This is a genomic window from Butyrivibrio sp. WCD3002, assembly GCF_000424265.1.
Classification (GTDB): Bacteria; Bacillota; Clostridia; order Lachnospirales; family Lachnospiraceae; genus Butyrivibrio.
Map to the genome: position 1 here is coordinate 403,701 of NZ_AUJO01000002.1, position 57,671 is coordinate 461,371.

At 42.3% G+C, this 57,671-nt stretch carries 45 protein-coding genes and 2 riboswitches (2 of these 47 cut by a window edge); of the genes, 7 read left to right on the forward strand and 38 right to left on the reverse strand.

All coding sequences use genetic code 11. The annotated features are described in order from the left end of the window. The 12 genes from G608_RS0105120 to G608_RS0105175 form a co-directional block, all read right to left on the reverse strand. Positions 1-573 carry the 5' portion of a bifunctional folylpolyglutamate synthase/dihydrofolate synthase gene (locus tag G608_RS0105120; protein ID WP_051208857.1) on the reverse strand. Its footprint begins 828 nt before the window's first position, so the window shows 573 of its 1,401 coding nt (coding positions 1-573); it begins with the start codon at positions 571-573; its stop codon lies off the left edge, out of view. 13 nt (positions 574-586) lie between these two features. Continuing rightward, positions 587-3,259 carry a valine--tRNA ligase gene (locus G608_RS0105125; protein WP_026495136.1) on the reverse strand — a complete coding sequence of 891 codons (2,673 nt, stop codon included), beginning with the start codon at positions 3,257-3,259 and terminating at the stop codon, positions 587-589. Positions 3,260-3,760: 501 nt separating this feature from the next. Then, on the reverse strand, positions 3,761-6,157 hold the full coding sequence (locus G608_RS0105130) for an ATP-dependent DNA helicase (protein WP_035794778.1): 2,397 nt from the start codon (positions 6,155-6,157) through the stop codon (positions 3,761-3,763). A 70-nt stretch (positions 6,158-6,227) separates the two neighbouring features. Then, positions 6,228-6,449, reverse strand: a complete 222-nt coding sequence (locus G608_RS0105135) for an HPr family phosphocarrier protein (protein WP_155833218.1) — start codon at positions 6,447-6,449, stop codon at positions 6,228-6,230. Between the two features lie 193 nt (positions 6,450-6,642). Then, positions 6,643-7,332 (reverse strand): energy-coupled thiamine transporter ThiT, encoded by a 690-nt coding sequence (gene thiT, locus G608_RS0105140; RefSeq protein WP_026495139.1) that lies wholly within the window; start codon positions 7,330-7,332, stop codon positions 6,643-6,645. A 75-nt stretch (positions 7,333-7,407) separates the two neighbouring features. Beyond that, positions 7,408-7,505, reverse strand: a riboswitch (TPP riboswitch). A gap of 78 nt (positions 7,506-7,583) precedes the next feature. Then, a complete protein-coding gene (gene asnA / locus G608_RS0105145; RefSeq protein WP_026495140.1) occupies positions 7,584-8,594 on the reverse strand; it encodes an aspartate--ammonia ligase in 1,011 nt (336 codons plus the stop codon). A 200-nt stretch (positions 8,595-8,794) separates the two neighbouring features. Beyond that, complete coding sequence (locus tag G608_RS0105150; protein ID WP_026495141.1) at positions 8,795-9,511, reverse strand: hypothetical protein; 717 nt, start codon at positions 9,509-9,511, stop codon at positions 8,795-8,797. Positions 9,512-9,783: 272 nt separating this feature from the next. Next, complete coding sequence (gene addA, locus G608_RS0105155; protein WP_026495142.1) at positions 9,784-13,689, reverse strand: helicase-exonuclease AddAB subunit AddA; 3,906 nt, start codon at positions 13,687-13,689, stop codon at positions 9,784-9,786. After that, positions 13,689-17,276, reverse strand: coding sequence for a PD-(D/E)XK nuclease family protein (locus G608_RS0105160; RefSeq protein WP_035794676.1), 3,588 nt, complete (start codon positions 17,274-17,276; stop codon positions 13,689-13,691). Before G608_RS0105160 ends, addA begins: the two co-directional genes overlap by 1 nt. Positions 17,277-17,304: 28 nt before the next feature. Continuing rightward, positions 17,305-18,483: a phosphoribosylaminoimidazolecarboxamide formyltransferase gene (locus G608_RS0105165; RefSeq protein ID WP_026495144.1), complete on the reverse strand. Its 1,179-nt coding sequence runs from the start codon at positions 18,481-18,483 to the stop codon at positions 17,305-17,307. Positions 18,484-18,501: 18 nt separating this feature from the next. Further along, positions 18,502-19,209 (reverse strand): IMP cyclohydrolase, encoded by a 708-nt coding sequence (locus tag G608_RS0105170; protein ID WP_026495145.1) that lies wholly within the window; start codon positions 19,207-19,209, stop codon positions 18,502-18,504. A gap of 53 nt (positions 19,210-19,262) precedes the next feature. Then, positions 19,263-19,346, reverse strand: a riboswitch (ZMP/ZTP riboswitch). A gap of 19 nt (positions 19,347-19,365) precedes the next feature. Then, positions 19,366-20,214 carry a TraX family protein gene (locus G608_RS0105175; RefSeq protein WP_081677306.1) on the reverse strand — a complete coding sequence of 283 codons (849 nt, stop codon included), beginning with the start codon at positions 20,212-20,214 and terminating at the stop codon, positions 19,366-19,368. 136 nt (positions 20,215-20,350) lie between these two features. Here G608_RS0105175 and G608_RS0105180 point away from each other — a divergent pair, with 136 nt between their 5' ends. Beyond that, positions 20,351-20,578 carry a hypothetical protein gene (locus tag G608_RS0105180; protein ID WP_026495147.1) on the forward strand — a complete coding sequence of 76 codons (228 nt, stop codon included), beginning with the start codon at positions 20,351-20,353 and terminating at the stop codon, positions 20,576-20,578. A gap of 39 nt (positions 20,579-20,617) precedes the next feature. On the opposite strand, the gene G608_RS0105185 is transcribed toward G608_RS0105180, so the two are convergent. Beyond that, complete coding sequence (locus G608_RS0105185; RefSeq protein ID WP_026495148.1) at positions 20,618-22,192, reverse strand: alpha-amylase family glycosyl hydrolase; 1,575 nt, start codon at positions 22,190-22,192, stop codon at positions 20,618-20,620. A gap of 274 nt (positions 22,193-22,466) precedes the next feature. Between G608_RS0105185 and G608_RS0105190 the strand changes: the two genes are divergently transcribed. Next, positions 22,467-25,634, forward strand: a complete 3,168-nt coding sequence (locus G608_RS0105190; RefSeq protein ID WP_026495149.1) for an insulinase family protein — start codon at positions 22,467-22,469, stop codon at positions 25,632-25,634. Positions 25,635-25,739: 105 nt separating this feature from the next. On the opposite strand, the gene bilS is transcribed toward G608_RS0105190, so the two are convergent. After that, positions 25,740-26,291: a flavodoxin family protein BilS gene (bilS, locus tag G608_RS0105195; RefSeq protein WP_026495150.1), complete on the reverse strand. Its 552-nt coding sequence runs from the start codon at positions 26,289-26,291 to the stop codon at positions 25,740-25,742. 12 nt (positions 26,292-26,303) lie between these two features. Further along, positions 26,304-26,708, reverse strand: a complete 405-nt coding sequence (locus tag G608_RS0105200; protein WP_026495151.1) for a hypothetical protein — start codon at positions 26,706-26,708, stop codon at positions 26,304-26,306. A gap of 211 nt (positions 26,709-26,919) precedes the next feature. Here G608_RS0105200 and trkA point away from each other — a divergent pair, with 211 nt between their 5' ends. The 3 genes from trkA (at position 26,920) to G608_RS23145 (ending at position 29,995) form a co-directional block, all read left to right on the forward strand. Next, a complete protein-coding gene (gene trkA / locus G608_RS0105205) occupies positions 26,920-28,284 on the forward strand; it encodes a Trk system potassium transporter TrkA (protein WP_026495152.1) in 1,365 nt (454 codons plus the stop codon). A gap of 15 nt (positions 28,285-28,299) precedes the next feature. Next, positions 28,300-29,733: a TrkH family potassium uptake protein gene (locus tag G608_RS0105210; protein WP_330366886.1), complete on the forward strand. Its 1,434-nt coding sequence runs from the start codon at positions 28,300-28,302 to the stop codon at positions 29,731-29,733. Between the two features lie 106 nt (positions 29,734-29,839). Continuing rightward, complete coding sequence (locus G608_RS23145) at positions 29,840-29,995, forward strand: FeoB-associated Cys-rich membrane protein (protein WP_155833219.1); 156 nt, start codon at positions 29,840-29,842, stop codon at positions 29,993-29,995. Between the two features lie 70 nt (positions 29,996-30,065). On the opposite strand, the gene G608_RS0105220 is transcribed toward G608_RS23145, so the two are convergent. From G608_RS0105220 to G608_RS0105245, 5 genes are all read right to left on the reverse strand, one after another. Further along, on the reverse strand, positions 30,066-30,662 hold the full coding sequence (locus G608_RS0105220) for a hypothetical protein (protein ID WP_026495154.1): 597 nt from the start codon (positions 30,660-30,662) through the stop codon (positions 30,066-30,068). 66 nt (positions 30,663-30,728) lie between these two features. After that, complete coding sequence (locus G608_RS19955) at positions 30,729-32,411, reverse strand: hypothetical protein (RefSeq protein WP_035794679.1); 1,683 nt, start codon at positions 32,409-32,411, stop codon at positions 30,729-30,731. A gap of 22 nt (positions 32,412-32,433) precedes the next feature. Further along, positions 32,434-34,311 carry a threonine--tRNA ligase gene (locus G608_RS0105230; RefSeq protein WP_026495155.1) on the reverse strand — a complete coding sequence of 626 codons (1,878 nt, stop codon included), beginning with the start codon at positions 34,309-34,311 and terminating at the stop codon, positions 32,434-32,436. Between the two features lie 163 nt (positions 34,312-34,474). Beyond that, on the reverse strand, positions 34,475-34,984 hold the full coding sequence (locus tag G608_RS0105235; RefSeq protein WP_026495156.1) for an SEC-C metal-binding domain-containing protein: 510 nt from the start codon (positions 34,982-34,984) through the stop codon (positions 34,475-34,477). A gap of 333 nt (positions 34,985-35,317) precedes the next feature. After that, positions 35,318-35,518, reverse strand: a complete 201-nt coding sequence (locus tag G608_RS0105245; protein ID WP_022761586.1) for a cold-shock protein — start codon at positions 35,516-35,518, stop codon at positions 35,318-35,320. 283 nt (positions 35,519-35,801) lie between these two features. Between G608_RS0105245 and G608_RS0105250 the strand changes: the two genes are divergently transcribed. Continuing rightward, complete coding sequence (locus tag G608_RS0105250) at positions 35,802-36,089, forward strand: YerC/YecD family TrpR-related protein (RefSeq protein ID WP_026495157.1); 288 nt, start codon at positions 35,802-35,804, stop codon at positions 36,087-36,089. Between the two features lie 23 nt (positions 36,090-36,112). On the opposite strand, the gene G608_RS0105255 is transcribed toward G608_RS0105250, so the two are convergent. The 9 genes from G608_RS0105255 to G608_RS0105295 form a co-directional block, all read right to left on the reverse strand. Then, the gene (locus G608_RS0105255) at positions 36,113-36,535 is read right to left on the reverse strand and encodes a bactofilin family protein (RefSeq protein ID WP_035794682.1); all 423 of its coding nucleotides are present in this window, start codon (positions 36,533-36,535) and stop codon (positions 36,113-36,115) included. Positions 36,536-36,550: 15 nt separating this feature from the next. Further along, a complete protein-coding gene (locus tag G608_RS0105260) occupies positions 36,551-37,387 on the reverse strand; it encodes a peptidoglycan DD-metalloendopeptidase family protein (protein WP_026495159.1) in 837 nt (278 codons plus the stop codon). Positions 37,388-37,494: 107 nt separating this feature from the next. Beyond that, positions 37,495-38,277, reverse strand: coding sequence for a phosphoribosylformimino-5-aminoimidazole carboxamide ribotide isomerase (hisA, locus tag G608_RS0105265; protein WP_026495160.1), 783 nt, complete (start codon positions 38,275-38,277; stop codon positions 37,495-37,497). Positions 38,278-38,281: 4 nt separating this feature from the next. Next, complete coding sequence (gene dapB / locus G608_RS0105270) at positions 38,282-39,037, reverse strand: 4-hydroxy-tetrahydrodipicolinate reductase (RefSeq protein ID WP_026495161.1); 756 nt, start codon at positions 39,035-39,037, stop codon at positions 38,282-38,284. A gap of 3 nt (positions 39,038-39,040) precedes the next feature. Continuing rightward, on the reverse strand, positions 39,041-39,925 hold the full coding sequence (gene dapA / locus G608_RS0105275) for a 4-hydroxy-tetrahydrodipicolinate synthase (protein WP_026495162.1): 885 nt from the start codon (positions 39,923-39,925) through the stop codon (positions 39,041-39,043). Between the two features lie 11 nt (positions 39,926-39,936). Continuing rightward, positions 39,937-40,110: a hypothetical protein gene (locus G608_RS23150; RefSeq protein ID WP_155833220.1), complete on the reverse strand. Its 174-nt coding sequence runs from the start codon at positions 40,108-40,110 to the stop codon at positions 39,937-39,939. A 238-nt stretch (positions 40,111-40,348) separates the two neighbouring features. Beyond that, positions 40,349-40,822, reverse strand: coding sequence for a hypothetical protein (locus G608_RS0105285; RefSeq protein ID WP_051208859.1), 474 nt, complete (start codon positions 40,820-40,822; stop codon positions 40,349-40,351). Positions 40,823-40,917: 95 nt separating this feature from the next. After that, positions 40,918-42,759, reverse strand: coding sequence for a translational GTPase TypA (gene typA, locus G608_RS0105290; RefSeq protein ID WP_026495164.1), 1,842 nt, complete (start codon positions 42,757-42,759; stop codon positions 40,918-40,920). Positions 42,760-42,882: 123 nt separating this feature from the next. Further along, a complete protein-coding gene (locus G608_RS0105295; protein WP_026495165.1) occupies positions 42,883-43,515 on the reverse strand; it encodes a YigZ family protein in 633 nt (210 codons plus the stop codon). A gap of 127 nt (positions 43,516-43,642) precedes the next feature. Here G608_RS0105295 and G608_RS0105300 point away from each other — a divergent pair, with 127 nt between their 5' ends. Beyond that, a complete protein-coding gene (locus G608_RS0105300; protein WP_026495166.1) occupies positions 43,643-46,498 on the forward strand; it encodes a transglycosylase domain-containing protein in 2,856 nt (951 codons plus the stop codon). A 76-nt stretch (positions 46,499-46,574) separates the two neighbouring features. Here G608_RS0105300 and G608_RS22240 read toward each other — a convergent pair whose 3' ends face one another. The 9 genes from G608_RS22240 to G608_RS0105345 form a co-directional block, all read right to left on the reverse strand. Further along, complete coding sequence (locus G608_RS22240; RefSeq protein WP_026495167.1) at positions 46,575-48,128, reverse strand: GGDEF domain-containing protein; 1,554 nt, start codon at positions 48,126-48,128, stop codon at positions 46,575-46,577. Between the two features lie 39 nt (positions 48,129-48,167). Beyond that, positions 48,168-49,967 (reverse strand): methyl-accepting chemotaxis protein, encoded by a 1,800-nt coding sequence (locus G608_RS0105310; RefSeq protein WP_026495168.1) that lies wholly within the window; start codon positions 49,965-49,967, stop codon positions 48,168-48,170. Between the two features lie 215 nt (positions 49,968-50,182). Beyond that, positions 50,183-51,223, reverse strand: a complete 1,041-nt coding sequence (locus G608_RS19965; RefSeq protein WP_051208861.1) for an FAD:protein FMN transferase — start codon at positions 51,221-51,223, stop codon at positions 50,183-50,185. Further along, positions 51,213-52,361 (reverse strand): PAS domain-containing sensor histidine kinase, encoded by a 1,149-nt coding sequence (locus tag G608_RS0105320; RefSeq protein WP_026495169.1) that lies wholly within the window; start codon positions 52,359-52,361, stop codon positions 51,213-51,215. The genes G608_RS19965 and G608_RS0105320 overlap by 11 nt, the downstream gene beginning before the upstream one ends. Positions 52,362-52,433: 72 nt before the next feature. After that, positions 52,434-54,482 carry a TaqI-like C-terminal specificity domain-containing protein gene (locus G608_RS0105325; RefSeq protein ID WP_026495170.1) on the reverse strand — a complete coding sequence of 683 codons (2,049 nt, stop codon included), beginning with the start codon at positions 54,480-54,482 and terminating at the stop codon, positions 52,434-52,436. A 27-nt stretch (positions 54,483-54,509) separates the two neighbouring features. Next, positions 54,510-55,118, reverse strand: a complete 609-nt coding sequence (locus G608_RS0105330; RefSeq protein ID WP_026495171.1) for a hypothetical protein — start codon at positions 55,116-55,118, stop codon at positions 54,510-54,512. A gap of 32 nt (positions 55,119-55,150) precedes the next feature. After that, on the reverse strand, positions 55,151-55,966 hold the full coding sequence (locus G608_RS0105335; RefSeq protein ID WP_026495172.1) for a phosphatidylserine decarboxylase: 816 nt from the start codon (positions 55,964-55,966) through the stop codon (positions 55,151-55,153). Further along, positions 55,963-56,676, reverse strand: a complete 714-nt coding sequence (locus G608_RS0105340; protein WP_242829340.1) for a CDP-alcohol phosphatidyltransferase family protein — start codon at positions 56,674-56,676, stop codon at positions 55,963-55,965. Before G608_RS0105340 ends, G608_RS0105335 begins: the two co-directional genes overlap by 4 nt. Next, positions 56,655-57,671, reverse strand: partial view of a lysylphosphatidylglycerol synthase transmembrane domain-containing protein gene (locus tag G608_RS0105345; RefSeq protein WP_026495174.1) — the 3' portion only. It continues 27 nt past the right edge of the window; 1,017 of the gene's 1,044 nt are visible here — the last part of the coding sequence; its start codon lies off the right edge, out of view — the gene reads right to left on this strand; it ends in the stop codon at positions 56,655-56,657. Before G608_RS0105345 ends, G608_RS0105340 begins: the two co-directional genes overlap by 22 nt.

Genomic DNA, 57,671 nt, shown 5'->3' on the forward strand with positions numbered 1-57,671 from the left:
CATATGATCCATGCCTATCTCAGTTATCACATCAAGTATAGGCTCGTGTATGCTATTGGTAGCATCAAGCCTTCCTCCGAGTCCCGTCTCCAGTACAAGAAAATCCACCGGATGCTCACTGTACAGTAGCATAGCCATAAAAAACAGAAACTCGAAATATGTAGGGAAATATTCTCCCTGCTTATATCCATTTATACGTATAAGAAGCTTAGCGAAAATATCGCAGAAGGTATTATCCTCTATGGGCTTTCCGTTTATGCAAAAGCGTTCCGTAAGCTTTACAAGATGCGGTGAAGTAAACATTCCCACAGAAAAGCCTGCCTGCCTTAGTATCTCTGAAAGATAGTTACAGACAGAGCCTTTCCCGTTGGTTCCTGCCACATGAATTATCTTCATGCCAAGATCAGGGCTTCCCAAATATTCAAGGAACTCTCTGGTCTCTTCTACGGAATGTTTCTCAGTAAATGCAGGTATCAATTCGATAAACTGCTCACACTCATAAAAGCGGGGCTTTTCCCCTACATCGATGAGACTCATAATCTCATCGATGCGGTTAGTCAAATCGTCTTTCATTCCTACACCTGTATTATTTCTTCAGCTGAGCAAGTCTCTCCTGCACCTGTGCATAGGTCTGCTCGTACTTCTGCTGCTTTGCTTTTTCTTCCTCAATTTTTTCAGCCGGAGCCTTGGAAAGGAATTTCTCGTTGGTAAGCATACTCTGTGATCTCTTAAGCTCACCCTCAAGCTTCTTCAGTTCCTTCTCAAGACGCTCGATCTCAGCTGAGATATCAACAAGATCAGAGAAAGGAATATAAATAGTAGCATCTGCAAGGACTACAGAAACTGCATCTTCAGGAATACCTGTCTTATCATTCTGGCATACAGACTCAGAAGCGCTTCCAAGTGTCTCGAAGAAAAGCTTACCTGTACGGAAGATATTAAGTGCTTCCTCGTTTTCTGAAACTACATATACAAGTGCCTTTCTTGAAGGAGCAACGTTCATCTGTGTGCGGACATTACGGATGCCTCTTACGGCTTCCTTAATAGTCTCGATTGCCTTCTCATCAGAAGCATAGTTCCACTCTTCCTTATACTCAGGCCAGCTGGAGATCATGATTGACTCCTCCTCGTCCTGAAGTGTGCAGAAGATTTCTTCTGTAACGAAGGGCATGTAGGGATGAAGAAGCTTAAGGCCGTTAATAAGCACTGTCTGAAGTGTCCAGAGTGCTGCCTCGTGAGACTTCTTATCATCTGAATTGTAGAGACGGGGCTTAACCATCTCGATATACCAGTCGCAGAATTCCTCCCAGATAAAGTCATAAACCTTCTGTACTGCGATTCCAAGCTCGAACTTATCCATGTTCTCTGTTACTTCACGGATAGTGTTGTTAAGTCTTGAAAGAATCCAGTGATCTACAGGCTCAAGACCCTCGGGCATGGGCTGGTGGATTGCGCTCTTAGCGTCTTCACCCATATTCATCATAATGAATCTGGATGCATTCCATACCTTGTTCGCAAAGTTACGGCTGTTCTCAACTCTTTCATTATAGAAACGCATATCATTACCGGGTGCGTTACCTGTAACGATTGTAAGTCTGAGTGCATCAGCACCGTAATTCTCAATAACCTCAAGAGGATCAATTCCGTTACCGAGAGACTTACTCATCTTTCTACCCTGTGAGTCTCTGATAAGTCCATGGAAAAGAACTGTCTTGAAGGGATATGTTCCCATCTGCTCGTAGCTTGAGAAGATCATTCTGATTACCCAGAAGAAGATAATGTCATAACCTGTTACAAGTACGTCTGTAGGGAAGAAGTATTTAAGTTCTTTGGTGTCGTGAGGCCATCCAAGAGTCTCAAAAGGCCAAAGAGCTGATGAAAACCATGTATCAAGTGTATCCGGATCCTGAGTGAAATGCTCATGTCCGCACTTAGGACAAACCTTCGGTGCCTCTTTTGCAACAACTGTCTCGCCGCACTTGTCACAGTAGTAAGCAGGGATTCTGTGTCCCCACCAGAGCTGTCTGGAAATACACCAGTCACGGATATTATCAGTCCAGTTGAAGTATGTTTTCTCCATTCTGGAAGGTATAAGCTTTATTGTGCCATCCTTAACTGCATTGGAAGCAGGCTTAATAAGCTCGTCCATCTTAACGAACCACTGTGCCTTGATCATAGGCTCTACAGTTGTATGGCAACGATCATGAGTACCTACATTATGAGAATAGTCCTCGATCTTAACAAGAAGTCCCATCTCGTCAAGTTCCTTAACGATAGCTTCTCTTGCCTCATAGCGATCCATACCCTCAAACTTACCACCGTTTGCATTGATGGTAGCATCATCATTAAGGATATTAATCTCCTCAAGGTTATGTCTCTTACCAACCTCAAAGTCGTTAGGGTCATGGCCGGGTGTGATCTTAACTACACCGGTACCAAATTCCATATCTACATAATTATCTTCAACAATAGGAAGCTCTCTGTTTACTATAGGAAGAAGAACCTTCTTACCCTTGAAACTCTTATATCTTTCGTCGTCGGGATTAACGGCAACAGCTGTATCACCAAGCATGGTCTCAGGACGTGTTGTAGCAAACTCAATGAACTCTGTCTTTGAAACAGTACCGTCCTCATCGATTACAGGATACTTGATGTGCCATAAATGACCTGCCTGCTCCTCATACTCAACCTCGGCATCAGAAATAGAAGTCTTACATACAGGGCACCAGTTTACGATTCTGCTTCCCTTATATATGTAGCCTTTCTCATGCATCTTACAGAAAACTTCCGTAACGGCCTCATTACAGCCTTCATCCATTGTGAAACGCTCTCTGTCCCAGTCACAGGAAGAGCCAAGCTTCTTGAGCTGTGAAATGATCGTTCCGCCGTATTCCTTTTTCCACTCCCAGGCACGCTCAAGGAATTTCTCTCTTCCGAGATCTCTCTTATCAATGCCCTCTTCCTTAAGAGTGTCGATGATCTTAACCTCTGTAGCAATAGAAGCATGATCAGTGCCGGGCATCCAAAGCGCATTATAGCCCTGCATTCTCTTATAGCGGATAAGGATATCCTGCAATGTATTATCAAAAGCGTGGCCCATATGGAGCTTACCAGTGATATTCGGCGGCGGAATGACTATTGTGAAAGGCTTCTTAGTCTCATCCACCTCAGCATGGAAGTACTTATTTTCCTCCCATTTCTTATATAATCTGTCCTCAATCCCTTTGGGGTCGTACGTCTTTGCGAGTTCTTTTCTCATAATTCGATAACCTCTTTACTATACGTTTAGATATTCTGTTCAATAATATTAAAATAAGAAATCTTTGTCAATGTAACAGAGATTTCCATAATAAAAATCTGGTTGAAAATGGAAACTACTTCATGTGGTGACACGGGTGTCATGACACAAATGTGGTTAACATAGTTGTATTGACCAAATTAGTACTGTTTGCTTTTTCTGACCTTGATATCCAGAATATCGTAAACCAGAGTATTAAGCCATTTTATGGGGCTCTTGGAATAGGCGTTTCCATTTAATCCCCAATTTCCACAGAGTTATCCACATGTACACGAGTGTCATTTTTTATAGTGATATACCATCTGTTGTATTAAAAACCGTATATTTTGGTAAATTATATATACAATTCACACAATTTACTGGTTTACATAATTTCATTTATCCACAATATTATGTAAACCACCATATATTTTTCAGTGCAATTTAAGCTGTTTTTATGATGGTAAATTAGTTTAGATTACCTTACATGCCGCTCCAGAGCGCGTTTACAGCGTTCTTGACCGTACTGGTCGATACCCGCTTTATATCTCTCCATTCCCTTGGGAAAAGATCGGCATAAGCTCTCTGAACAAATCTCTCATCAAGAAGTGCCACTATTCCCGTATCATTTTCTGTCCTTATAACTCTGCCTGCAGCCTGAAGTACCTTATTCATTCCGGGATACCTATAGGCATAATCAAAGCCATCCTCTCCATTTGCCTCAAAGAATTCTTTTATTATCTCTCTTTCGTTGCAGACCTGAGGAATTCCTGTTCCGACTATAATTACACCAATCAGGCTGTCCTCCTTAAGATCAATTCCCTCACTGAAAATTCCACCCATGACACAAAAGCCCAAAATACTCTTTGATTCTTCTATCTCCACCTCCATATTTATGATACTTCCAAAATCAATATCATTTCCGGGGGTGAATCTCGCCAGAAAATCCTCTCTGTCTTCCTCTGACATAGCTTCATTCTGAACCAGAATCTCCTGAGTCTCCTCGTCATAAAATTCCTTCTCAAAAATCATTCCCACATCATCCATAAAAATACGCGACGGGAAGAATATCAAATAATTGCCGCTTCTTTCTGACGTAATATCATGAATATATTGTGCGATTTTGCGATACTCATATTCACTTCTTCTGGTGTATTTGCTGGTAACATCAGTTGCAATTATGCGACCGCATTTTTCCGGATCAAAGACTGAGTGAGCATAAATCTCATAATCCTCCTTAGTTCCGCCAAGGAGCTTTTTATAATACTGAATAGGTAAAAGTGTTGCAGAGAATAATATTGAAGACTTTGCTCTTGCCATACAAAGGCGCAGATTTTCAGAAGGATCCACGCACAAAAGCTTTATCTTGAACCTATCCTCCTCATATTCGGCAAAAACAACATACTTATCGTCCATTAGTTCATAAATATTTTCAAAAGTGAGAATATCAAAATAAAAATCAAGAATTTCGTCTCTATATTGTCCTTCAGCATGATCCTCAAGCCACTTGGATATGACCTTGCTCATGTTACCAAGCTTTTGCATCAACTGTGATATATCCACCAGCACCTCACAGTCATCTGTCATCGCCATTATCTTTTGCATCTCCGTCTCACAGGACCTTATAAGCCCTGCAATTTTAGGATGGGCCTGCTCAATTGTAAGTCTGACGTTATTCAGGGTCTCAAACCAGAGCTCTGCACTGTACATATCCCTGCCTCTGTCCAGCAGGTTATGGGCTTCATCTATCAGAAAAATATTTTCACCCTTTATTCCATCCGAGAAAAAACGCTTTAGATATATAAAGGGATCAAAGACATAGTTATAATCACAGATTACAGCATCAGAAAAAAGGCTCATATCCAGCGATAGCTCAAAGGGACAGACATTATATTTTGCCGCATATTCCATGATCACATCCCTGTTAAAGTCATCCTCTGATGTGAGAAGGTCATACATACAGTCATTTATTCTGTCGAAATGACCCTCTGCACAGGGACAGGCCACAGGATTGCAATCGCTCTTATCCAGGACACAAATCTTGTCCTTAGCGGTCAATGTTACAGTCTTAAATTCAAGTGACTGTTGATTTCTTAGTAATCCGAAGGTATTTTCAGCAACTGTTCTTGTTATTGTCTTTGCCGTCAAATAAAAAATCCTGTCTGCCTTATGCTCACCTACAGCCTTGACTGCAGGGAAAACCGTGCATATGGTCTTGCCGGTACCAGTGGGAGCCTCCAAAAAAAGCTTTCTTCCGTGATATATTGTCCTATAAACACCGGCAGCCAGGTCCTTTTGACCTTCTCTGTACTCAAAGGGAAACTGCATACGATGGATGGACTCTATCTTCTTATCCTCCCAGGTGGCCATAAAATCAGCCCACCTGTGGTATGAATTAAGGAGCTCATCAAACCATGCCGTAATCTCCTCTGCCGTGTAATCATAGGTAAAGCGCTTTATTTCCTCAGTATCGATATTGCAATAGGTAATCTGAACGCTTATTTCCTTAAGTTCATTGTCTCTTAGATAAATTGCCGCATAGCACTTAGCCTGGGCCAGATGTACCTCGTCAGGTGTCTTTATCTTTTTAAGATCTCTGTAGGTACCCTTAATCTCATCCACAAGCACAGGTTCGCTTGCTTTCCTAAGAATACCATCGGCCCTGCCATCAAGCTTTAAAACATAGTTTTCTCTTGTAATTGAAAAAGACAGAGGGACCTCTGCCTCATAGTCGCCGCCCTGACTCTTCTGGATCATCCTGTGAATACGGCCGCCTTCCTGCATAGCGGTGTCAGGTGCGTGATGAATTCTGTTGTCTATATTACCGGTCCTTAAGAGAAACTCTACAAGTCCCCTGACCGAAATCTTAATCTCTTTCATAAAATGAGTATGCATAAAAAAACTCCCTGTAGAATATAATACCACAGGGAGGTGTCCTAAATCATATATATTAGCAAGCTGAGTGAGCTGCAAGGTAGTTCTCAAAATCCTCGTTAAAGCCGCGATAGCTTACCTTAAGGGGCTGACCTAAGTCCAGTCCGAAAACTCCTAAAATAGATTTTGCGTCTACGGTGAAACGATTATAAGAAATATCTACATCAAAATCGCACTTAGTAGCTGCACTAACAAAATCCTTAACCTGATTGGGACTAAGCTTGATTATCTTACTCATTGCCATATTCTCTCCTAACTATCTCGAAAACGTTTAAGCTGTTTTTTCAACTTATTGAATTATACGGCAAAATTTTGAATTAATCTTTGAGAAAGTCTTAGGGTTTTCTTAAGATTTTCTTAAGTTTAAATGGCAATACTCATCTAAAAAAGCGCCCAATGCAGATACTGACTGGCTTTTCGCAGTTTTCAAATTATACCAGTGAAAGGTTGTCTCTTACCTCATTTTCATTGGCCATAACTTTGATCATATTCAGGGCTTTGTGAACTGCAGGGATGCTGACAAGAACCAGAGTCATGATGCCTTCAGCACCAATGTAGATACCGTTATAAGCAAGTGAGTATACGAAGGGATGCATACCCTCCGGAGCATACTGACCAAAGAAGATCACGCCTGAAAGCACGCTGAATGCAAGTCTTCCAAGAATACCTGCAACATATCCGATAACCATACCGTGCTTTTTGTTATTGAAGAACCCTGAGAAGCCAAGAGCACCAAAGGCAAGAATGTAATCACATAAAAGCTGAGGTATGCTGACAATGTAGGGTCCTAAGATAAGCTGAAGGATTCCGAATGCAAGAGCTGATGTAAGACCTGCTCTCACTCCATAAAGATATCCGACAAATGTTATAAAGAACATTGAAAACAGAGTAACTGATCCGCCCATAGGCAGGTTGAAAAATTTGATCATTGATGTGACCGTGGCAAGTGTTACGCACATAGATGCAAACACCAGCTGTTTTGCGGAAAAGTGATTTTTACTATCCTTTCCTGTGAAGAAGCATGCGGCAATAAGTGCCAGGATCAGCAGGACTACCAGTAAGCCATAGCCTGAAGACGTGAGTTCGTAGGTATCCTCTACCTGTTTTAAAAATATTGACATAACAAAAACCTCCCTTTTGATATAGCAAAGGGAGGTCTTAAGCTCATCTAAGATACACGCTAAATTTCTGCGTGTCTGTATCCTGAATCGCTTCCTTACGCCGGTATTATCCGGTTCAAGTAATGAGGGTCGATGTAAAACATCTTCTCAGCATAGCTCCCCTAGCAAATATCGTTATTATTTTTTCGAATCTAATTAAAAGCCATTTAGCCTTAATTGTCAATACAGTTTCCAAAAACTCCGCAATTTTCTTAGAGTATTTGGATGCAGTTCTTTGTAGCTTCTTCTACTTCCTCATCTGACCAGAGTGAGCACTGCACTTCACCGATATGAGCCTTGCGAAGGAAGAACAGGCAAAGTCTTGACTGTCCGATACCGCCGCCGATGGTGTAAGGAAGCTCCTTGTTGATGATAGCCTTCTGGAAGGGAAGCTCTGCCCTCTCGGTACAGCCTGCCTTCTCAAGCTGAGTCTTGATGGAATCCTCATCTACTCTGATACCCATTGATGAAAGCTCAAGAGCAATATCAAGAACAGGATAATAAACAAGAATATCACCGTTCAATGCCCAGTCATCATAGTCCGGAGCACGTCCGTCATGCTTCTCACCTGATGCAAGGATGTCACCGATCTGCATAATGAAAACAGCGCCCTTTTCCTTGGTAATGAGATACTCACGCTCTTTTACGGATTTGCCCGGATACATATCCTCAAGCTCCTGAGAGGTGATGAAGAAAATATCATGGGGTAGAATCTCCTCTATGTAATCGTACTGAATAGACATGTATTTCTCTGTCTTGCGAAGTACCTTGTAGATTGTGCGAACAGTCTCCTTAAGGAAATCAAGGTTACGGTCCTCCTTATTGATGGCCTTCTCCCAATCCCACTGGTCAACGAAAACAGAGTGGATGTTATCCGGGATCTCGTCACGTCTGATGGCGTTCATATCGGTGTAAAGGCCTTCGCCTACCTTAAAGCCGTATTTCTTAAGCGCAAATCTCTTCCATTTAGCAAGAGAGTGAACGATTTCTGCTTCGCGCTCATTTTCATTTCTGATATCAAAAGCTACAGGACGCTCAACGCCGTTAAGATTATCATTAAGACCTGACTCCGGTGCCACGAAAAGCGGTGCTGTCACACGCAAAAGGTTCAGGTTCTCAGAAAGTGTATTCTGAAAGAAATCCTTCACGGTCTTGATGCCTACCTGCGTATCGTGGAGGTTTAATGCTGATTTGTAATCCTTGGGAATTATAAGATTCTCCATTTTGCTCCTCCTCTTTTTTCACATTAAAAATATAGTAATAATTAAAACTCTTTTTAGCGCTTTAGGCAAGTAAAACATTAAAGAGGCATAGAAGACATTTCAAAATTTAACCATAAAAAATCGGGTATGAACGGTTTTTTCACTAAAAAACGCCTGTGAGAGTTATCTCACAGGCGACGTCTTTGCAAACTGTTAAAATTTTAATTTGTGTAATAAATCCATGTGAATCCAAGTCCGTTGGAAGCACTGTTCTGGCTCCAGGTCTTAGGGTTGGAATCAACAATCAGGTAATAGCCTTTAGCAAGTTTTTTGTTACAGGTTATATTCCAATAGGTGTTTTTGAATAAACCTGTTGCCTTAAAGGTCGCAACCTTTTTACCACGCTTCTTAGTCGTCTTATCGTACTTGTACAAGCTGATAGTACCGGGCTTTTTGCCCTTTCCATCATTCCAGTGGTAGGTGATAATACTCTGAAGTTTGAATCCTTCAGATCCAACCGTAAGCATGGGAGCTTCAGCTCCACCGGTCACGGCATAAGTATTATTGATTGTCAATCCCTTTAAGGTCTGAACCTGAACTTTACGCGTGATTTTTGTTTTTCCCTGCTTCGCGGTGAGGGTAGCTGTTCCTTCACCTACAGCATAAAGTACATTCTTGGCAGCATCTACTCGAATGATGCTTTTGTCAGATGAACTCCATGTTGGCTTTTTCAGGCTGCATTTTAGATTATACGCATCCCCCAAATAGATTATTATAGAGCCTCTTCCGGCTTTGACATTTAGTGAAGCAGCGGTCTTTTTCGTAGCCATCGTAAAGGCACCGGCAGCTTCAACAGGTGCAGTAAAGCTGGTAAAAATAGCAAATGCAAGTAAAGTAGCAAGTAAAATATTAATTAGACGCCTGATTTTTCCCTTCATAAGATCACTCCTTTCAGCCTTATAAGCTTTCAAGTTTTATAATCATATTCTTACAATAAACAAGCTGCGTCTTACCCCGTTATTATAAGAATATATTCTTATAAATATATTATCGCGTATTTTACAAAGAGAAAACATAAGCTTTTATAAAATGTCATTGACAGAGGCACAAGTCACGTTTTGTGCCTGATTTTTTATATCTTTTTTAGATATTTTTTTCATCTCTTTCATTATTTTTTGAAAAATTAATTCTCTATTGAGGTACCAGAAAATCAGGGCACTGAAATTGTCTCGCCAAGCGTAAATGAATAGATAATCCTCTCTTTAACCTTCTTTCCGGTAATGCGCTCAAGAGCCTCCTGATAATAATCCAGCTGTACCTTATACCTATGGATCAGCTCATCGCCTGATCTTACTTTATCTGTTTTGTAGTCCAGAAGAACGATACCATCATCCTCTTCAAACCACACATCGATGATACCCTGTATAAGTACAAGCTCCTCCGGCGGAAGTTCCTTGTCTATGCGCTCTGAAGATACTCCCATCATAAACTGTGACTCTCTGTGAAGATGCCCTGCTTCCATGGCTGCCTTCATGCGAAGCCCCACGGAGCTGCTACAAAAAGCAGTAATATCCTCTGTATTTACGCAGTCTCCTGCGCCATCAGCCAGCATTCCGGTCTCTTCAAGGTATTCAATCCAACTTCCGGGAGTCTTCAGCCTCTCATCATAGCTTGTGAATTTATCAACTTTATTACCTGTAGAATCATCTGTACCTTGGAACGCATCTGCACAGGCTCCATTATTATCATAGATAAGCTCCATTATCTTATGATAAACGGTACCTCTCTCTGCTCCAAAAAGCTTCTTATCAGATGCCTTCACAAATGAAGGTATATTCTCATCATCTTCATCAGGGCTGCCCACCTTTAATCCAATATCATGAACCGGCTCATTTTCGTCCACATACGCTGCTTTTTTAAGCTCCGATACCGTTGTTTTTACAAACAGCCTGCCCAGGTTCTCATAGGCATATTTTTCAAGGAATTTCTCCTTAAAGCTATCGGACAGTGCCTTTTCATCTGCATTTAGCACAGCAATATCCTTAAGCTTCATATCAGGGCCCAAATCCTCAATAAACTCAGATGCCTCCAGTTCTTTAGCTGTGAAAATCCTGAATTTGTAAGGAACAACATAGCTGTTATCATCGCCTCTGATGGAGGAAACAGAAATACCGCAGCTTTCATCTACAGCTTCGCAGTCTGCCTCTGCCATATCGCAAAGGGTCTTGTAGGCAGGATGCCTTGCCAGTGCCATAAGCAGCAGATCCTGATATGAGGATGCAGTACTCCTTAAGAAAAACGGAAGAAGATATGGCTGGTTACCTTCTATCCTGTCGCGATTTCTAAATCTTTTGAGCGCAGTAAGCTTTGGTCCAAAATCGGATGCGGACTTTTTCTCCGGATTTCCCAGCTTCATACTGCCGGTCAAAATAAGCTTTTCCTTGGCTCTTGTCATGGCAACATAAAGGATACGCATCTCCTCACCAAGAATATCCATTTTCATGGTTTCTTCCATCATGCGCTTTCTAAGAGTTCTGTATAGAATACGCTTTTCAAGGTCTATTGCATGGGTTCCTATGCCAAGATCCATATCACTTACAACAGAATTATAGATATCTCTGAAGTTAAATGATTTTGACATTCCTGCCACAAAACAGATTGGGAACTCCAGGCCCTTACTCTTATGTATGCTCATAAGGCGGACTACGTCTGCATTTTCATCCAAGGTCCCTGCTTCACCAAAGTCCACTTCATATTTTCCAAGCTGCTCAATATATCTGACAAAGTGGAATACTCCGCGGTAGCTGGTCTTTTCATAGACTGCAGCCTTTTCTGCCAGCATATTCAGGTTGGCGCTTCTTCTCTCGCCTCCCGGAAGAGCCGCGCAGTACTCATAGTAGCCTGTTAACTCGTAAATCTCCTTTATCAGTTCATTTACAGGCAAAAATTCGCTGTGGTGTCGTAATTTAGTTATTAAATCAACCAGTTTGCGTATTTTATTCTTTATACTCTCTGGAATATCAGCTTTTTCTGTATCTGATGCTTCATTATTCTCTTTAACAGAGCCGTCATCTGAAGCTGTTCCCTCAGCTTCATCATCAATACTTCTTTTTAATATCTCGTAGAAGCTGCTTCCTGCCAGCGGGCTTATATTTCTCTTTCTGTCGACTGCCTTTATTATCGCAAGCTCCTCATCGGAAAAGTCGCAAATCGGTGAATGCATAACACTGACAAGGGGTATATCCTGCAGAGGATTGCTGATAACTCTTAAAAGATTCAGAATAACCTCCACCTCAATAGCAGAGAAATATCCGGATTTTGATTCTATATAGGCAGGAATTCCCTGCTCATCAAAGACCTTCTTGATGATATCCTCAAATCCGCTTATGGCTCGCATAAGGATAACGATATCGCTGTATCTGACCTTTCTAAAGCCTCCATCCTTGGCACTGACTACGCCATCAGCCATGAGCTCTTTAATTCTTGCGGCGATCATTCTGGCTTCAAGCTCCCTTGAGCCATCTTTCTTTTCATCCCCGGCATCCACAAACAGATACTCTGTAGCAAACTCATCCGGGTTATCAGGCTTTTCAAAGGATGCTCCGGCGATAAGAGCAGCGTCATCATTGTATCCGACTCCTCCAAGTTCCTTTCCCATTATCTGCTCAAAAATGTAGTTTACGCTATCTAAGACTTCACGCCTGCTTCTAAAGTTGTTATGCAGGGATATCTTTCGCTTTTTAGCATCAACCTCGCTGCCATAGCTTTCCATTTTCTCCATGAAAATCTCAGGTCTTGCAAGCCTGAACTTATAGATGCTCTGCTTTACATCACCTACCATGAAGCGGTTGTAATTGCCGATTTCCTCTCCGGATATTACTGAGAGCAGAAGCTCCTGGACCTTATTTGAGTCCTGGTACTCGTCTATCATGACTTCTTCATAGTAATCACGATACTGCTTTGCGGCATTTGTAGGTTCATAGTCGTTCTTTTCATTTTTCCTTACAAGAATCTGCAGCGCAAGATGCTCCATATCCCCGAAGTCAATGATGCCCTTCTCCCTCTTTTTGCCATCAAACTTCTCCTTGAAGCTGATTGCAAGGTCAGCAAGCACTGCCACAGGCTCTTTGGCATAATTCATGTGCCGGCAGATGGTCTTTTTATCCTCGGAAAAGAATTTTTTCGCAAGATCAGAAAGCTTATCTTTTGCATAGGTTCTGTGGTTCTTGGCTGCTTCGCGCTTATCTGCATTTACTGAGTCATCTTTTTTAGATGGAAGACGGTCAAATTCGAGATTAACAATAGCCGATCTTAGTTCATCAAAACTATAGTCAGATTTCGATCTGATCTCAACTATCGCCTTCAGCTCTTTTTCCAGAAGATCGCAATACATGTATGGGCCGTCGGATTCACTTGCAAGAGAAAGAGCCATTTGAAGCCTCATCTCACACTCCTCTAAAAGCTGAGCTGTGAGTTTTTTACAATCCTTTACGAAAAATGCATTCTCAAAATCAGCTTCATCTATTTCATAGTCACTTTTCCTCTCAAGAAGCCACTCCTCGGGAAAAGGCATACTCATGGCATAGTTGTAGAGAGAAATTATGAAGTCATCTATTCTGCTATCATCCTTACCTGTGGAAAAATACTCGGTACAGTTAAGGAAAGCCTCATCTCCTTCTGCATACTTTTCCTCAAGAAGCTCAGCGAGAACGTCCTGCATCAAAAGCTTCATCTCACCCTCATCCCCTACGCGGTATGAAGGATCAAGACCGATCTCATTGAAATTATTCCTTATGACATACTGGCAAAAGGAATCGATGGTTGTTATCTGTGCGCCATGCACAAGGGTCTCCTGCCTCTGAAGATGCGCATTACCGGGATCCTCCTCAAGCTTTTTAGATATGGCCTCGAGGATTTTGTCCTTCATGGATGAAGCTGCTGCCTTGGTGAAGGTAACAACAAGCAGCCTGTCGATATCGATAGGCTTATCTCCTGTGATTCTCTGTATGATCCTCTCAACAAGAACAGTGGTCTTGCCGCTTCCCGCCGCAGCAGAAACAAGGACATTTGAATTTCTTGCATCTATAACAGATTGCTGTTCAACGGTAAATCCCATTAGTTCTCACCCCTGTTGTCATCAGTTTCTATATCTTCTGTCTTTATCTTTTCCAAGATTTCCTCATCAGAAAGCTTTTTCAGCTGTCTCTTGCGGTAGCCTCGGACGCCTTCATCATAGCCGCATACCGAATGGAAGCTGCAATAGGTGCAGGCGTTTTTGTTATCAAGCTCATAGGGATTGATTTCCACATCACCTGAAACTATGTCCTGTCCGCTTTTTTTGATGAGCTTTTTCACATAGTCTGAGACCTCTTCAAAATCAGAAGCCGCCATTACCTCTGAGCCTTTCTTTGTAAATGAGCCATCATTTTTGAATTTCACATGTATAACATCAGACTCCTGCCCGGGCTCATGGTCAAGGATATCCACAATCTCTCTGTTCTCCTGAATGATTCCGCTGGGCCTAAGCTCCTTCCTTACGATGGCATTGATCTCCTCATCACTTGGCTGTTCTGAAAAATCCTTACCCTCAAGAACCGGATCATTTATGTGATAATACAAAACTGCTGCCGGGACTATCTCTTTTCCGGGGCGCTTTGCCGCTTCCATTCCCCTTGCCACATTCATGTACATAACGAGCTGCAGCTGTAGCCCGTAATACAGTGCGCAAAGGTCAATCTTCTTATTGCCGGACTTAAAATCGATTACCTTAACAAAAACATGGTCCGCATCCTCATAGGTATCAACTCTGTCGATCTTACCGGTAAGCTTCATCTTTTTAAGAATTCTGCCCTTTTCATCCTCTGTAAGATTCACGTTTATGGCATCTATGCTTCCAGCGCTGTCAAAAGCCGCCTCTACATACTTAGGCATAAATGATCCCTTCTGCAGCTGATATCTGAGGGTATCAATGGAGCGGTAAAGAATTCTTTTTATCCTTGCCTTTGAAGCCTCGCCGCGCATGGTACTTGAAAGTATTCCTTCACCATACTCTCCTGCGTATGCATCAAATACCTCATCTAAGATTTCTTTTCCCTGCTCATCATCAAAGCTTGTCCAGGTCAGATTTTTCTCCGTAAGCTTATTGGAAAAGCCTTCGAGCACGCCGTGGAAAACATTTCCCATATCGGAATAATCAAAGGCAAATTCCTCTCTCTCCTCAATGCCAAGGCCATACCTCAAGAAATGTGCATAGGCACACTGAGCGAATTTCTCAAGCCTTGATACCGAGTTAACAAGGATATTTCCGTAAATCATGGAGGATACCGCATCGGAAAGAGGCTTATGCCTGTAGCTAAAGCCTGCTGCGTTAAGGAGCTTACTTAATCTCTCCTTACCTTCTACGCTCTTTTCGTTAAGTGCCGCATATAGTGCCTTAAAGCTGCTTTCCTCCTGCTCCTTCATATACCCGTTTACATATCTCTGGATATTTTCAGACATATATCCAAAGGCATTTTCAGGAGTGCTAAGAAGCTCCGTTCCACTAAGCTCCGTAAATGAAATCTCCTGCGCATTGGGGAAAAAGCCCTTTATCTTACCGATTATGTAGGCAGGGCCTATGCTCTTTCCATCCGGCGTAAGATGTGAGTATGACAAAAACAGCCCCTTTGAAGGCTTTGTAAGGTTCATGTAAAGATAGAGCCTCTGAATATACATCTGCTGCCTTGGCGTAGGAGCCATCTCAATTCCGGTATTTGAATCAACAAGAAACTGTCTCTCTATGTCGGAGATAATGCCACCTGTTCCCGCACCTTTTGGAATCAGATCATCATTTACGCCAAGGAAAAACAGGTATTTTACCTCCTTAAGCCTTGTTCTCTCAATATCACCGACGACGATTCTGTCAACGCTCTGGGGAATTGTCCCTATCTCTATATCACCGAAGCCCACCTCAAGAATCTCCAAATACTCCTCGAGAGTCAGCTTTTCATCAGCCATGAGAATAGTTATCTGATCTAAAAGATTTATGACCTTTTTATAGATCACAGAGTATTCCTTAGCCCTTATCTCATCCCCTGCATCATGGAAGGACTTAGCAAAAGACTCCATCTTGGATGCAGCGCCGGAATTCTTCAAAAGCTCATAAACAGCCATGGAATAGCTAAGTGCATTTTCATCCTCCGCAGAAAAAACAGGCGAAAGAGAACCCACTACTCGTTTCCTAAGCTCATTTATTCCAAGCAGATATTCCCTGCGAAGCTCTTCCTTATCATCGCGTTTTCTGAGCTTTTTATTTATTGCGGAAGGAAGCCTTGTAAAATCATTTTCCCATGCCTTCCTGCCTCTGATGCCAAGGGCTCTTACATAGTTTTCAAGCTCGTCAATCTCATCATAGGTAAAATCAGGAATTCCGCTTCTCAGATAATGAAAAACGGTCTCATAGCTGTATCCGGTGCCGTCAACAAGAAGAGCGCTCTTAATAAACTCTATAAGGGGATTAAGCTTGATATTCCCTGTCTGATCAATATAAACGGGAACACCTGACCTCTCAGCCTCTTCCTCTATGACCTTTGAATACCTCTCGATATCACCGCAGACTATGGCAAAGTCTCGGTAATGAAGGCTTAAGTCTCCCCTGATCTTTCCATTGATACCGGAAAATGCCATCCTCACTTCATTTCTTACATCATCCGCATCAAAAATCCTGATGCCATCAGCTTTTCCGTCATAGGACGCCTTACCGTATCTGAAAAGATGCTGCTCCAAAAAGGACAGCTCAGGGTTATCGGCATGCCTGCTTTTTTCATGGGGCTTTACAAAAACATCAGTCCCATCTGACGCAGCCTTATTGCAACGATATTCTGCCCATCTGTCAAAATCAGGAACCGATGAGGGATCTGTTTCTTTTTCATTTTCATATTCGAGGCGCAAAATATCATGAACTGTTTTTTTACTTAACAAAAACAGCTCCTGCTGCGCATCCTTATCATAAATATATGGATTGCCATCCTGCCCGATCGTGCAGGTGAAAATGACTTCTGATGAAAGCTTTAGCAGCTCCCCGATAACCTGGTACTGAATCGGAGTAAAACCAGTAAAGCCGTCAAATACTATAACACTGCCGGGAATAAGCCCGGACTTATTAAGAGACCTGCAAAGAAGCTCCATAGTCTCTTCCTGAGCAATAAAATCGCCTTCTATATATTCCTTAAAGCCCTTATAAAGGCGCTGCAGATCGGAAAGTTTTGCCTTAAGCACGCCCTTACTGTCTGAAGCCTTTATCAGCAAGTCAAGATTCTCCGGGCTTATGCGATACTGCATAAACTCGGAGATCGTGGACTTTACTTCATCTATATATCCCATCTTGTGCATGTTGCCGCCGATTACAGTAAGTTCATCTTCAAGCTTTTGCGACACACGTCTCAGCACAAGGCTCTTACCCATATCATCAAGGGGCTTAAGCTTATCCTCTCCAACTTCTTCAAATATCCTGTGAGATAATCTCGAAAAGCTGAGGGCATCTATATTCATGATGCCGTGCCTGGGATGGAGCTTAACGACATCCATCTGCGTCTGCATTGTAAACTGATCAGGAACAACTATCAGGAAATTCCTCTCAGGCTCCCTGATACTCTTTTCAATGATGTAGTCCTGCACGAAGCGGCTTTTACCAACACCTGATGCACCAAATACAAAACGCAGCATATTGCCTCCAAAAGAGTGTATTTGATCATTAATGATGGAAGAATCTCATATGAGTAAATGCCATTACCATCTTATGATCATTAGCTGCCTGGATTACGTTGTCATCTCTGACAGAACCACCAGGCTGTGCTACATATTTTACACCACTTCTTGCTGCTCTTTCAATGTTATCGCCGAAGGGGAAGAATGCGTCTGAGCCAAGGGCTACATCAGTGTTCTTTGCAAGCCATGCCTTCTTATCCGCATCTGTAAATACTTCAGGTTTTACCTTGAAAAGATTCTGCCATTTTCCATCTGCAAGAACATCCATATAATCTGTTCCGATGTAAAGATCGATGGTGTTGTCTCTGTCTGCTCTCTTGATGTTATCAAGGAAAGGAAGCTCCAGAACCTGAGGTGCCTGTCTGAGGAACCAGTTGTCAGCCTTGCTGCCTGCAAGTCTTGTGCAGTGAATACGTGACTGCTGACCTGCTCCGATACCGATTGCCTGTCCACCCTTTACGTAGCATACAGAATTGGACTGAGTATATTTAAGAGTGATAAGTGAGATGATAAGATCCTTCTTTGCGCTGTCGGGAAGATCCTTATTCTCTGTAACGATATCAGCGAGCATCTCATCATTTATCTCGATATCGTTATGACCCTGCTCGAAGGTTACGCCAAATACCTGCTTTTTCTCAAGAGCAGCGGGCTTGTAGGAAGGATCAATCTTGATTACAGCGTAGTTGCCGTTCTTTTTAGCCTTAAGAATCTCTAATGCTTCATCTGTATAATCAGGAGCGATAATTCCGTCTGAAACCTCTCTTTTGATAAGGCGTGCTGTATCTGCATCGCAGGTATCTGAAAGAGAAATGAAATCACCAAAGGATGACATTCTGTCAGCGCCTCTTGCTCTTGCATAAGCGCTTGCCATGGGAGAAAGCTCCGGAAGATCATCTACCCAGTAGATCTTCTTTTCAATCTCATTAAGAGGGAGTCCTATTGCAGCTCCTGCAGGTGATACGTGCTTGAAGGAGGTTGCAGCGGAAAGTCCTGTTGCCTTTTTAAGCTCTGAAACAAGCTGCCAGCCGTTAAAAGCATCAAGCAGGTTGATATATCCGGGCTTTCCGTTAAGTACCTCTATAGGAAGATCTGTGCCATCCTCCATGAAAACTCTTGAGGGCTTCTGATTGGGGTTACATCCATATTTAAGTGCGAGTTCTTTCATTGACCTTTTCCTCCTGAATTACTGATTCTTATTTACGATACGTGTCTTAAACTGGCCGGTCTTGATATCGATATAACGTACAAAAAGTGATACTTTATTGTCTTCGTTAAGTGAATCCCAAACCATATCAGTAAATGTATCGATGTCGCCTGAAATCTCTACCTCTGTAGGCTCGCCTTCGTAGCTGGGAAGCGGATTGCCATCTCCCATGTAGGTGTGGATGAAGTAGCCTGTTCCTGCTACCGGCTTATCATAGGTATAAGTAAATCTAAGGCAGCATGATGGATCATTATGATTACTCTTTAAGATAGACATTGAGATATTGTACTCGCCGTCCTTTATGTGCATAAGACCTGAAATACGAGGTGTGTAGTTAGGAGCATCGGGCTCAAACTCTCTTGTTCTGAGGGCTTCCTCGAAGGACTGTCCTGCCTCCATAAGGTCAAAGATTGTATCTGTCTGATCACCGTTTGTAACGATGGTATCGTTTCCTCTTACTCTTACAGGAGCATAGATGATAAGGCTTGGATCCTCAAGCTTTGCGGGATCGAAGGCTTCTGTTCTGATTCCGTCTCCCATAGTTGCAAAAATACGATTTCTGCTGTTTTCACTTCTTCCCATGATGAAATATGCAGTAACAGCATACTTTCCATCTGAGCTTGTACCGATAACGATTCCGCGTCCCGGATATGAGTTTGATCTGAGTTCTTTAGCTAAGTTAACCATTGTCTCTCCTTAAAAATAATGATAATAAAAAACCGCCTGAGCATGCCTATTCAAACGGCTGCCCAGACGGTCGACAATTCAATATTCATCGTACTCCCCTGTGGTATTCCACAAATCCGTCAGTCGTACGACACATATAATTTACACGATATTTTTTTAATTTGCAATACTAAAAATATAGCACCTTACAGCGAACAAAACTGCCATGTGGAGTGGATAAAATACGTATACCGCATACTTATAATTGCCTTTTATAAAGCCTCTTTCTCCATTATAAAAATATATCAGAATAAAGGCCGGCAGGGCCCAGGCTTCGCCACCCATATTTGATAAAAACACGTATCCTAAAATACTTGCAAGCAGAGGCTGATTCCTGAACACAAAAAATATTGCTATGAGAGTAATTCCCCAGAAGCTGTAATCCGATCCTATTTTCCATGCAATCATACTACCCACCGCGGGTGGCATGTAATAGAGCAGCATATATAAGGGATTGCTTACAGTGAAGCCTAAAAGAGAAAAATCATTTTTATCGAAAAATTTCTCCTCAATGAGCTTCATCATCCAAATGGATATCAGCCCTATCATAAGCGTCAGGAAAACGTTGGAATTTTCAGATGCCTTTTGCCAATTTTCCTGAAGAAGCATAATCACATTGGGATTGCCAACGTCCACGTTCACCTTGAATGCAATATCAAAAAACACCTCTGAAATAATACTAAAGATGGCCATGTTCAGAATATATTTTTTAAGGTTCCTTGTATGGAAAAGTCCTTCTATCAAAAGGAAACAGAATATGGGGAAGGACTGTCTTCCAATATGTCTCATCCATTCGTAGACCACTATGGCCTTTTCTCTTTCAATGCCAAAAGGACACATCCCTGCTTTTAACATGTACCGCAAAACGCCTGCTGCCACATGGTCTATAAACATTGTGACTATGGCAATCACCTTAAGCGTGCTCGATGATATGAAGCTGTATCTCCGTTTAAATAAATCAAACATTTCCCCAGACCGGACTCCGTTATTTAAGATTTCATAATATTTTTTTCATAGATACATAATTGAACGAAATAACATTTGTAGCTTATAATCAGCTTAAGATAAAGGCACTGTAGCCATTTAAAGGAAGGCCCCAAAAATGCTAAGTACAGGTATTATGGCATCCATAACGCTGATAAATATCATATATGATGCGATCATTGTCATAGCTGAGCTGATGTTCATGCTTGTGTTCGTTCGCTTTGTATTCTTCAACGGTGAGTGGAAGGAATATTCGCTGTTTGCGAAAATCCTTACCATTATCTTCACCATTTTTGTGCTGCTCATTTTAGTGGCAATATTCCTCACCGTAATGCGCACAGATTAAATATTTTTTACAGGCAGAGTCAGTAAAGACTCTGCTTTTTTATTCAAATATCGCAAAGGACTGAGGACCAAGTACAACAGCATCGTCTGTCAAGTCTGCTGTTCCTATTCCATAGATAAGATTGCCCTTTATTTCTCCGGCTTTAGAGAGAATATCGGCGCAGTCTTTTTTATATGCCTTCTCTTCCTTCTCTCCGGGATTAACTGCTATTACAAGGCTTCCTCTTCTGTAGATAAAGAGCCTTTCGCCTTCCTTAGCATATACAACCTGAAAATCAGCATCTGCCTGAAGGTCCTCTTTTGCATGCCTGAGGGCTATTATACTACGAACTGTGTGAATAAGCGAGTCGGCATCTGCCTCAGCGCTGCTTACTGCGGGAGCATCAGATGAAGCGTCAACAGGGATGTAGAGCTTATCGCTATCAGCCTCTGAAAAGCCGTAGTTTTTCGCAGACTTATCCCACTGCATGGGCGAGCGGGAACCGGTTCTCTGGAAGCCGCCCTCCTTGGTCTTTACATTCTCAAGATATCTCATGCCGATCTCGTCGCCATAATAAAGGAAGGGGACCCCTGGCATAGTGAAAATAAAGGAGTATGCCACCTTAAGCTCGTCTATACCCATAGTCTTGGTGCATCTGGGTGTATCGTGGTTACAGGTTATAAAGCTGATATAGCCGTACTTTTTGGAATTCTCATACTTGTGCTCATAATCAGCAAGGAATCTCATAGGGCTGTCACCGCCATCCTTTTTAAAATAGCTGTGGTCTCCGCCCTCTGTCTCACCATCTCTGAAAAGTACATTAAGACCGTTTCCATGGTGATCAAGATAAAAGTCAGCATGGAAGCCGTACTTAAGAGCACACTCAGGATTACTCCACTCGGATACAAGAGCTGCCTCGGGATAGTCCTTATCAAGCATCTCTCTGATGTTCTGCCAGATAGCACCTGTGGCACTCTTAACTTCATCATCCTCTTTTACAAGAGAATCTGCCATATCTACACGAAAACCATCGCAGCCCTTATCAAGCCAGAAGCGCATGATATCCTTCATGGCTTCCCTTGTAGCTATGCAATCCGGATGATCCACCGGCATCTGCCATGGCTCTGTGCGGTTAAGAACGCCATAGTTAAGAGCCGGCTGACACTTAAAGAAATTAAGCATATAGCAGCCATCTCTCTCAGCTTCGCCGCCGATATAAGGATGTCCGCCGATTCCGCAGAAGGCTCCGTTAGTCCAGATATATCTGTTCCACAAATCGTTGGGCTCATATTCACAGCTCTTTTTAAACCACTCATGCTCCTCTGAGGTATGTCCGGGAACCAGGTCCAGAAGCACCTTTATACCCTTTTTATGTGCCTCCTCAAAAAGACGAACCAGATCGTCGTTTGTACCGTATCTTTCTGCTACCTTCTTATAATCTCTTACGTCGTAGCCCGCATCCTTAAAAGGTGAATCATAGATAGGGTTAAGCCACAGCGCATTTGCACCAAGACTCTTTACATAATCAAGCTTTGTGATGATACCCTCGATATCACCTATTCCATCGCCATTTGTATCGCAAAATGACTGGGGATAAATCTCATAAAAAACTGCATCCTTTAACCAAGCCGGCATATTTTGTTCCTCCCTTTTGTATGTTAGTTTACCAGTGTTTTTGCCTCGGAAAACGTTTTTCTTATTTGCTTTATTTATATTAGCAGATAGGACAGCCATATTCCATAACAAAATAAGGTGCCTAATCTACTGCTCGGTGTACTCATGCTATAAATAATATCTTAAAAGATGCTAAACATTTGATTAAACCAAACAAGGCGCAGACTTTTCATTTTATAATTGATTGCAGTCAATATATTCGATATTTGGTGCAGAAGATGTTGGAGGATATAAAATGAATAAACGAATTCTTGCAATTTTCCTTGCAACTGCTATGTTCATTGGTAGCGGATGTACTTCGCCTGCCAAGGATGGTGCTACCGGCAATACTGATGAAACCATAACAGAATCCACAGACACAAGCGAAACGAAAGCTGATACAAGTGATGCTGCTGAAACTGAAGCCAGTTCAGAAGAGGTTGATGCTGCCGACACCGACGAATCAGCCAAATCCGGAACAGATGCAAACGAAGCAACAGCCTCAGCCGATATGGTGGTAGGCGAGACCTATCACGGCTTTAAGCTTAATGATATCTATTCAAGCCGTTTTCTCAGTTCCGATCTCTACACCTTCAAGCATGAAAAAAGCGGTGCAGGCCTTATTTACACCAAAAACTCCGATCCTGAAGTATCTTTTTGTATTGCATACAGAACTCCCTTTATAGACGAAACTGACACGAATCATGTTTTCGAGCATGCAATAATTGCATCCTCTGATAAATATCCATCACAGGATCTTTTCTTCGATCTTGCAAACAAATCCTATAATACGTATATAAACGCCCATACAGGTATGAACGTCACATTCTATCCGGTTTCATCCATGAGCCAGGATCAGCTTATGACCCTGATGGATGCATACATGAGTTGTATGGTTGCCCCGGATATTTTGAAAAATGAAAAGATTTTTGACAGAGAAGCTATCAGATTCGAACTGGATGATCCTGATGGTGACATTGGAATCAATGGTACGGTTTATGCTGAGGATTACGGCTTTTTAACTGATACCGGCGATGTCTCCCTCAATTTTGTTCTTGATAATATGTTCCCCGGTCAGATAGCCTCCAATATGATCGGTATGGCTGAGTATCACTACGATGATCTGACCTACGAACATACACTTGAGACCTATGAAAGATACTATCATTTCGACAACAGTCTTATTTCTCTCTACGGCGACCTGGATATCGACAGATTCTTAGAGTTTTTGGACACAGAATATCTGTCAAAATATGAAGTATACGGAACAGACTTAAGTCAGTACGAAGATCCTCATGCAGAAGACGGGTATGTAGAAAAGGTTGAATATATCCCCGCTTATGAAGGTGATTCTGTAGAGGACAGCGGAATCATTTATTATGGCATCGATATGGAAGATGCTACTGATGATGAACTTATTCAGTGGAATCTTTTAACGTCACTGATCAATAATAACTCATCCTGCATGAATAAAAAGCTGCTTGAAGATGGCATTTCTAATCCTGTTTTTGTACAAATAGCTACAGATACAGCAAAACCAATGCTTCTGTTTTCCATGGAATACGCCAATGAAGATCAGATGCAGACTCTTAAGGATATAGCTGAATATACTCTTTCAGAAATTTCCAAAAACGGAGTTCCGAAGGAAATCTTTGAAGCAGATGTTAAGGAAGAAGAACTTAACACTGTTTTCATGAGAGATGCAGGAAATGTCGGAGTAGAATTAAGCGATGTCTATAACGTTCATTGGGTAAGAACCGGTAGAGTTGATTATTTTAAACAATATGAAAGAGTACTTGAGGCCCTTATCGCAGATGAGGAGCAACAGACCTTTAAAAAGCTTGCAGAATCTGTTCTTACACCTGCAAGAAGCATTCTTATTGCCTGCGTGCCAAAGCCCGGCCTTGCTGAAGAGTTTGATCAGAAATTACTTGATTACCTGGCAGATAAAAAAGCCAAGATGACTGATGAAGAAATACAGGAATTAGTACAAAAGACCAAAGAATTCAATGAGTGGAATCAGAATGAGCTTTCAAATAACGATTTCCAAATGGATCTTAAGGATCTTCCGGAATATGAAACACCATCATTAGAGAAAAGAGAAGAAAACGGCATCACATATTATCTTGGAAGCGTTGATGCAGCAAAAGGCGGCTGCTATGATATCTACTTTGATCTCAGTAACCTGACCAAGAAAGAAATCGGCGCCCTTATGCTTTATACCAATTTCATCTTTGAAGCTAATACCTCGAAATACAGTACCGATGAGCTTTCGCTTCTTGACAGCGAGTACCTGAACAACTTCTCTGTTTCCCTCTTACACCCCAATGAAGAGGCAGGAAAAAATCACAGGCCAATGCTGGATATTTTCTGGAAGGGATTAAATGAGGACTTTGATAAGGCTCTTGATCTTGTTATGAATGTAATGACTGAAACAGATTTAAATGACAGCCAGGATATCAAGTATGTCATTTCCCGTGACCGTGAAGCCTATAACCTTGCAAAAGCCGATGCGTATTCTTTGGCAAACTCCTATTCACAGGCATCCGGAACGACCACTCTTGCCGACACACAAAAATTCTCTCTGGATATTTATGATGCAGGATTCTATGACTACATATCTGAACTTGATAAAAATTTAGACAATGATGAAGCTTATAATTCTTTTATAGCCGATGTTGAATCAGTAAGAAAAAAGGCCTTTACAAAGACAAATCTCATTTTCTCATCTGTAGCAGACAAGACAGAAAATGAGGAAGTAGTAAAGACCGCAGCAAAGGTTTTTGAAGCTCTTCCTGAAAGCGAAGAAAGTGCAGAAAAATATGAGCTGCCCGTACCTGCTCTCAGAACAGGAATAATAGTTGAAACTACTCAGAACCATACTGTTCTTGATTCAGATTTCAGAAATGATGAAAACTTCCGGGGCGCATACATACCTTTCCTTTATGCAGCCAGTGATAAATACGTAGTTCCCACTCTAAGATTCCGGATGGGTGCTTATTCAGCGGGATGTTATTCCACAACAAGGTGCTATGATCTGACTTCTTATACATATTCAGATCCTAACGTAAAGGAATCCGTTGAAGCGCTTTTAGAGATTCCTGAATTTCTCAAAACCGCCACTCTGGATGAGGCCGATTTTACAGGCTATATTCTGAATGCATACGGTGAAGATACCAAAGCCACCGGTATCTGGAGTGATACTGTCAAACGAATCAGAAGAGACATTCTGGGAGTTGATGAGGAGCTTTATTTAGAGACGGTAAATGATATAAAAAATTCCAATACCGGCATGCAGGCTGAGGCTACTGAAAGCTTAGAAAAGCTCTTTAAAAACGCATCTATGGCAACTTCAGGTAATGAAGCAAAGATCAATGCCGACAAGGACGCCTTTGACGAAGTTTTGAATTTCAAGAATAATTAATGCCTATAATCTGATATCCGGTGAGGCAGCACTTTCTGTGCCGCCTCATCAGTTACAAGCATCAAAAAGGACTCCATTACTTATTAAGTGTAAGTGATGGGGTCCTTAAAACATTTCTCTGAATCCTTTGTAATTGTCACTGCTTGGAATCCTGTGTATGGCAGTATCCGCAAATACATTAGCCTTTAAAAGGTCCTGTTTATCCGGGTGCCGCTGTCCTTCATCAAAGATTGTAAGCAGGTTGTCCAGCTTTTCATCATCATATCTGCCTCGGAGCTCTTCATATCTTTCCCTTATCTGTAATGGCATACTGCCCTGGCAGAAATATCCTCCAAGATAGGTGTTATCCCCGGGTAGCCACAGTGTTCCGATCTGCTCTATCTGCTTATAATATGCCTGATCGTTACCCAATCCGCAGGTTCCAAAGAAGGCCACATTTTTGTTATGAAGCGAAGCTATAAGATCAATTATCTCCAGAGAGCAGGTCCCTCTGTTTGCCCAATATCCGATAAAATACGTCTCGGCGTCGTGTCTGCCGTTCCAGCTTCTGACATTAAGCTCCTCCTTTGAATCGGAAGGAAGCGCCTGGAAAATCTCGTCCGCTATCTTTTTAGTATTCCCTGTTTCACTGGCGTACACGACTAAGTATTTAAGCATCTTATCCTCAAATTACGTCCGCTTTACAAATTCCCTGCCGCATTTCGGACACCTGATGGCAACCTTGCCTTTCCCTCGCGGAATTCTTATTTTCTGTCCGCATCCGGGGCATTTATATATGTGATACGCTTTATGCCCGGTGAACTTTTCCTTTATTCCGATAAAAAAGCCGATCACCTTATCGGTGTGTTTTACGAAAAACTCATTCTCTTTGTATCTGGCAGGTATATTTTTGGAAAACATCCGAAAATAACAATAAAAAAGCATTATAAATGCCACATAATACAATATGCTAAGGGGCGTAATGAAGGATAAAGCCAGAAAAATAACGGCTAAAACAACAAGAACTTTGGTCATTCTGTCAGTGCCATAGGCGCCGTATCTTCCCTGGAAAAACCTATAGAGAAAATCTTTCACTATTATTTAATCTCCTTTAAAAAAACAGATAAATCCCCTCACTTACCACAGAGTATAGATTTTGCAGATAGAAAAAGCAATTAAAGCCCTATAAATCATTCTAAAAAAATCATTAATGCCTTATTTCTGCATTCTAAAGACATATTATTTTTCCTTTATAATTATGAAGTGGTATAATTGAATGCGTATCGACTTTTTTGGAGGCAAATAAATGCAGATTATTATTGTAGGCTGCGGAAACGTAGGCGCAGCGCTGACAGAACAGCTCAGTGGCGAAGGCCATGATGTCACTGTCATAGAACAGAAAAAAGACGTTATTCAAAGCGTTGTAAATAACTTTGATGTAATGGGCATAGTTGGTAACGGTGCAAGTTACATGGTCATGAGAGATGCAGGCATTGAGTATGCCGATCTTATGATTGCCGTAACAGGTAACGATGAACTAAACCTGCTGTGCTGTCTTATTGCAAGAAAAGCAGGTCACTGTAACACTATCGCAAGAGTAAAAAATCCCATCTACAAAAAAGAGATCAGCTTCATTAAAGAAGAGCTTGGTCTTTCGCTGGTTGTTAATCCTGAGGAGCTGGCAGCAAACGAAGCAGCGAAGCTTCTTAAATTCCCTGCTGCTACCAGCATTGAAACCTTTGCCGGCGGCCGCGCAGAAATCGTGCACATGACCGTGGATGAATCATCACGTATCTGCAACAAATCCCTTAGAGAGATTCAGGGTGAGATAAAGAGTAAGGTTCTTATCGCCGTTGTTCAGAGAGCAGATGAAGTATCCATCCCTAACGGTGATTTTGTTCTCAGAGCTAATGACGAGCTTACGATTGTGGGAGCATCAAGAAATATCGCCGAATTTTTCAGAAAAATCGGTCTTCCCACCACAAGGGTGCACTCAGCCATGATCATCGGAGGTGGCTCTACAGGCTATTATCTGGCAGATCAGCTTATTTCCTTTGGCATCGATGTAAAGCTGTTTGAGCGCGATCTTGAGAGATGTAAGAGACTTTCCGATCTCCTGCCTCAGGCGCTTATCATTAACGCAGACGGAACAGATAAGGATGCCCTTATGGAGGAAGGTCTTGTTGGCACAGAGGCATTTGTCGCTATGACCAGTCTTGATGAAGAAAACATCATGCTTTCCATGTATGTTAAGAGCCAGAATCCCAAGGCAAAGCTCATTACCAAGGTGCACCGCGTAAACTACGGCGAGATAATTGGTTCCCTTCAGATCGGCAGTATCATTTATCCTAAGAACATCACTGCTCAGAGAATCGTTCAGTATGTCCGCGGAATGAGCAATTCCATGGGTAACAACAGTATCGAAGCACTCTATAAAATGAATGACGGAAGAGTTGAAGCTCTTGAATTTTTCGTGCCTGAGAATTCACCGGTTATTGGTAAACCTCTTTCTGATATGCACCTTAAGAAGGGCGTACTTGTATCTCTTATAAACAGAAAGGGTGAGATCATTTCACCTAAGGGTTCAAGTGAAATACAGGCGGAGGATACCGTAATAATAATAACTAGTCAGGTCGGTCTTTTAGACATTGCTGATATTCTGGAGAAATAAAAAATGAACTTCAACATGATACGTTATCTGCTTTTCAGAGTTGTGCAGATTACAGGACTTTTAATGATATTACCTCTGGTTGTAGCTTTTATCTACAAAGAATATTTCTGTGCAGAGGTTTTTGGAATAATCATTGCCGCATGCCTCATCATAGGCTTTGCAGGCGGTTATAAGAAGCCGAAAAATCAGGCTATTTATGCAAGGGAAGGCTTTGTAGTCACCGCACTTACATGGATTACCATAAGTCTAATCGGTGCTCTTCCTTTCCAGCTTACAGGCGTTACTAAGAGCTATGTGGATGCTCTTTTCGAGACCATATCAGGTCTTACAACAACAGGATCCACCATCCTCTCCGATGTTGAGATGTACTACAGCGTTCAGTTCTGGAGATGCTTCACCCACTGGATCGGAGGAATGGGCGTACTGGTATTTATCCTTGCGATAATGCCCATGGCAGGCGGCTACAGCATGCATATCATGCGAGCAGAGAGCCCGGGTCCTTCCGTTGGTAAGTTTGTTCCCAAGGTCAGGGAAACAGCAAAAATCCTTTACTCAATCTATTTTGGAATTACAATCCTTCAGACCGTGTGCCTTCTTTTCACCGGACTGAATGCTTATGAAGCGCTGACAGCAACCTTTGCAACCGTTGGTACCGGCGGATTCGGAATCAATAATGCAGGAATTGGCGGCTTTGGATATGCTTCGCAGGTTGTTATCACAGTATTTATGATAATATGCGGTATAAACTTCAGCGTTTACTACTACCTCATTACAAAGAGACCTAAGGAAGCCTTCAACAATGATGAAGTAAAGCTCTATCTGGCGCTTATGTTTGGATCTGCTACACTTATCGCATTTATGATTTACAAGCAGGGAGCTACGGCAACACCTCTTGAATCCTTCCATCACTCACTGTTTACGGTAGCTTCAGTTATGACTACCACAGGTTTTGCAACTCTTGATTTCAACACCTGGCCTCAGCTTGCAAGGACACTGCTTGCATGCCTTATGCTTACAGGTGCCTGCGCAGGTTCAACAGGTGGTGGCTTCAAGCTTTCAAGATTCCTTATCTTAATAAGGGCCATGAAAAATGAGCTTACCTACATCGTTCATCCAAAGTCAGTTAAAAAGGTCTACATGGATGGCAATCCGGTTGATCAGTCAGTTGTTAAATCCGTATCGGCATACCTTAGCATGTATGTTGTAATTTTCATCTTATCAACACTGCTTATCTCTATCGACGAATTTGACTACGAGACTAACTTTACCGCTGTTGCAGCAACGCTCAACAACATAGGTCCCGGTCTTTCCATGGTAGGTCCCACAGGTAACTTTGGCGCCTACTCAGACCTCTCAAAGTTCGTCCTTATGTTTGATATGCTGGCAGGAAGACTTGAGCTTCTCCCGATGCTCATTCTCTTCTCTCCCAAGAACTGGACAAAGAGATAATAGAAGGTGTAGCCAATATGTTAACTCCGGCTCACTTGACAAATAAATGTCGTTAGCATATACTAACTTCAAATGATAACCATTCTCATTTGAAAGAGGTATAAAAATGATTGCAAGTATAGTTATTTTATTGATTGTCGTAGCACTTATAGTGCTGGATATCAGATTTATTATAGGTAAGAAAAAGAAGGGACAATGCATCGGCTGCTCCTCCGGTACATGCAACTGCGGAAACGCCACCTATCCATCTAAGAAAGCCTAAAAATTAGGGATATGGCACCTTAAATGTCATATCCCTTTTCTTGTAATTTTGTTATTTCAGAAGAATCCATTTAAGAATTCTTACGAATCACATGTATAGAATCAATGCTCTGGGCAAATTCTTCTGTAAAGTCATCATCCTCTGCTCTTGAATAAGCAACAGTAAATACCTTGTTCTGAGAAAGAATGATAAAGGCCTCCTGATGGATCATCTGTGAACCCTCCGGAGTAAATGAAGATACTATATGATATCCGGGGAATCCATCCTTCTGAATATTCTCAAAGCTTTCGATGGTATATCCGATTCCATCACCATAGAGGTCCTCATAGTTCTCTTTCATGATTTCCTCGTACATCTCCTCAGTAAGCTCATCATAGCGTATATCCACATCACTTACGGACTCTGATTCACCTGCAGCCTTCTGGGCATTAGTAAGAACCCTGTCCTCGGGAAGTATCTTAACTCCATAGGAAATATTCGCTGATTCCAACGGATAATGCTCATTTACATACATTCCCGCAACATCTGTCACCTTGAAGCTTTCAGGAATCATAACCGAGCAATACTGAGCTGCCGGAAGCTCCTTGATATCCGCTTTTGTATTCATAGGCACAGCGCATACCAAAAAAGTAAATATAAGCGCAAATGCCATTCCCTTTTTCTTCATCTAAGATAAATCTCCTTAACTCTATTCTCATAGGTTTAAAACAGCCACAATCGCTTTTTAAGAACCTTAATCAGCTTTCAGCGACAGGTCAAACACGTCAAACCAATATCTTTCCATTAGATAGCTGCCCTTGTTTTCATTGGCAATACCATAATTACTATCCCAATCAGCCACAATATCCTCTCTTGAATTAAAGCTTCCAAGGAAAATAACATGCTTTCCGCCTTCAATAAGAGCTTTTATATCATCTGCATTCTCAATAGGTGCTACGCCCTTAACCATCTTCGTTATAAGAGCTTCCGGCTCACCTCCATACAGGTAAACAGGAATCTCCTTCCCGGACTGATTAAGATAATACGAAATAAGCCCGTTTACGTGGTCAAAATTGGTGATTATGGCCAGATCATCCTCTGCCTTAAGCTCCGTAAAAAGACTGCCTGTTTCGGCCATATTTACGCGTTTATACAGCTCATTTCCTCTAAAGGCCCAGAAATCACGAATGATCACTACTGCCATAATGATTGCAAATGCAGGAACAGCCACAGTCAAAATACTGCCAAATGCGCCTCTTTTATAACTATCTGCCTTCGAAGCGCCACTTAAATCTCCGGCATCCTTATCCTCATTTGCAGCCCAGGGCTTCCTGTCAGAAAACAGCACCATAATGATGCCATACCAGAAAGCTCCCATACCGGGCAGCATATATCTATAAACAAATACCGGCCTTATAAGAATTGATGCAGCAAAGCCTGCGATTACTATTCCTGTTATAGGAGCTAACAAAAACCACATATACACGTTTTTACGCCCTATAAGCGCAGCCAGTGCAATAATCAGCATCAATAGACCTGCAAATACGTATCCAACCATTACATTCGTAAATGAAGGCAAAATCAGATACTTTGCAATACCGCCAAGACTTCTCCAGGTAAGGGGCTGTATCCAGTAATTCTCAGACACTGTTCCGGCCTGTGAGAAAACCACGCTAATCCAGGGAAGATAACAGATAAAGGTGAGGTTCATGATGATAAATACTATCCCAAGCTGCCACACATTTTTGCGGATTGAATAAATCACAAGAAATGCGTAAACAGCTGCTACAGCAACTGCAGCGTAATACTGGGTATAGCATGCCAAAAGGCCGTAAACAAACACAGGAAAAGCCCTTTTAATATCAAGACCTTTGACCATCTTTCCGTTTAAATCACCTGGAATGAAAGGCATAGCATGGATACACATAGCTGTCACAAACAGAATAAGCCAGCCATACATACGTATCTCGATGGTGTAGTCTGCCATATTTGGCATGGCTAACATAGCCGCGCTAAAAAGACCACCCGCCAATATACCGTGCCGTTTCCTGATAGCTGTTACTCCATAGATAAAAAGTATCACATAGGGAACAACACAGGATAGCTTCGCGCTTAAAACCTGTATATATACAGTGCCAAACTCACTGCCAAAGGGACCGGTAAATCCTACTGCATCAGCTATATAGCTTCCAATCTCAATGGCAAAATGCACGATAATATAATACAGCGGCGGGTGAACATCCGCCGCTGTTAAATTAACCATCTCTGATACAGGTCTTATGGCAAACTCTACGCTGAAAAGCTCGTCATACCATATATCGGGGCTAAAGCAGAGAAACACTGAATAAGTAAGCATCAAAGCTGCTGCAATATACAGCATAATGCCGCATATTTTTCCTGCTGCCCTTCCTTTTTTAGAATCGTTAATGTTTTCCATTAAACCCTCTTATTTACCTGTATTACTCAACTGAATCAATGAGCTCAAGTGTATGCTCAGCATTCATCTTCTTGCACATCTCAACGAACTTCTCAAGAGGTACATTCTGAATCTGCTTGTTGGAGCCGCGAACATTGATAGAAACTGTATTCTCAGCAGCTTCCTTATCACCGAGGACGATGATATACGGATCCTTGTAGTTCTTGAACTTCTTGATCTTCTCCTTCATGTTGTTGTCGGAGTAGTCAGCCTCAACGTCGATGCCGTTCTCAAAGAGAAGGTCTGCTACCTTCTTAGCATACTCATTGTGCTCGACACGAATCGGAACAACACCAACCTGGTAAGGGCTGAGCCAGAAGGGGAACGCACCCTTGAAGTTCTCGATAATGATACCGATGAATCTCTCAAGTGAGCCATAGATTGCTCTGTGAATAACTACAGGCATCTCCAGGCTTCCGTCCTGAGCCTGGTATGTAAGGCCGAAGTTGTGAGGAAGCTGGTAGTCAAGCTGTACTGTACCGCACTGCCACTCTCTTCCAAGGGCATCCTTGATCTGAAGGTCGATCTTAGGGCCATAGAAAGCTCCGTCTCCTTCATTGATCTCGTAGCCGCCTTCGCCATAGGTCTTATCAAGAATGTTCTTAATAGCAGTCTCTGCTCTGTTCCAAACCTCGATATCACCCATGAAGTCATCGGGACGTGTTGAGAACTCAGCTCTGTATGTTACACCGAAGGTCTTGTAGATTTCATCAGCAATTGAGATGATATCTGCAATCTCATCCTGGATCTGTGACTCCATTACGAATGTATGGTCATCATCCTGTCTGAACTCCTGAACACGGAAAAGACCGTTCATCTGTCCTGACTTTTCTTTTCTGTGAAGTACATCATACTCACTGTAACGGATAGGAAGCTCTTTATAAGAGTGAACTGTTCTCTTGTATGTCATCATAGCATTAGGACAGTTCATAGGCTTAGCACCCATTGTATCGATAGCCTCTCTGTTATAAATAACAGAGCCTCTCTCGATCTTAACAGGAGCCTTAGGTGCATCCTCATCCATACTCTCGGCAACATCAGGGATAACAGTATCTGCCTGAACATTACCTGCGATTCCGGGTACGATGAACATGTTGTTGATGTAGTGAGCCCAGTGACCACTGATAAGCCACAGCTTCTTGTTGTCGATAAGAGGAGCTGCGATTTCAGTATAGCCATGTCTCTCCTGTATATCTCTGGAGAATTTAAGAAGCTTCTGGTACATTCTCCATCCTCTGGGAAGCCAGTAAGGCATTCCGGGAGCTGTCTCATCGAACATGAAAAGATCAAGCTGAGCACCGATCTTCTTGTGATCACGCTCAAGAGCTTCCTGGATCATCTTAAGGTGAGCCTTAAGCTCATCCTTTGAAGGGAAAGCATAGAGATAAATTCTTGTCATGGAATCTCTCTTCTCATCGCCTCTCCAGTAAGCACCTGAAACAGCCTTAATCTTGTAGGAAACATTCATGAGTTCCTGAGAGTTATCAACGTGAGGTCCTCTGCAAAGATCGATGAAATCATCACCTGTGTTGTATGTGGTGATTGTCTCTCCCTCAGGAAGATCCTCGATAAGCTCCTTCTTGAACTTCTGATCAGCAAAGATCTCTAAAGCCTCTGCCTTAGAAACTTCTTTCCTTGTCCAATCCTCTCGTCTCTTGATGATCTCGCGCATCTTATCCTCGATTGCCTTGAAATCATCCTCAGTTACAGCCTTAGGCAAAACAAAATCATAGTAGCAACCGTCTGCCACCTGCGGACCAATTGCGTACTGTGTTTCCTTACCGTAAATCTCGATTACGGCTTTTGCCAGGATGTGTGCCAGTGAATGTCTGTACACTTCTTTGAATTCTTCTTTTGTCATAGTTTTTTCTCCTTCTCCGTACCTACCGGGTACAGTTAATATTTTTAACCCTCATCCGCCCTTCGGGCACCTTCCCCCAAAGGGGGAAGGACAAAAAATAAAAAACGCCTTCCCCCTCTGGGGGAAGGTGTCCGCATCAGCGGACGGATGAGGGTAATCTCACTTAGAACTTACCCTTACCGTGGCACTTCTTATACTTCTTACCACTTCCACAAGGGCAGGGATCGTTAGGATAAATCTTGTTTTCCTTGCGAACTGTCTGTGAAGCCTTCTGCTCCTTATAAAGCTCCTTCTGTCTCTCCTCTGTGAAAATATCATTCCACTCCTCAAGACCATAGAGCCAGTCAGCACCTGCTGCTACCATGTTCTTATACAGAAGCTCATTATCAAAATCAAGAGAAACCTCTGTGTCCTCATCCATTTCCTCGATGGGGTTCTGCTCCTTAAGTGAATCATTGATTCCATCAAGGAAGCCGGTCATAGTCATGATATCGATGCTATATTTCTCAGCAAGCTCCTTAACTGTACCCTTAACTACTTCATCAGGGTTCTTAAGAAGGGTTGCGTATATATCCTTTTCCTTCTGAAAATAATCTGTCCAAAGTTTCTGCAGCTGGGCCTTATCTGCTTTCTCAGAATAAGCCATATCACGCCACTGTTGTAATAATGCCATAACGGTACCTCACTTCCAAATTTAAATCTAAAAAATACGATTATATTTTCGTCATAATCTTATATATTATAAGTTTTTTTCGCTCCAAAGTAAATATTTATAGTATTAAGCCCTAAAATAGAGTTTCGCTTGCGAAATTCCTGCGCTGAGCGCAGTTGCGAAAGTAACATTTTCCTTTCGTGCGAGTGCGATCTTTTTGTCATAGGCGCAACCTATGGCATCAAAAAACCCATCCCGTAGGATGGGTTTTGATTTAATCATTAGTACACTTGCTGATTCTATATATTAAGAATAAGGCACAATTGTATTCTTGATTAAAATGCGACCGAAAAATTAAAGCTTGTTTACGTTAACGGCCTGAGGTCCTTTTTCACCCTGGATTACGTCGTAATCAACTGCAGCGCCCTCGTCAAGAGACTTGAAGCCCTCCATGTTGAGTCCTGAATAATGTACGAATACATCATTGCCTGCCTCATCAGAAATGAAGCCGTAACCCTTCTGGTTGTTGAACCACTTAACTGTACCCTTGTTCATATCTTACCTCCACTAAATAAAAAAAAATAGTTCTACCCGTCAACAGCCTATGCTGATTGACGATATGTTGTATTAAAGCAACATAATTAGGATATCACAGTGCCTTTTAAAAGTAAAGGAATTATTGAAATATTCGCGAAAAAAATCACAATTTGTCAGACGTCTCTATACATCCCTTTACTTTAAGAATTTACTGTGTTAAAATATTCTAGCAGTAAAGTGAATTGACGATATAACATAAACTTTTATCTCTTTGTACTGCTAAAATGTATGGAGGCCAAAAATGAATAAGAAAATTCACACCGAGGCTGTAGATCATCTTTTTGATGCTATTTTATCCCTCGAGAGTAAGGATGAGTGCTATAGCTTCTTTGAGGATCTTTGCACCGTGAACGAGTTAATGTCTCTTTCACAGAGATTCGAAGTTGCAGCGATGCTCAGAAAGCATAAGACATATCTTGAAATTGCTGAGAAGACCGGTGCTTCTACCGCGACCATCAGCAGAGTAAACCGTTCACTGAATTACGGCGATGACGGTTACGCACTTGTATTCAAAAAGCTCCAGGATTGACCTGGAGCTTTTCCTTTTATCTGTTACTCTTCTTTTCCGCCTAAAGCGCGTTCCTTTGCTGTCTCAGCAGATGTCTTTTCCTGAGTCATAGTGCATTGTCCCTGGAAGAGAGCATTCTCATCGATAACCAGCGTCTTAGCTGACAGATCTCCAATAAGCTTTCCTGTGTCACTGATTTCAACCTTACCGTTTGCAACACCCACGTTACCCTGGATCTCGCCTGCAAGGAACAGGTTGCTAGCTGTTACCGATCCTACGATCTTGGCTTCCGTTCCTACGATAAGCGAACCATTAACGGTTACATTGCCGTTTACGATTCCGTCAATTCTCGTTCCCTCTTTTGTGGTAAGCGGTCCGTCGATTACAGCACCCTGGGCAATTATTGTGGTGATCTGATCAAGACCAGCGTCGCCGGAATCTGATTTTCCATTACTAAATAGTGCCATGATGTTTCCTCCTCATTAGCCGTTTATCTCTATCACATCCTCAGGATCAATAAATTCTCCGTTATACTGAATCTGATATCCAAGCTTGGTATTATCATCTCCAATTATCATAAGGGTGGTAGTAGGCGTTACAGCATCGCCCTCGTGAACAAGGCTGTCACCTGCATTCCTGTAAATAGAAACATAGCCGTTGCCATGATCTATGGTGATACTGTTGCCGTATTTTATATCTCCAGCTACAGCAGTGACAGTACCTGATCCGGCAGCTGTCACAGTGGCACCCTTTTCAGCCGTGATGATAAGAATAGGGTCTCCTGTCTTAGGCTCTGATGACTCCTCTGTTTCGGCATTCTCATCATCGCCTTCGTCCGCATCCTCATCAGCATTATTGTCCGGCTCCTCTATCTCAGTGGAATTAGGATCATCCAATGTACTTACCATTGACGCTGTGCCGTTAGAGACAGGAAGGAACGTCGGCATACTTGCCTCTTCTTCCTCTGCTGCCGTCTGTGCTTCGGCCTCCACCTTCCTGTTTAGAGCCATACTTAAATCCGACACTTCGCTTTCAAGCTCAGATCTCTCAGCTTCAATAGCTTTGTTTTCCGCCTCAATTTCCTGAACCTTAGATACAAGAATGGCATTCTGTTTTTTTAATGAAGAAACTGTAATTGCAGAATGAACCAGGAAGCATATGAGAGCAACGATAATGCCAAATATCGAAAAAGCAATTACCTGCGTCGCAACGTGCCCTAAATGGAAGCTTCCACTACTGCCGTCAGAATCACCGGATATGATCATAAAAGTATAATGCCTCTTATGCCGATGTTTCTTAGGCCTGTTGTTTTCACTCATGGCCAATCCCCCTCGAAATCATGTTAACATAATCGGTTTTTCTTTGATGTATTTTGTTAACCATATTCAAATTATAGTCTATTAGCGGCTATTGTTACAATATTTTATTAAAATGTGCCCCTACATGCAGCAATAACAGCATCCAGCGTAAGCCTTCCCCCAAATATCTCAAGGGCACTGCCAACGGTCACATCAAGCCTTCCCTTACCGTGAGTATAAAGACTCTCAAGGTCAGTTATATCATGAACACCGCCTGCGTAGGTTATGGGGATTTCCCCCCAGTTACCAAGGATATCTGCAATCCCCGTCTCAATACCTGACTGCTTACCCTCCACGTCAACTGCATGAACAAGGAATTCGTCGCAGTAGGAGGAAAGTTCGTCCAGCGTCTCCTCACTGACCTTAACTTTTGTCTCCTTCTGCCATCTGTCGGTAACGATATAATATTCGCCATCTCTTGCCCTGCAGCTAAGATCGAGCACCAGTCTCTCTTTCCCCACCGCATCCACAAGCTTTTTTAGGTTTTCATAATATATCTGTCCATCCTTAAAGACATAGCTCGTTACTATTACATGACTGGCACCGGCATCAATAAACTCACCTGCATTATCAGCTGTTATTCCGCCGCCTATCTGCATCATACCGCCCGCCGCAGCAAGAGCCTTCTTTGCCTGATCTACAGATGCCTCGTAATAGGGGCTGTCCTTGGCATTAAGGATTATGATATGTCCGCCGGTGAGACTTTTATCTTTATATAAGCGCGCAAAAAAAGCAGCATCTTGCTCGGATACGAAATTCTCATACGCATAGTCTCCCGCATCGGAGAGACTTCCGCCAACGATCTGCTTTACTTTGCCATTATGAATATCAATACAAGGTCTGAATCTCATACGATCAACCTATAACATCTGCCATGTCATACATTCCTGCAGGCTTACCGGCAAGGAATCTTGCCGCTTCAAGGGCGCCTTTTGCAAAAACGCTTCTTGAATAAGCTCTGTGAGATAAAGTAATAACCTCATCAGTGCCTGCAAAGATAACATCGTGATCCCCGACGATAGTACCGCCGCGAACAGCTGATATACCTATCTCCTTCTTGGGTCTCTTTTCTCTTCTGCCACTTCTGTCATATACATATTCAAACTCTTCAGGAAGTGACTCTTTAATGCTGTCAGCAAGGGCAATAGCTGTTCCGCTTGGAGCATCGAGCTTCTGATTGTGATGCTTCTCAACTATCTCAATATCAAAGCCCGCTGCTGAAAGAACGGGTGAAATCTCAGAAAGCACCTTCATAAGCATGTTAATGCCAACTGACATATTGGCAGACTTAAGAACAGCAACCTCTTTGGATGCATTCTCCACATGGGCAAGCTGCTGGTCGGAAAGACCTGTAGTACAAAGCACTACCGGCATATTCTTTTTAGTACATACATCAAGAAGATTATCGACAGCTGACGCGTTTGAAAAATCAATTACAACATCAGCATCCACATCACATTTTTCAATAGAATCAAAAACAGGGAAGCTATAGGTGTTCTCACCAAAAGCATCCACGCCTGCAACAATCTCAAGATCCGCGTAATCTGCAGACAAATCTACTATTACATGTCCCATCCGGCCATTGCAGCCGTGCATTATTGCCTTTACCACAACTTACCTCCCAAGAAATTTATTAAGCTCTGCCTCAAGTACCTTACGATTAGCCTCCGTGATAGTTGTAAGAGGAAGGCGAAGCGGTCCTGCTGCAAAACCAATCATCTCGAGAGCAGCCTTAACAGGAATAGGATTAACCTCTGAGAAAAGCGCATCAATAAGAGGAAGTGCCTTAAGCTGTATCTCACATGCTCCGGCGAAATCTCCCTCTAAAGCTTTCATACACATATCATGTGTCTGTCTGGGTGCTACGTTAGATAAAACAGAAATTACACCGATACCGCCAAGTGACATGATTGGAACAACAAGTCCGTCCTCACCTGAATACAGATCAATGCATCCCTCTGCAAGCTGCATCATTTTTGTTGTCTGAGCAAGGTTGCCTGTAGCATCCTTGATACCAACGATATTATCAACATCCTTGCACATTCGAACAGCTGTCTCAGGCAGAATATTTACGCCTGTTCTGCTGGGAACATTATAGAGAATCACAGGAATATCGATTGCCTTAGCCACTGCAGTGAAGTGCTCAATAAGTCCTCCCTGAGTAGCTTTATTGTAATAAGGAGTAACTGATAAAACAGCGTCTGCTCCGTGCTTTGCTGCATCCTCTGAAAGCTCTATTGCAGTCTGGGTGCAGTTAGAGCCAGCTCCGGCGATAACCGGTACTCTCTTATTTACATAATCTATGCAGTATCTTACTACCTCCTTGTGCTCCTCTTCCGTCATGGTAGCACTCTCACCGGTAGTACCGCATACTATAATAGCATCTGTTCCATTATCGATCTGAAAATCTATGAGTCTTGCAAACTCGTCATAATTAACAGATCCATCCCCATTAAAAGGTGTCGCAATAGCAACACCGGCTCCCTTAAATACAGCCATATTATCTCCCTTTACTTCATTCCCTCCCAGAATCTTTCCCGTTCTGTGAAAGCAATGGTATTATCCTCGGAAATCTCAGTCTTAGGCTTCTTCTCAACCTTGCCTGACTTTTCCAGATTAAGTTCATCTTCTGAAGAAATACCTTTTTCTTTGTGTGCTCCAAAAAGTTCATCAATAACTGTCATAAAAATTACCCCCTCTTAATTGGCTTACTCCAGCCATAATATAAACTAGTTAAGTACTTTTTAGCATTTCTTCTTTATTAAGTTGTCAACTATATTATAACAAATACTAAGTCCGCGGAGTAGATTTGGCAAGCAAAATCTGAAAAATCTCCCTCTCGCGGACATTTGTATTAGCAATATTAATTTACATCAATTACATTTTTAATTCATTTTCAAGGCAAATAAATGCCTTCATGTTTCAATCCTCGTCAAGGAATCTCATGCTGCCGTTACCCTTTTTGATAACAATCTCTGTGGCAACACCCTTAACATTCTGCTTTCTCGCCATTTTAAGGCATCTTGGACAAAGCGTACCTATAGCTGTAGGTGTTCCGCAAATATCGCAATAATTACCCATGATAACATCCCTCATGGATTTATCATCCTTATACTGAATGCGTCCCTGCTTGATCCATTCATTGACCTTACTAAGCGGTATGTTAAACTTCTTTGCAACATCATAGTCCTTTACATCCTCATTCTCACGGATGTAGTCCTTTACCTTATAAAACAGCTCCTGATCCGTGCATTTAGGGCAAAGATCGGTTTTATTTTCACGAAAAAGACGCCTGCCGCACTGCATGCAGACTCTGGACTCATTTAGTGATTTACTGATCATCTCAGCATTCAGATAATTATTCAGTTTCTGTAAATCCTTATCGTATTTATCCATAGTTATATTGTATATTATTTATTTTGAAAATGAAACCTCGCTTTAGAAAAGACCGTTCGCACTTTTTATGCAAACGGTCCCCAAATTATTCATAATTATTTCTTATTCTTAGCCGCAAAGCTTGCTCTCTTACGAAGAGTAGGATCAAGAATCTTCTTACGGATACGAAGAGTAAGAGGTGTTACCTCTAAAAGCTCATCTGTATCAATAAAGTCGATACTCTGCTCCAGTGACATGATCCTCGGAGGAACAAGTCTTAATGCCTCATCGGAGGATGATGTTCTTGTATTTGTAAGATGCTTTGTCTTGCAGACATTAACCTCGATATCCTCTGACTTACCTGAAGAACCGATTACCATACCGGAATAAACCTTATCTCCGGGGCTGATAAAGAGCTGTCCGCGCTCCTGAGCATTGAAAAGACCATATGTAACAGCTTCACCTGACTCGAAGGCGATAAGTGAACCCTGCTTACGATATGAGATATCTCCCTTATAAGGAGCATAGCCGTCGAAGATTGTGTTCATGATACCGTTACCCTTGGTATCTGTCATGAACTCACCTCTGTAACCGATAAGACCTCTTGAAGGAATAAGGAACTCAAGACGTGTATAACCGCCGTTTGCAAGTCCCATATTGATCATCTCGCCCTTTCTCTCACCAAGCTTCTGAATAACGCTTCCTGAGAATTCTTCGGGAACATCTATATAGCACTTCTCCATGGGCTCGAGCTTTTTACCGTTTTCATCTGTCTTGTATATAACCTCTGCCTTACTTACAGCAAACTCATAGCCCTCACGGCGCATGGTCTCGATAAGAACTGAAAGATGAAGCTCACCACGTCCGGAAACCTTGAAGGTCTCTGTTGTCTCTGTATCCTCAACCCTAAGAGAAACGTCAGTGTTAAGCTCCTTGTAGAGACGATCACGAAGGTGTCTTGATGTTACATACTTACCTTCCTGACCTGCAAGAGGTGAATCATTTACGATAAAGTTCATTGAAATTGTGGGCTCGGAAATCTTCTGGAAAGGAATGGCATTCTGCTCATCCACTGCACAGAGTGTATCACCGATCTTGATATCATCAATACCTGAAACTGCAACGATAGCACCGATTCCGGCTTCCTGAACCTCAACCTTGCCAAGGCCCTCAAACTCATAGAGTTTACTAACCTTAGTCTTGATGCTTCTCTCAGGCTCATGGTGGTTGACGATTACAACCTCCTGATTAACCTTAAGTCTGCCGTTATCAATCTTACCAACACCGATTCTTCCTACGTATTCGTTGTAGTCGATTGTGCTGATGAGCATCTGTGTACCTGCATCGGGATCACCGACAGGTGCAGGGATATAATTGATGATTGTATCAAGAAGAGGCTTAAGGTCGCTTCCGGGCTCATCAAGTGACATGGATGATGTTCCTGCCTTAGCTGATGCAAATACGAAAGGACAGTCAAGCTGCTTATCATCAGCGCCAAGATCAAGAAGAAGCTCTAAAACCTCATCAATAACTTCATTGGGTCGGGCTTCCGGTCTGTCAATTTTATTGATACAAACAATAACGGGAAGTCCAAGCTCCATTGCCTTACCAAGAACGAACTTGGTCTGAGGCATAGCGCCTTCAAAAGCGTCAACAACAAGGATAACGCCGTTAACCATCTTAAGTACACGCTCTACCTCACCGCCAAAATCAGCATGGCCGGGAGTATCTATAATATTGATCTTAATATCTTTATATGTAATGGCTGTATTCTTGGACATGATCGTGATTCCACGCTCACGCTCGATATCACCTGAGTCCATGACTCTCTCTACGACGTCCTGACCCTCACGAAAAACACCACTCTGGCGAAGAAGACCGTCTACAAGGGTGGTCTTACCATGATCAACGTGAGCTATGATCGCAACATTCCTGACATCGTTTCTAGTCTGTTTCATTGTATTCCTCCATTAATTTATAACCTATCTTCAAAACTCACATAGTATAGCACGTGATTTTTCCATATTCAAGAAAATAAAAGAAAAGAAAGTATTAATAAAGAAGAAAAAGGCTCATCCGCATTAAAACGGATAGTAGCCTTCCTCTGTCTTTTCTATTATTATTTTACCCTCTGTCTTTTGGGTAAGCCCGTCGGTGATACGAACCTCATCCTCATTTTTTACAACAATGTCATACTCTACCTTATCAGTATAGGTCTCGTCCATAAGAGGTATTTCCTCCTGTCTGAGGTAGTATTGAATGTTATTTACAAGATTATAATCGGCGGTCAGATGAAGCTTACTTCCATATATCATCTGTCCTGTTACAGATGCAGCCAATCCTGCCTGGGCGGCCTGAGTGTAGGCTCTTACAAGGCCGCCTGTTCCGAGAAGCACTCCTCCAAAGTAACGTGTTACTACTATTAAAATATTGGTAATCCCTGCACCTTTTATCACTTCAAGGATAGGTTTTCCTGCAGTCCCGGAAGGCTCGCCGTTATCAGAGCATCTGGATATCCCTGAGTCCACTCCGATTACAAAGGCATAGCAGTTATGTCTTGCATCCCAGTATTTTTTCTGCTGCTCGGTAATTTTTGCCTCAGCCTCCTCCACCGAATTTACCGAAAACACTGATCCGATAAATCGTGATTTTTTCTCTACTATTTCGCCTGTGCCTTCAGACGTTACTATGCGATAGCTTGCTTTATTTTCCATGGTTATCCCTATTCTTTGATAGTCTAAGTCTAATCTGTTATAATAGTGTGATATTATGGATTGAATATGTCAATCACTAACATCATATATGATTTTAGCAAAAAGTAATAGACTAGCGGAGGATAATATGAATTTTGGCAGAAAGGGTATCCGAGACCAGCAGCAGGAGCTCCTCTCGTCTACCACTAAATGGGGGAAAAAGATATCTCTCATTTCATTAGAACTAATACTTATAGCCTTTATAGGACTTGGTGTTATAGGAGTCAGCGCAGGTATTGGCGTATTTCGAGGCATCATTGATACAGCACCGGAGATAGGAAATATCAGCGTTACGCCTACAGGCTACTCCACCTTTGTATACGATACCGAAGGTAATCAGACAGCAAAGCTTGTTTCTACGGACTCAAACCGAATCCCTGTATCATGGGACATGATTCCTGAAAATCTGCAGCATGCATTTGTAGCTATCGAGGATGAGCGTTTCTACAAACACAACGGTATTGATATCCAGGGTATCATCCGTGCAGCTTTTGTAGGACTTACAAGCCGCGAGCTTTCACAGGGTGCCAGTACCATCACCCAGCAGCTTTTGAAGAACAACGTATTTTCAGGATGGACAAGCGAAAGCTCCGATATCGCCAAGATAAAGCGTAAGATTCAGGAGCAGTACCTGGCAATTCAGCTTGAGAAGACCATGAGCAAGGAGGATATTCTTCTTAATTATATGAACACCATCAACCTTGGAAGTAACACTCTTGGTGTTCAGGCAGCTTCTCTAAGATATTTTAATAAGTCAGTTGCTAATCTGTCGCTTTCCGAGTGCGCCGTAATCGCAGGTATCACTCAGAACCCCAGCAGATTTAACCCCATCACACACCCTGACAACAACGCACTTAGACGTGATAAGGTTCTAAACAACATGCTTAAGCAGGGCTACATCACAAAGGAAGAATTTGATGAAGCCATGGCTGATGATGTTTACGCAAGAATTCAGGTGGTTGATGAGGAAACCTCAGATGACAGCGTCAACTCTTACTTTGTTGATGCGCTTACCAATCAGCTCATCGATGACCTTATAAATGCAGGCTACAACGAGACACAGGCCTATACTCTGCTGTACAGCGGAGGACTTAAAATATACTCCACACAGGATCCTGCTATTCAGGCTATTTGTGACAGCGAGCTCAGTAATCCCGACAACTACCCTGAGAACACAAAGTATCTGCTTGACTATGCTCTGACAGTTTCCGATTCCGAGGGTAACAAGACCAACTACAGCTCTGAAATGATGAAGAGCTATTTCCAGCAGGAAAATCCCGGCTTTAATCTTCTCTTTAGTTCAGAGGAGGATGCTCAGGCAAAGATTGATGAGTACAAGGCTGCTGTTGTCGGAGCAAATGACAAGGTAGACGGCGAGAGTATCAACCTTACACCTCAGCCTCAGGTTTCACTTACTATTGAAGATCATGCTACAGGCTATGTGGCTGCAATGGTAGGCGGACGCGGTGCAAAAATCGCTTCCAGAACACTTAACAGAGCAACCGATACCGTGCGTCAGCCTGGATCAACCTTCAAGGTTCTCTCAGCTTATGCTCCTGCTCTTGACAGCGCAGGCTTTACACTTGCAACAGTTTTAAACGATGCTCCCTTTAATTATCAGGGTGGTCGTCCGGTCCGTAACTGGTACGGAGAGGCTTACAGAGGGCTTACCACTGTTAGAACAGCAATAAAGGATTCAATGAACATCATAGCTGTTAAGACAATAACCCTCATAACACCGCAGCTTGCATTTGATTATCTTAAGAATTTCGGCTTTACGACAATTGTTGAAAGCGAAGAGATAAACGGTAAGATTTATTCCGATATTCAGGCAACCACTGCTCTTGGCGGTCTTACACACGGTGTTACCAATCTTGAACTGAATGCCGCTTATGCAGCAATTGCCAACGGCGGTGTTTATGTAAAGCCAAAGCTTTATACCAAGGTTGTGGATCATGATGGAAATACCATCCTTGATAACACACAGATTGAATCAACAAGAATCCTTAAGGATTCCACAGCTTACCTGCTTACAAGCGCAATGACAGATGTTGTAACAAGCGGTACCGGTACAGCTGTCAACTTTGGAACCACTGCTATTGCAGGTAAGACCGGAACAACATCTGATGAGAACGACGTATGGTTCGCAGGCTTTACCAACTACTACACTGCTACTACCTGGGCAGGCTATGACAACAACGTTGATATGAACAAGGAAGAGGCCAGACTTGCCAAGACCCTTTGGAGAGCTGTTATGGAAAAGGTTCATGCAGATCTGCCGGCCGCAACCTTTGAAAAGCCCGACTCAGTTATAACAGCTACTGTCTGCTCAAGATCAGGAAAAGCACCTATAGCAGGTCTTTGCGACGGCGTACTTATGTCAGAATATTTTGAGGAGGGAACGGTTCCCACAGACAGCTGTGATGTACATTACGCAGGAACCATTTGTCAGTTTGATAATGTTCCCGCTACCGATACATGTCCTTTCAAGGTAAACGGAATATTCGAGCTTACCCCTGCTGAACCCGCTGCACTGCAGGCACAGTCAGGTATAGAGACACCTGAAACCCAGTACACCACAGAGCTTGATGAAAACGGAAATCCTGTAACAAGACCTATCGTAACCTGTCACCATACAGCCGAGTTTATGGCTCAGCCTACTATTACAGAGATACTGGCACAGGAACAGGCCCAGCTTGCTGAACGCGGAATCCAGATGGCTCCACAGCCCACAGATCCTAATGCGCAGCCTGCTGCCGATCCTAATGCAGCTCCCGCTGCCGATCCAGGTGCTGCACCCGCAGCTGACCCTGCTGCAGCTCAGCCCGCTGATCCCGTTGCACAAAGCGCAGAGGCAGCTATGGCTGAGGCCGCTGCAAATGCTCAGCAGCAGATCAATGAAGCCAGAGAAGAGCTTGGCATTGAAGAAGAGGATGACGAATAAAACAGAATTTCTCATATGAAATAAAAGAGACAGCTGACCTTTAAAAGATCAGCTGTCTTTTATTTTGCTTATATTTTTATTCATTGCGCGTTGCTCTCATGGCCTTTTTGTTTGCGTACATGGCTTTATCCGCACGCTTTAGAACGCTGTTGACATCACGGTCAACCTCCTTGTCATAACACGCATAGCCTATTGCCGCCGAGAAGGCTACCCACGGATCTGCATCCGTTCGCGCTTCGTTCTGCTTAATTGCCTTATTGAAATCTGCAATAAGTGTATCCAGATTGTTATAATCTATTTTCTCCAGTACCACACAGAATTCATCTCCACCTACCCTGAATACGGGGGAGTGTCTAAAGGTCTTACAGATAAGAGTACAGAGATTTTTTATTGCTAAATTTCCCTGTTCATGTCCATAGGTATCATTTATCTTTTTTAGATAATTCAGGTCTATCACCGCAATTGCAAACTCTGCATTCCCTGCAGCTATGCCCCAGCTAAGCCTCTGAGCCTCCTGGTCGTAGGCGAGCTTATTTCTGATACCGGTAAGAGAATCCTTATAGGCAAGCTCGTTCATGATATCAGCCTTACGCTTTGCTTTGCCCAGCTCATCTGAGGTGGATACCAGATTTTTCATGTAATTATCCAGCTCAAATATCATGATGGCTATTTTTTCTGACAAAGTAGTAATCTCGTCATTTCCTTTGCTTAACTGCTCTATCTCCTTGACAACCTTGATATCCTTTGTCTCCGAATATTTACTTACTCTCTTTTCAAGCATGGAGAGTCTTCCAACATAGTGTGCATTTATGAAAGCCACAAGGAGCATCACTGCGCTTATCAGAACGATGGCCACAAACACAAGCTGCTGAACCGTGTTGTATAGGATTTCCTTATTGACTACATCAACCTCAACCTCTGCAGATACAACACCTATTACCTCACCATCAATGATCAGGGGCGAATAGTAGGCATAGGTATGACCAAACTCATTATCATATATATCATAGCCATGAGGATTTTCCCCTGTATTATAGGCTTCCCACATAGTCTTATGCTGCTCAAGAGGCTCTTCTACAGTTATGCCAAGATTCAGATAGGCAGGGTCATCTTTCTTTACCTCTCTCACGCCGTCAATGATATATGTCATATACAAGGGTTCGCCCGGAGGTGCAATATAGTAGGTAGTGTGAATATTCATTGCAGATCTTGCTTTTTCAAACACTATCGTCCAATATGCATGCTTGTAGGTAAAATATGCCCTCTGTGTTTCATCATCACACTCTGTGATCTGAATATCGACTCCAAGAGTTTTCCCCGGATATTTCTCTGAAAAAATCTCATCGAAACTCTTTTTGTAGGATCTATACTCAGTGAAATCGACAGGAAGCTCCATCTCCTCATAGTGTGCCATGAAATACTCCTGATAAAGAAGTGTTTCCTCTTTCTCTTCTTCCATAAGATTCTTCAGATAGGCACAAATATTCTGAAGGTTTTGCTCACATTGCTCCTGATAAATGGAAATCTGACTAAAATAGGTAATCAGACCCACAATTATCAGAATGACAAATGTGAAAACCCCAAAGATGATCAGGAACTTATTGGCGATTCTACCTCGTCTCTTATTCATATCCTTTTTCTTTTCACCAAATAATGGCTTAGCCTCTGATTACAGTTCAAACTTTGCAACAAAACTCTGGAGATCCTGAGCATTCTCGGCAAGCTTATCTGATGCCTCAGCTACCTCGTGCGTTGAAGCTGTCTGCTGCTGTGAAGCAGCGGATACATTCTGAGTCTCGTCTGCAACGGTAACGCTCATCTCTTCAATTCTCTGAATATTATTTGCGATGGTATTTGTTCCATCCGAAAGCTGATCAACTATCTCACTCATCTTATTGGACTCTTCAGCTATGGAGTGAACCATATCAACGATATTGTTGAAGGTCTGGCCCGCTTCGTTGACGGTCTCTGTTCCGTCTACAACCTTCTGAGCGCCTTCCCTCATAGCTTCAACCGCATCCTCAGAGCTCTTCATAATGTCTTCAATAAGAGCTGTGATATTGGCTGCTGCTTCATTGGACTCGTCTGCAAGCTTACTGATCTCACTTGCAACAACAGCGAAGCCCTTACCCATTTCGCCTGCTCTTGCAGCCTCAATGCTGGCATTAAGTGACAGGAGGTTGGTCTGACTTGCTATCTCGGAAATAGTATCAACAAAGGTATCAATATTCTTAAGCTTCTCGCCAAGTCCGTCCACTACCTCAGCTGTATTCTCTACGGATTCCTTGATGGTAGACATCATATTTGTAGCATTTGTCATGTCAGCCGCACCCTTGGCTGCAGCTTCATTGGTTGACTTAATCATATCATTGGAGCGAATAATTGCGCTCTCAAAATCCTGCATGTTGCTTACAAAGCTCTTGGTCTCATTGCTGGCACCGGAAACAGCAGTAATCTGACCTGAACAGGAATTTGCAACATTCGTACAGGAATTAGCAACCATCTCGCTGGCCTGCGCAGACTGGGTAGCACTTGCAGAAAGCTCCTCTGATGCCGATGCAACATAAGCTGTTGTATCAGAGATTCTCATCATAAGATCTCTGATATTTGTATGCATAAGATCAAGAGCAGAAGCAATAAGTCCGATTTCATTGTTCTTATCCTTCAGCTTTCGTACCTTATCCATCTCCTTATTCTCTGTAAAATCACTATTGGACATTCGAACCATCTGATTGGTAACCATGACGATAGGATTTGTAATTCTTTTAGCCATATACATTGCAGCAAGGACTCCGATAATAATCAGAACCAGCAGCAGTATCAATGACTTAACTATGCTGGATGTAAGCGCATCCTTTGCATGAGTTTCATAAGCAGCAACCTGCTCATCAATATAATCAATCCAGACACCGGTACCCATAACCCAGTTAAAGGGCTGGAAATATGCTGTATAATTCAGCTTCGGAAGAGGCTCAGTCTCATTGGGCTTAGCAAACATAAGCTGTGTAAAGCCACCGCCATCCTGCATTCCGTTTTTGATCATCTCCTGAATATACTTTGTTCCGTTAGGATCTGTGGCATCCCATCTGGACTGACCCTCAGTATCTCTTCCAAGAAGAACCACATTGATACCTTCAGCGGTATCAACCCAGAAATATCCGGCTCCATCGTTATATTTCAATTCTCTGATGATATCAGCTGCTTCCTTCTGAGCTTCCTCCATAGTCATCTCTCCGGCCTGATATCTGTCATACATAACCTGGGCAATACTCATAGCTTCCTGAGTTTCATTGGTAAGCTCAGTTTTAATATCCGATAAAAGTCTCTCATTATAAGACTCAGTCTGTTCATTGTTCGTAGCAATTGTGCTGCTTATCGAAAATACCTCAATAAGAATTCCCGTTATAACAACAGCAAGGAAAAATACGCCTGCAATAACATATAGCAAAGAACCTCTTTTTTTATCCATGATATTTGTCCTTTCTTTCAGTTAAATTTCCGTAGGTTCACGAAATTACGTCAAAGCGAATATACCATTTTTATGGGCAAAAAACAATTATACCAAGCAGGCAAAAAGCCGCCAAATACTGGCAAATACTGCATTTGACGACTTATGAATATTCTATAAACTTTTACTAAATATTATCAAAACAGCGCATATTTTATTATCGATATGTTAAATGATTATTTTATTTTAATGAGTTTTATATTTCCGCTAACCGTTCCATCCTCAGCTATTATGCATATTTCAGCGCCCATACGCTCAGCAAGCTCGACAGCCTCCTCAGTATCAAGCATAAAACAGGCCGTTGAAAGTGCATCTGAAATAAGTCCCGACTGTGAAACTATGGTTACTGAGGCATTCCCTTTCTCTGCGGGATAGCCTGTCTTTGGATCAAGGATATGATGGTAGCGCATACCTTCATATTCCACAAAACGTTCATAAGAGCCGGAGGTTGATACACTTTTCCATGGTTCCACCTCTATATGACCGATCAGCTCTCCATCCTTAAAGGGATCTGTAATTCCAACATTCCAATCAGTTCCATCCTTTTTATCGCCCACAGTCAAAACACTTCCGCCTGCTACAATAACGCCGCTTAAAGCATTTCCCTGATCAAGATAATCTCTGCATTTATCAAGATAAATTCCCTTACCCACAGCGCCAAGATCTATGCTCATTCCTTCCTGCATATATATACGGTGGTCTCTAATTTCTACCTTGTCATAGCCGCAAAGTGATAATGCCTTTTCTATCTCAGTCTTGTCAGGTGGGACAAACTCTCCCTGTTTTTCTCCGCTTGCCCAGCCGTCTATATCCCAAAGCCTTGTCAGCGGTCCAACAGTAATATCAAAGGCGCCGTCACTTTCAGCAGAAATTCTGAGACACTCCGTAAGAATTTCCTCCATATCAGGAGAGAGTTCATAGCCTTCAGCTTTTCCGGCGGAGGCATTGATTTTTGCAATCTCAGATGAATCAAGTCTCCATGAAAGCAGGTTTCTCTCAAGACGATTACCTATATTTACAAGTTCCCCGGAAGGATCGTCTCCCTTCTGCGCAGAGCTCAGGTTTACCTGGAAAACTGTGCCCATGACAAAAGCGGTCTCGTTAAAAGAGACCGTTTCGTTTTGTCTGTATTTATAAACAATAAGCATGAAAATTATAAGAATGATTGCAGAGACCACTGATGTGATCAGTCTTTTTTTATCAAATTTAGGTTTCATCTATTTCAGGTACAAAGGGCAGCTCAATCTGTGCCGTAAATGTACTTCCCAGTCCTTCTTCACTTTCTGCCGTTATATCTCCATGCATGAGCCCGGCAAGTCTCATTGATACAGCAAGTCCAAGGCCTGTCCCTGCGCCATACTTTGAAGGATTCCTCTTCTCTCGTGCAAAGGGCATGAACAGACTTGGCATAAATGACGAATTCATTCCGCAGCCTTCATCGACTACCACAAAGGTTATCTTATAGCTTTTTTTGGTGCGCTCTGCTGTGACGGTCAGTTCGACGGTATCATCCCTGTCGCTGAACTTTACAGCATTGGAGGTAAGATTTATTACCATCTGCTGGGTTCTTCCAAGGTCACACATAATCTGCGGATTACCCTTATAGTTGCGATTTATTATCAGATTTACATTTTTATTTTCAGCCATGGCACGGGTGACACTTTCAACACCATCCACTATCTCATCAAGAGAAGCTGCTGCCGGCTCAAGATTAAGATTACCTCCATCAATCTTATCGATATCGAGAAGATCACTTAACAGGCTCCCCAGATAATGACTGGAGGTGTAAATCTTTCGCATATCGCTTTTAAGGATGCTGACATCTGTCTGATTCATTCCAAGATACGAAAGCGCTGAAATTGCATTCATCGGCATTCTTATCTCATTGCTCATACGGGATAAAAACTCTGCCATACGCCTGTTGGCACGCTTTTCATTATCCAAAAGTCTGTCATTCAGGCGGCTTAGGCGCTCTATCTTGGCTATTCTCTGCTGTTCCTCAGTTATATCTACAAAGGATCCAACAAGGCCAATGATCTCATCATCACTATAAATAGGTGTTTTGGTGGCCATGATGGTTCTGACTTCACCCTTTACAATGCACAGTCCATGCACATTGTGAGTGCTCTCTCCGCGAAGAACCCTAAGCTCATCCTCCATGAAGGGCAACGGATCAGGATGCCAGCCCATGTCCTCATCGGTTTTGCCGATAACCGCTTCGTCAGAATCGAAGCCATAGAATTTTAGAAACGCCTTATTTACTCCGACAAATCTGCGCTGTGTATCCTTCCAAAAAATGCAATCCTGGGTAGTATTTACAAGAATTTCAAAAAGATCTGCTTTAATTCTGTCCATAATCCAATCCTCTGTCATATATGATAATCATCAAATAATTGAGGTGATACAAAATTACAACACTTTTTTTCGTTATAAAAGAAATAGATTTTCGTCAGCGAGGTCACTTTTAATTATATCATATTCGTCATCTGTAAGGTCATATATTTCAGCAAGCCGCCTGTCTATCTCATCATAGATGGTGCCCTTATCTGCAGAATCTGCCTGCATTATCTTATCTACGAGAAGAGCAATTTCCTCCTGAGTTCTGGTACCCACGCCCGGAATCGGTATCTGCTCTATGTGGGAGCGAAGCACCTTTACGGAGCGGAACTTTTTCCTGAAATAGTATTCTGCAATCCTGCTGTTCAAAACAGCAAGAATGTATTTTATATCAAGCTCAGGTATCCTCGGAATAAGAATATTACAGCTGTTAAGCGAAAGCGTCTTATTATCATCATAAGCAAAAACAAGATGATTTCCGATAAAGCGGTAAAGCAGCTTTTCTTCAGCCCTATAGTATTCAGTCTTGGCCACCTGCTGGCATTTTTCAGGTTCAAAATGTATGTAGCATTTCGGAATTTTGAAGTTGTATTTAAATACGTCCTGCCCTTTTAGAATAATCTCATTTCTGGTGGTCCTTCTTGACTGAAGCATCTCCTTATTTGCACCTGTAACAATGCCAAGAGCAAAGATGGCATTATCCTTAAGTCTTTCCGCTCTTGGAAGATTATCAAGCTTTTCCAAAAGAGCATACTCATCATCAGGCACAAGAAAATCAAAGCACTGATCGGTTATCATTCTCCTGCCCTTTATAACAAAGAAGCTGTCACCCTCATAAATCTTAGGTCTGTCCTTAAGGAAAAACAGTTCGCTGACAGAAGCGCTGTCAGCAGCTTCCTCAGCTTTTTTTATCTGCAAAATAATAGACGGACACTGGACTCTGTCGAATACCTCGCCCAGATACTCAAGCTGCGAAAGTCTGGAATTTTTTAAGATAAACTCCCTTACAGGGGCATGGGCTTTTACAGTAAGAACCGATTCCGGAAGCACAAAAGACAAAAGTCCTTCAGGAGAAAGCCGCTTAACTGCCTGCTCCAAAAACAGATCACAGGATTCCGGATTTGTGGTTTTGCCCGATTCAAAATGCTCTCTTAAAAACTCTTTCCTGTCGTCACTAAAACTATAGCCCCAGGGCGGATTGCCAAGGATGATATCAAAGCGCTCATCACCCGGTAAGCTATCTAAAAAATCTCTCTCCGTGATGTGCTCTTCCCAAAAGGATATCTCAGCCTTTTTATATTTCAGAGCCAGATTTATTCTTGCAAGAATGACACTGATTTTGTCTATATCACACCCATACAGATTTTCCATGGGAAGTCCCGGAGGGAGCTGTAACAAAAAGTTTCCGCTTCCGCAGCAGGGATCAAGAATCCTTTTATCAAGACCGTCCATCAAAAGAGCAGCCTCAAAAAGATGCCCCAAAAGCCTCTTTACAACTGTATTCGGAGTGTAGTAAGCACCTTCCTTTTTGCGAAGCCCTATGCTTTTTACAGAGATATACATAAGCCCAAGGATGTCCTCTCCAGGCTCATAGACAAAATCTTCAAACGTGATATCCTCATGCTCGGACAAATACGAAAGCATGGCGGGCTTATCGTCAATCAGCGCATCAATAAGATCCGCATACATTCCGATATCCAGCTCACCTGTCAGATATTTTTCTGTAGTCTGACCCGGATTTCCAACTATTTCATCCTTAATGCCAAGCCTGTCAAGGGTCAGCTTTAAAGCGCAATCTACCAGGAGAATGCGCATAACTGTCTCTGTCTTTTCCGAAAAGTCATCCATCTCGGAAAGCATTTCTATTAAGTTTTCTACTTTGGGAAGATTTACTGATTTTGAAGAAGCATAGTCACGATACAAGGCTTTCCCTGAAATGAAAACCTTGTTTCGTCTGCTTTTTAATGATGTTCTGCTGCCGCTTACGAGCTCCTCTTTTAGGCTCCTCACATAATCCTCAGAAAACATGTAAGCTTTACCACGTTTTCCTTCGGCCTTAATTTTACCAAGCTTTATCCAGTTTCGTCCTGTAGCGGGAGAGATGGATAATTCCCTGCAAACCTGAGTCAATGTAAGCATGCACAGTTCCTCACATTAAGATAATTTTCAAAGCTTTTTCTCGTAATAGCCGTCCTTGTGAACAAAGCCTGTTTTTTTCAGGTAATCCTTGTGATTTTCATCGGCGCCGCGATAAATAAGTCTGTCGATTCCTTCAGGTGCCAGATTATCCATAAGGAATCTGCCTATAGAAAAATCTCTGTATTCAGGGATTGAATAATCAAGCATGATATCAAGGTCATAGTTTTTAAGCTGGCCCAGAAGCACTCCTACAGGCTTACCCTCATGACATACAACAAAGCCACAGTTGGCCTTTTTAAAATTCATTGAAATTCCGGGGAAGCACTTTGCAATATCTTCTTTGTAGTGATTGATAATAAAGCCGGTCAGTCCCTCATCTCCGCTAACCCTTACAAGGTCGTAGTTCTTCTCGGTGGGCTTTAACATCTTTGACAGGTAGTAAACATTGATGGCAATAAGTGCCACATTCATAACTACCGTAGGAAATGCATGAATTATGAGTCCGTAAATAACACAGAACAAGCTTCCGATTGAATTTACAACTCTTAACTTGTATACCGATACCATCAAAAATGATATAAGCACCAGTGCTGAACCAATATAACCAATAGCTTCAATAATAATCTTAGAATTCATAAAAACCTCTCATTCTATGTAAAAATTGTTCATTAAACTGTCTCCGCAACCACTTCTCCCATTTTGATGGGGAACTCCTCACCCTTTGCGGATTTAACTCTTATTTCTTCTCTTAGCTTTATCTTGTCCTTAGGTATAAGAACAATTATGGTGGAGCCGCCATATTCAAAATGGCCTTTCTCTTCTCCGCGAAAAACTCTTCCTGCGGCTGGCTTCTCATTAACTATCCTGCCAACCAGCATGGCTCCAACCTCCATCTGTACGCAGCGTCCAAGCCTATCGCTGTCTATAATCGAATACCTTCTGCTGTTTTCCGTAAAAACAGGAAACTCCTCAAGGGCAACAGGCCTTACGGTGTGATAAAAGCCCCGTATCCTGCGATCTGCTTTTTTCATACCGTCAGTAAAATAAATATATCTGTGATAGTGATCAACGCATAACCTGTAAACAAAGCAGTATCCGTCCTCGAATTCCGCTGCAAGCTTCTTATCCCGAAGGAGACTGCGAATTGTAAAACTGCTCTGCTTTACGTCAAGAACCATTCCGTTCGTGATCCTGCTGACCTTAAGAAGTCCGTCACAAGGCGCGATCACGGCATTTTCCCTTGGACATAAAGGACGCAGTTCACTTTTTATTTTTCTGCAGAAAAAATCATTAAAGCTTCTTACATCATCAAGAATGTAATCCTCCGTCCGAATACCGTTCCTCGCTGCAAAGGGCTTAATAAGCACCATCGAAAGCTTGGAATCAAGCATGCGTCCGGCAAGATCAGATAAAGGTTTAAGTGTAAGAGGCTTTAAAATCAGTCTGCCTATATTCGTTTTGTATAAAAAATCTAATCCATTCATATATTCTCAATAAGAATAAAAATATTGGCTATAAATTCAAAAAGTCCAATCACAACACCAATGCAAATAACCTTGAGTCCCGGCTTGGGAATCTTGAAATTACCGATAAACAGCATTCCCACAAGAAACAACATCCAAAAATAGAAGAAAGTAAGATCTGCTCTTGTGAAATAATGGATTATAAGTGTCAACGGAAAAATAAGTGCAGCAGTTGTAACAGGAAGTCCTGTGAAATATTCAACACCAAGCTTTTCCTTCTGCTCTGCTCTCTCTGCCGCTGTGGAATTAAAATACGCAAGTCTTACAAGTGCTGAAAGAATATAGAAAGCCGCAATAGACAAAAGGATAACAACGGTCCATCCCTTTGCTGTATTCATACTGCCTCTGATTACATCCTTAAAGGCCCCGTTTACCCGAAGCTGCGCTATTCCGATTGAAGCAGGAAGCACTCCGAAGCAAATAAGATCAGAAAGCGAGTCTATCTGAGCACCGAATTCCTTCTCGAAATCACTTCTATTCTTCTTTGTTCTGGCAACCCTACCGTCAAAGGCATCAAGAAGTCCGGAAATCATCAAAAAAAGCGTGCCGCCGTAAGGATGTCCGATTCCGGTCATTGTTATAATTATTCCTATTGCTCCGGAAACGGTCGAAAGATAGGTGAGAATTACAGTGTAATCATAAACACCTATCATCTTTTTTTCTTTGTCCATAAATATCCTCCAAGAGTTACTAGCCCGCTTATTGTAACACAAAAGTAAAAGGTTATTCCACGGCTTAACATATCAAGCTGTAAAGCAGCCTCATGAGTCATTATATTAGAAAAACCATCTATCATCAAATAATCGGCAACGCCCATGGCACCGGGGACCGGAACGAAATTATAGCCTATCGTAATAAGGCACTGCTTAGCAAAAAGTGTTATGGAATCTCTGTTATTTCCGCCAAGACACAAATGCATGAACATTGGCACTGCTATCTGAGATGCTCTCTGCAGCACATTGAAGATAAATGCTTTTACGAGAATATTGCCCTTTCCTGCAAATAACTTTGCACAGTTTTTATAGTCCTTATGTGTTTCCGCAATTTTTCCAAGGGCATGCTCACTGTTATGAATTATCTTTTTCCTGCACAGGAAATCGACAATTCGTCTGATAAAAGAAAATACGGTGTCACCTTTCTTAAGTACCATAAAGAAAAATATCGTAAGTCCCGTCAGGACAATAAAGCCGATAACAATCAGTACCCTGGAAGGTGTCTCAAAATCCCTGAAAAAACCGGGATGAAGTATCACCGCAATTATACCAAGGAAGACTATGGCCGCTGTGTACATCATCAGATTAAGTATAAGCGTAGCCGATACAACTCCTGCCGGAATCCCATCCCTGTGCATGAAATATGCACTTGCAGGCTGACCTCCTGTGGCTGACGGAGTGATGGCGGAAAAATAAACATCAGAGGTACTGTAAAGAAGTCCCTTTCGCAGGCTCCTTTTATAAGATATTCCCTTGAGTATTGAGCAGATGGCAACGCCCTCAAATACAACATAAGCAGCAGCGCAGATTATGGATATGATTAGGTACGGCTTTTTTCCATCGATCATCACATTAAAAAGCTGTTCGACGGACAGACTTCTGCTCTGTTTAAGTATTGCCCAGACAGTAACCACTGCCAGCAAAGTAGAAAACAGCATCCAGAATATTTTTTT

Excerpts from the sequence above, each read along its gene's own strand:
- G608_RS19965 (WP_051208861.1), bottom strand. The coding sequence starts at position 51,223 with ATGAAACCTAAATTTGATAAAAAAAGACTGATCACATCAGTGGTCTCT.
- G608_RS0105235 (WP_026495156.1), bottom strand. The coding sequence starts at position 34,984 with ATGGCATTATTACAACAGTGGCGTGATATGGCTTATTCTGAGAAAGCA.
- thiT (WP_026495139.1), bottom strand. The coding sequence starts at position 7,332 with ATGTCAATATTTTTAAAACAGGTAGAGGATACCTACGAACTCACGTCT.
- G608_RS0105180 (WP_026495147.1), top strand. The coding sequence starts at position 20,351 with ATGCTAAGTACAGGTATTATGGCATCCATAACGCTGATAAATATCATA.
- G608_RS0105340 (WP_242829340.1), bottom strand. The coding sequence starts at position 56,676 with ATGGACAAAGAAAAAAAGATGATAGGTGTTTATGATTACACTGTAATT.
- G608_RS0105220 (WP_026495154.1), bottom strand. The coding sequence starts at position 30,662 with ATGAAGAAAAAGGGAATGGCATTTGCGCTTATATTTACTTTTTTGGTA.
- bilS (WP_026495150.1), bottom strand. The coding sequence starts at position 26,291 with ATGCTTAAATACTTAGTCGTGTACGCCAGTGAAACAGGGAATACTAAA.
- trkA (WP_026495152.1), top strand. The coding sequence starts at position 26,920 with ATGCAGATTATTATTGTAGGCTGCGGAAACGTAGGCGCAGCGCTGACA.
- dapA (WP_026495162.1), bottom strand. The coding sequence starts at position 39,925 with ATGGCTGTATTTAAGGGAGCCGGTGTTGCTATTGCGACACCTTTTAAT.
- G608_RS22240 (WP_026495167.1), bottom strand. The coding sequence starts at position 48,128 with ATGAATAAGAGACGAGGTAGAATCGCCAATAAGTTCCTGATCATCTTT.
- G608_RS0105295 (WP_026495165.1), bottom strand. The coding sequence starts at position 43,515 with ATGGAAAATAAAGCAAGCTATCGCATAGTAACGTCTGAAGGCACAGGC.
- addA (WP_026495142.1), bottom strand. The coding sequence starts at position 13,689 with ATGGGATTTACCGTTGAACAGCAATCTGTTATAGATGCAAGAAATTCA.
- G608_RS0105320 (WP_026495169.1), bottom strand. The coding sequence starts at position 52,361 with ATGGACAGAATTAAAGCAGATCTTTTTGAAATTCTTGTAAATACTACC.
- G608_RS0105330 (WP_026495171.1), bottom strand. The coding sequence starts at position 55,118 with ATGAATTCTAAGATTATTATTGAAGCTATTGGTTATATTGGTTCAGCA.
- G608_RS0105160 (WP_035794676.1), bottom strand. The coding sequence starts at position 17,276 with ATGCTGCGTTTTGTATTTGGTGCATCAGGTGTTGGTAAAAGCCGCTTC.
- G608_RS0105245 (WP_022761586.1), bottom strand. The coding sequence starts at position 35,518 with ATGAACAAGGGTACAGTTAAGTGGTTCAACAACCAGAAGGGTTACGGC.
- G608_RS0105325 (WP_026495170.1), bottom strand. The coding sequence starts at position 54,482 with ATGCTTACATTGACTCAGGTTTGCAGGGAATTATCCATCTCTCCCGCT.
- G608_RS0105125 (WP_026495136.1), bottom strand. The coding sequence starts at position 3,259 with ATGAGAAAAGAACTCGCAAAGACGTACGACCCCAAAGGGATTGAGGAC.
- G608_RS0105300 (WP_026495166.1), top strand. The coding sequence starts at position 43,643 with ATGAATTTTGGCAGAAAGGGTATCCGAGACCAGCAGCAGGAGCTCCTC.
- G608_RS0105150 (WP_026495141.1), bottom strand. The coding sequence starts at position 9,511 with ATGAAGGGAAAAATCAGGCGTCTAATTAATATTTTACTTGCTACTTTA.
- G608_RS19955 (WP_035794679.1), bottom strand. The coding sequence starts at position 32,411 with ATGGAAAACATTAACGATTCTAAAAAAGGAAGGGCAGCAGGAAAAATA.
- G608_RS0105175 (WP_081677306.1), bottom strand. The coding sequence starts at position 20,214 with ATGTTTGATTTATTTAAACGGAGATACAGCTTCATATCATCGAGCACG.
- G608_RS0105335 (WP_026495172.1), bottom strand. The coding sequence starts at position 55,966 with ATGAATGGATTAGATTTTTTATACAAAACGAATATAGGCAGACTGATT.
- G608_RS0105165 (WP_026495144.1), bottom strand. The coding sequence starts at position 18,483 with ATGAAAGAACTCGCACTTAAATATGGATGTAACCCCAATCAGAAGCCC.
- G608_RS0105130 (WP_035794778.1), bottom strand. The coding sequence starts at position 6,157 with ATGAAAGAGATTAAGATTTCGGTCAGGGGACTTGTAGAGTTTCTCTTA.
- asnA (WP_026495140.1), bottom strand. The coding sequence starts at position 8,594 with ATGGAGAATCTTATAATTCCCAAGGATTACAAATCAGCATTAAACCTC.
- G608_RS0105310 (WP_026495168.1), bottom strand. The coding sequence starts at position 49,967 with ATGGATAAAAAAAGAGGTTCTTTGCTATATGTTATTGCAGGCGTATTT.
- G608_RS0105260 (WP_026495159.1), bottom strand. The coding sequence starts at position 37,387 with ATGAGTGAAAACAACAGGCCTAAGAAACATCGGCATAAGAGGCATTAT.
- hisA (WP_026495160.1), bottom strand. The coding sequence starts at position 38,277 with ATGAGATTCAGACCTTGTATTGATATTCATAATGGCAAAGTAAAGCAG.
- G608_RS0105250 (WP_026495157.1), top strand. The coding sequence starts at position 35,802 with ATGAATAAGAAAATTCACACCGAGGCTGTAGATCATCTTTTTGATGCT.
- G608_RS0105185 (WP_026495148.1), bottom strand. The coding sequence starts at position 22,192 with ATGCCGGCTTGGTTAAAGGATGCAGTTTTTTATGAGATTTATCCCCAG.
- G608_RS0105285 (WP_051208859.1), bottom strand. The coding sequence starts at position 40,822 with ATGGATAAATACGATAAGGATTTACAGAAACTGAATAATTATCTGAAT.
- G608_RS0105210 (WP_330366886.1), top strand. The coding sequence starts at position 28,300 with ATGATACGTTATCTGCTTTTCAGAGTTGTGCAGATTACAGGACTTTTA.
- G608_RS0105170 (WP_026495145.1), bottom strand. The coding sequence starts at position 19,209 with ATGGTTAACTTAGCTAAAGAACTCAGATCAAACTCATATCCGGGACGC.
- G608_RS23150 (WP_155833220.1), bottom strand. The coding sequence starts at position 40,110 with ATGACAGTTATTGATGAACTTTTTGGAGCACACAAAGAAAAAGGTATT.
- G608_RS0105230 (WP_026495155.1), bottom strand. The coding sequence starts at position 34,311 with ATGACAAAAGAAGAATTCAAAGAAGTGTACAGACATTCACTGGCACAC.
- G608_RS0105190 (WP_026495149.1), top strand. The coding sequence starts at position 22,467 with ATGAATAAACGAATTCTTGCAATTTTCCTTGCAACTGCTATGTTCATT.
- G608_RS0105135 (WP_155833218.1), bottom strand. The coding sequence starts at position 6,449 with ATGAGTAAGATAATCAAGCTTAGTCCCAATCAGGTTAAGGATTTTGTT.
- typA (WP_026495164.1), bottom strand. The coding sequence starts at position 42,759 with ATGAAACAGACTAGAAACGATGTCAGGAATGTTGCGATCATAGCTCAC.
- G608_RS0105255 (WP_035794682.1), bottom strand. The coding sequence starts at position 36,535 with ATGGCACTATTTAGTAATGGAAAATCAGATTCCGGCGACGCTGGTCTT.
- G608_RS23145 (WP_155833219.1), top strand. The coding sequence starts at position 29,840 with ATGATTGCAAGTATAGTTATTTTATTGATTGTCGTAGCACTTATAGTG.